The sequence below is a fragment of the Sporosarcina contaminans genome (assembly GCF_042679045.1).
GTDB lineage: Bacteria > Bacillota > Bacilli > Bacillales_A > Planococcaceae > Sporosarcina > Sporosarcina contaminans.
This window is the reverse complement of record NZ_JBHTLT010000049.1, coordinates 1-53,714: the sequence shown is the minus strand read 5'-3', so window position 1 is coordinate 53,714 and position 53,714 is coordinate 1. Positions and strand designations below refer to the sequence as shown.

General features: G+C 44.1%; 52 protein-coding genes, 1 pseudogene and 1 riboswitch. Of the genes and pseudogenes, 14 read left to right on the top strand and 39 right to left on the bottom strand.

The window, feature by feature from the left end; translation table 11 throughout:
* Window positions 1–50 precede the first annotated feature (50 nt).
* From ACFQ38_RS11275 to ACFQ38_RS11235, 9 genes are all read right to left on the bottom strand, one after another.
* Entirely contained in the window at window positions 51–1,661 is a 1,611-nt protein-coding gene (locus tag ACFQ38_RS11275; RefSeq protein ID WP_336822828.1) for a CTP synthase, read from the bottom strand.
* Between the two features lie 171 nt (window positions 1,662–1,832).
* The gene (rpoE, locus tag ACFQ38_RS11270; RefSeq protein ID WP_336822829.1) at window positions 1,833–2,408 is read right to left on the bottom strand and encodes a DNA-directed RNA polymerase subunit delta; all 576 of its coding nucleotides are present in this window, start codon (window positions 2,406–2,408) and stop codon (window positions 1,833–1,835) included.
* 859 nt (window positions 2,409–3,267) lie between these two features.
* Complete coding sequence (gene icmF, locus ACFQ38_RS11265; protein ID WP_336822830.1) at window positions 3,268–6,525, bottom strand: fused isobutyryl-CoA mutase/GTPase IcmF; 3,258 nt, start codon at window positions 6,523–6,525, stop codon at window positions 3,268–3,270.
* A 72-nt stretch (window positions 6,526–6,597) separates the two neighbouring features.
* Window positions 6,598–7,224, bottom strand: a complete 627-nt coding sequence (locus ACFQ38_RS11260) for a TetR/AcrR family transcriptional regulator (protein ID WP_336822831.1) — start codon at window positions 7,222–7,224, stop codon at window positions 6,598–6,600.
* A 13-nt stretch (window positions 7,225–7,237) separates the two neighbouring features.
* Window positions 7,238–8,377: an acyl-CoA dehydrogenase gene (locus ACFQ38_RS11255; RefSeq protein ID WP_336822832.1), complete on the bottom strand. Its 1,140-nt coding sequence runs from the start codon at window positions 8,375–8,377 to the stop codon at window positions 7,238–7,240.
* A gap of 166 nt (window positions 8,378–8,543) precedes the next feature.
* Complete coding sequence (locus tag ACFQ38_RS11250) at window positions 8,544–9,680, bottom strand: acyl-CoA dehydrogenase (RefSeq protein WP_381480926.1); 1,137 nt, start codon at window positions 9,678–9,680, stop codon at window positions 8,544–8,546.
* Window positions 9,681–10,094: 414 nt separating this feature from the next.
* Window positions 10,095–10,943, bottom strand: coding sequence for a 3-hydroxybutyryl-CoA dehydrogenase (locus tag ACFQ38_RS11245; RefSeq protein ID WP_381480923.1), 849 nt, complete (start codon window positions 10,941–10,943; stop codon window positions 10,095–10,097).
* Between the two features lie 15 nt (window positions 10,944–10,958).
* Window positions 10,959–12,146: an acetyl-CoA C-acetyltransferase gene (locus ACFQ38_RS11240; protein ID WP_381480921.1), complete on the bottom strand. Its 1,188-nt coding sequence runs from the start codon at window positions 12,144–12,146 to the stop codon at window positions 10,959–10,961.
* 174 nt (window positions 12,147–12,320) lie between these two features.
* Window positions 12,321–14,471 (bottom strand): (Fe-S)-binding protein, encoded by a 2,151-nt coding sequence (locus ACFQ38_RS11235; RefSeq protein WP_336822836.1) that lies wholly within the window; start codon window positions 14,469–14,471, stop codon window positions 12,321–12,323.
* A 313-nt stretch (window positions 14,472–14,784) separates the two neighbouring features.
* Here ACFQ38_RS11235 and ACFQ38_RS11230 point away from each other — a divergent pair, with 313 nt between their 5' ends.
* Window positions 14,785–14,907, top strand: coding sequence for a hypothetical protein (locus ACFQ38_RS11230; protein ID WP_336822837.1), 123 nt, complete (start codon window positions 14,785–14,787; stop codon window positions 14,905–14,907).
* A gap of 60 nt (window positions 14,908–14,967) precedes the next feature.
* Here ACFQ38_RS11230 and ACFQ38_RS11225 read toward each other — a convergent pair whose 3' ends face one another.
* From ACFQ38_RS11225 to ACFQ38_RS11150, 16 genes are all read right to left on the bottom strand, one after another.
* Window positions 14,968–15,651 (bottom strand): alpha-ribazole-5-phosphate synthase, encoded by a 684-nt coding sequence (locus ACFQ38_RS11225; RefSeq protein ID WP_381480919.1) that lies wholly within the window; start codon window positions 15,649–15,651, stop codon window positions 14,968–14,970.
* Window positions 15,648–16,133, bottom strand: coding sequence for an ECF transporter S component (locus ACFQ38_RS11220; protein WP_381480917.1), 486 nt, complete (start codon window positions 16,131–16,133; stop codon window positions 15,648–15,650). The genes ACFQ38_RS11225 and ACFQ38_RS11220 overlap by 4 nt, the downstream gene beginning before the upstream one ends.
* Window positions 16,134–16,137: 4 nt before the next feature.
* Window positions 16,138–16,719 carry a cob(I)yrinic acid a,c-diamide adenosyltransferase gene (locus ACFQ38_RS11215; RefSeq protein ID WP_381480915.1) on the bottom strand — a complete coding sequence of 194 codons (582 nt, stop codon included), beginning with the start codon at window positions 16,717–16,719 and terminating at the stop codon, window positions 16,138–16,140.
* Between the two features lie 2 nt (window positions 16,720–16,721).
* Window positions 16,722–17,117 carry a bifunctional adenosylcobinamide kinase/adenosylcobinamide-phosphate guanylyltransferase gene (locus tag ACFQ38_RS11210; protein WP_336822841.1) on the bottom strand — a complete coding sequence of 132 codons (396 nt, stop codon included), beginning with the start codon at window positions 17,115–17,117 and terminating at the stop codon, window positions 16,722–16,724.
* Window positions 17,060–17,656, bottom strand: coding sequence for a histidine phosphatase family protein (locus ACFQ38_RS11205; protein WP_381480912.1), 597 nt, complete (start codon window positions 17,654–17,656; stop codon window positions 17,060–17,062). The genes ACFQ38_RS11210 and ACFQ38_RS11205 overlap by 58 nt, the downstream gene beginning before the upstream one ends.
* Window positions 17,629–18,390 carry an adenosylcobinamide-GDP ribazoletransferase gene (gene cobS, locus ACFQ38_RS11200; RefSeq protein WP_381480910.1) on the bottom strand — a complete coding sequence of 254 codons (762 nt, stop codon included), beginning with the start codon at window positions 18,388–18,390 and terminating at the stop codon, window positions 17,629–17,631. The genes ACFQ38_RS11205 and cobS overlap by 28 nt, the downstream gene beginning before the upstream one ends.
* Window positions 18,387–19,220: a cobyric acid synthase gene (locus ACFQ38_RS11195; protein ID WP_381480908.1), complete on the bottom strand. Its 834-nt coding sequence runs from the start codon at window positions 19,218–19,220 to the stop codon at window positions 18,387–18,389. The genes cobS and ACFQ38_RS11195 overlap by 4 nt, the downstream gene beginning before the upstream one ends.
* Entirely contained in the window at window positions 19,217–19,798 is a 582-nt protein-coding gene (locus tag ACFQ38_RS11190) for a bifunctional adenosylcobinamide kinase/adenosylcobinamide-phosphate guanylyltransferase (RefSeq protein WP_381480905.1), read from the bottom strand. The genes ACFQ38_RS11195 and ACFQ38_RS11190 overlap by 4 nt, the downstream gene beginning before the upstream one ends.
* A 12-nt stretch (window positions 19,799–19,810) precedes the next feature.
* Window positions 19,811–20,890: a threonine-phosphate decarboxylase CobD gene (gene cobD / locus ACFQ38_RS11185; RefSeq protein WP_381480903.1), complete on the bottom strand. Its 1,080-nt coding sequence runs from the start codon at window positions 20,888–20,890 to the stop codon at window positions 19,811–19,813.
* Window positions 20,877–21,833, bottom strand: a complete 957-nt coding sequence (gene cbiB, locus ACFQ38_RS11180) for an adenosylcobinamide-phosphate synthase CbiB (protein WP_381480930.1) — start codon at window positions 21,831–21,833, stop codon at window positions 20,877–20,879. The genes cobD and cbiB overlap by 14 nt, the downstream gene beginning before the upstream one ends.
* Window positions 21,833–23,305: an adenosylcobinamide amidohydrolase gene (locus ACFQ38_RS11175; protein ID WP_336822848.1), complete on the bottom strand. Its 1,473-nt coding sequence runs from the start codon at window positions 23,303–23,305 to the stop codon at window positions 21,833–21,835. The genes cbiB and ACFQ38_RS11175 overlap by 1 nt, the downstream gene beginning before the upstream one ends.
* A gap of 1 nt (window position 23,306) precedes the next feature.
* The gene (locus ACFQ38_RS11170; RefSeq protein ID WP_381480900.1) at window positions 23,307–24,299 is read right to left on the bottom strand and encodes a FecCD family ABC transporter permease; all 993 of its coding nucleotides are present in this window, start codon (window positions 24,297–24,299) and stop codon (window positions 23,307–23,309) included.
* Window positions 24,292–25,275, bottom strand: coding sequence for an ABC transporter substrate-binding protein (locus ACFQ38_RS11165; protein WP_336822850.1), 984 nt, complete (start codon window positions 25,273–25,275; stop codon window positions 24,292–24,294). The genes ACFQ38_RS11170 and ACFQ38_RS11165 overlap by 8 nt, the downstream gene beginning before the upstream one ends.
* Before the next feature lie 67 nt (window positions 25,276–25,342).
* Complete coding sequence (locus tag ACFQ38_RS11160) at window positions 25,343–25,495, bottom strand: hypothetical protein (RefSeq protein WP_336822851.1); 153 nt, start codon at window positions 25,493–25,495, stop codon at window positions 25,343–25,345.
* 15 nt (window positions 25,496–25,510) lie between these two features.
* Window positions 25,511–25,693, bottom strand: a riboswitch (cobalamin riboswitch).
* 248 nt (window positions 25,694–25,941) lie between these two features.
* Entirely contained in the window at window positions 25,942–27,609 is a 1,668-nt protein-coding gene (argS, locus tag ACFQ38_RS11155) for an arginine--tRNA ligase (RefSeq protein WP_381480896.1), read from the bottom strand.
* Window positions 27,606–28,028, bottom strand: a complete 423-nt coding sequence (locus tag ACFQ38_RS11150; RefSeq protein WP_381480893.1) for a DUF1934 domain-containing protein — start codon at window positions 28,026–28,028, stop codon at window positions 27,606–27,608. The genes argS and ACFQ38_RS11150 overlap by 4 nt, the downstream gene beginning before the upstream one ends.
* A gap of 398 nt (window positions 28,029–28,426) precedes the next feature.
* Between ACFQ38_RS11150 and ACFQ38_RS11145 the strand changes: the two genes are divergently transcribed.
* A complete protein-coding gene (locus ACFQ38_RS11145; RefSeq protein ID WP_336822854.1) occupies window positions 28,427–30,484 on the top strand; it encodes a transglycosylase domain-containing protein in 2,058 nt (685 codons plus the stop codon).
* A gap of 495 nt (window positions 30,485–30,979) precedes the next feature.
* Here ACFQ38_RS11145 and ACFQ38_RS11140 read toward each other — a convergent pair whose 3' ends face one another.
* Window positions 30,980–31,510, bottom strand: a complete 531-nt coding sequence (locus tag ACFQ38_RS11140) for a YwhD family protein (RefSeq protein ID WP_336822855.1) — start codon at window positions 31,508–31,510, stop codon at window positions 30,980–30,982.
* Between the two features lie 68 nt (window positions 31,511–31,578).
* Between ACFQ38_RS11140 and ACFQ38_RS11135 the strand changes: the two genes are divergently transcribed.
* Together ACFQ38_RS11135 and ACFQ38_RS11130 are read left to right on the top strand one after the other, a co-directional pair.
* On the top strand, window positions 31,579–31,767 hold the full coding sequence (locus ACFQ38_RS11135; RefSeq protein WP_336822856.1) for a 2-hydroxymuconate tautomerase: 189 nt from the start codon (window positions 31,579–31,581) through the stop codon (window positions 31,765–31,767).
* A 94-nt stretch (window positions 31,768–31,861) separates the two neighbouring features.
* A complete protein-coding gene (locus ACFQ38_RS11130) occupies window positions 31,862–33,202 on the top strand; it encodes an amidohydrolase family protein (protein ID WP_381480890.1) in 1,341 nt (446 codons plus the stop codon).
* Between the two features lie 56 nt (window positions 33,203–33,258).
* Here the strand turns inward: ACFQ38_RS11130 and ACFQ38_RS11125 are convergent, their stop codons facing one another.
* Both ACFQ38_RS11125 and ACFQ38_RS11120 read right to left on the bottom strand, forming a co-directional pair.
* Window positions 33,259–33,777, bottom strand: coding sequence for a YwgA family protein (locus ACFQ38_RS11125; RefSeq protein ID WP_336822858.1), 519 nt, complete (start codon window positions 33,775–33,777; stop codon window positions 33,259–33,261).
* Window positions 33,767–35,089, bottom strand: coding sequence for an HD domain-containing protein (locus tag ACFQ38_RS11120; RefSeq protein ID WP_381480888.1), 1,323 nt, complete (start codon window positions 35,087–35,089; stop codon window positions 33,767–33,769). Before ACFQ38_RS11120 ends, ACFQ38_RS11125 begins: the two co-directional genes overlap by 11 nt.
* 186 nt (window positions 35,090–35,275) lie before the next feature.
* Between ACFQ38_RS11120 and ACFQ38_RS11115 the strand changes: the two genes are divergently transcribed.
* Window positions 35,276–35,911: an RsfA family transcriptional regulator gene (locus tag ACFQ38_RS11115; protein ID WP_336822860.1), complete on the top strand. Its 636-nt coding sequence runs from the start codon at window positions 35,276–35,278 to the stop codon at window positions 35,909–35,911.
* Between the two features lie 586 nt (window positions 35,912–36,497).
* Here the strand turns inward: ACFQ38_RS11115 and ACFQ38_RS11110 are convergent.
* Window positions 36,498–37,349: a lipoate--protein ligase family protein gene (locus ACFQ38_RS11110; RefSeq protein ID WP_381480885.1), complete on the bottom strand. Its 852-nt coding sequence runs from the start codon at window positions 37,347–37,349 to the stop codon at window positions 36,498–36,500.
* A 3-nt stretch (window positions 37,350–37,352) separates the two neighbouring features.
* Complete coding sequence (gene pta / locus ACFQ38_RS11105) at window positions 37,353–38,339, bottom strand: phosphate acetyltransferase (RefSeq protein WP_381480882.1); 987 nt, start codon at window positions 38,337–38,339, stop codon at window positions 37,353–37,355.
* 178 nt (window positions 38,340–38,517) lie between these two features.
* Here pta and hemQ point away from each other — a divergent pair, with 178 nt between their 5' ends.
* From hemQ to ACFQ38_RS11090, 3 genes are all read left to right on the top strand, one after another.
* Window positions 38,518–39,267 (top strand): hydrogen peroxide-dependent heme synthase, encoded by a 750-nt coding sequence (gene hemQ / locus ACFQ38_RS11100; RefSeq protein ID WP_336822863.1) that lies wholly within the window; start codon window positions 38,518–38,520, stop codon window positions 39,265–39,267.
* Window positions 39,268–39,468: 201 nt separating this feature from the next.
* Complete coding sequence (locus ACFQ38_RS11095; RefSeq protein ID WP_381480879.1) at window positions 39,469–40,740, top strand: methyl-accepting chemotaxis protein; 1,272 nt, start codon at window positions 39,469–39,471, stop codon at window positions 40,738–40,740.
* A gap of 55 nt (window positions 40,741–40,795) precedes the next feature.
* A complete protein-coding gene (locus tag ACFQ38_RS11090) occupies window positions 40,796–41,092 on the top strand; it encodes a chemotaxis protein (protein WP_381480876.1) in 297 nt (98 codons plus the stop codon).
* A gap of 46 nt (window positions 41,093–41,138) precedes the next feature.
* Here ACFQ38_RS11090 and ACFQ38_RS11085 read toward each other — a convergent pair whose 3' ends face one another.
* Window positions 41,139–41,990 carry an aminopeptidase gene (locus tag ACFQ38_RS11085; protein WP_381480873.1) on the bottom strand — a complete coding sequence of 284 codons (852 nt, stop codon included), beginning with the start codon at window positions 41,988–41,990 and terminating at the stop codon, window positions 41,139–41,141.
* Between the two features lie 501 nt (window positions 41,991–42,491).
* On the opposite strand from ACFQ38_RS11085, the gene gerQ reads away from it, so the two are divergent.
* Window positions 42,492–42,842: a spore coat protein GerQ gene (gene gerQ, locus ACFQ38_RS11080; RefSeq protein WP_336822866.1), complete on the top strand. Its 351-nt coding sequence runs from the start codon at window positions 42,492–42,494 to the stop codon at window positions 42,840–42,842.
* A gap of 25 nt (window positions 42,843–42,867) precedes the next feature.
* Here the strand turns inward: gerQ and ACFQ38_RS11075 are convergent, their stop codons facing one another.
* The 7 genes and pseudogenes from ACFQ38_RS11075 to ACFQ38_RS11045 all read right to left on the bottom strand — a co-directional run bounded on the left by ACFQ38_RS11075 (window position 42,868) and on the right by ACFQ38_RS11045 (window position 47,047).
* Window positions 42,868–43,932, bottom strand: coding sequence for a beta-carotene 15,15'-monooxygenase (locus tag ACFQ38_RS11075; RefSeq protein WP_381480871.1), 1,065 nt, complete (start codon window positions 43,930–43,932; stop codon window positions 42,868–42,870).
* A gap of 130 nt (window positions 43,933–44,062) precedes the next feature.
* Entirely contained in the window at window positions 44,063–44,443 is a 381-nt protein-coding gene (locus tag ACFQ38_RS11070) for a DUF423 domain-containing protein (RefSeq protein WP_381480868.1), read from the bottom strand.
* A 180-nt stretch (window positions 44,444–44,623) separates the two neighbouring features.
* Window positions 44,624–44,791, bottom strand: a pseudogene (locus tag ACFQ38_RS11065) (hypothetical protein); the annotation flags it as partial.
* Window positions 44,792–45,146: 355 nt separating this feature from the next.
* Window positions 45,147–45,416: a YwdI family protein gene (locus tag ACFQ38_RS11060; RefSeq protein ID WP_381480866.1), complete on the bottom strand. Its 270-nt coding sequence runs from the start codon at window positions 45,414–45,416 to the stop codon at window positions 45,147–45,149.
* Window positions 45,417–45,418: 2 nt separating this feature from the next.
* The gene (locus ACFQ38_RS11055; RefSeq protein WP_336822870.1) at window positions 45,419–45,589 is read right to left on the bottom strand and encodes a uracil-DNA glycosylase; all 171 of its coding nucleotides are present in this window, start codon (window positions 45,587–45,589) and stop codon (window positions 45,419–45,421) included.
* Window positions 45,590–45,613: 24 nt separating this feature from the next.
* Window positions 45,614–46,291 (bottom strand): uracil-DNA glycosylase, encoded by a 678-nt coding sequence (locus ACFQ38_RS11050; protein WP_381480863.1) that lies wholly within the window; start codon window positions 46,289–46,291, stop codon window positions 45,614–45,616.
* Between the two features lie 6 nt (window positions 46,292–46,297).
* Window positions 46,298–47,047 (bottom strand): DUF4230 domain-containing protein, encoded by a 750-nt coding sequence (locus ACFQ38_RS11045; RefSeq protein ID WP_381480860.1) that lies wholly within the window; start codon window positions 47,045–47,047, stop codon window positions 46,298–46,300.
* 265 nt (window positions 47,048–47,312) lie between these two features.
* Here ACFQ38_RS11045 and thiD point away from each other — a divergent pair, with 265 nt between their 5' ends.
* From thiD to ACFQ38_RS11025, 4 genes are all read left to right on the top strand, one after another.
* Window positions 47,313–48,146 carry a bifunctional hydroxymethylpyrimidine kinase/phosphomethylpyrimidine kinase gene (thiD, locus tag ACFQ38_RS11040; RefSeq protein WP_336822873.1) on the top strand — a complete coding sequence of 278 codons (834 nt, stop codon included), beginning with the start codon at window positions 47,313–47,315 and terminating at the stop codon, window positions 48,144–48,146.
* A 725-nt stretch (window positions 48,147–48,871) separates the two neighbouring features.
* A complete protein-coding gene (locus tag ACFQ38_RS11035; RefSeq protein WP_336822874.1) occupies window positions 48,872–49,222 on the top strand; it encodes a YojF family protein in 351 nt (116 codons plus the stop codon).
* A gap of 126 nt (window positions 49,223–49,348) precedes the next feature.
* A complete protein-coding gene (gene bshB2 / locus ACFQ38_RS11030; RefSeq protein WP_381480857.1) occupies window positions 49,349–50,032 on the top strand; it encodes a bacillithiol biosynthesis deacetylase BshB2 in 684 nt (227 codons plus the stop codon).
* Between the two features lie 275 nt (window positions 50,033–50,307).
* Complete coding sequence (locus ACFQ38_RS11025) at window positions 50,308–51,666, top strand: YjiH family protein (RefSeq protein WP_336822876.1); 1,359 nt, start codon at window positions 50,308–50,310, stop codon at window positions 51,664–51,666.
* 223 nt (window positions 51,667–51,889) lie between these two features.
* Here the strand turns inward: ACFQ38_RS11025 and ACFQ38_RS11020 are convergent, their stop codons facing one another.
* Window positions 51,890–52,837, bottom strand: coding sequence for an L-threonine 3-dehydrogenase (locus tag ACFQ38_RS11020; RefSeq protein ID WP_336822877.1), 948 nt, complete (start codon window positions 52,835–52,837; stop codon window positions 51,890–51,892).
* A 179-nt stretch (window positions 52,838–53,016) separates the two neighbouring features.
* Between ACFQ38_RS11020 and ACFQ38_RS11015 the strand changes: the two genes are divergently transcribed.
* A complete protein-coding gene (locus ACFQ38_RS11015) occupies window positions 53,017–53,676 on the top strand; it encodes a hypothetical protein (RefSeq protein ID WP_336822878.1) in 660 nt (219 codons plus the stop codon).
* The last annotated feature ends 38 nt before the right edge of the window (window positions 53,677–53,714 follow it).

Sequence of the window (53,714 nt, the reverse complement as noted above, 5' to 3'; positions counted from 1 at the left end):
CCACCTGTTCTATTTTAGGGACTTATTGGACAGCCCCGTTTTCACGTTCGTTAGTTTTGGTGATCCAATGATGCACGGATGAATTCGCGGATGATTGGTTGCGGGCGAGTTGGCCGTGATGCGAATTCTGGGTGGAATTGTGTACCGATGAAGAATGGATGGTCGTTCAGTTCGATAATTTCCACTAAATGTCCGTCTGGGCTTTCCCCGGCGATCACCATGCCTGCGTTTTCGAATTGATCGCGATACGTGTTATTGAATTCAAAACGATGGCGGTGGCGTTCATATACTAACTCATCATTGTAAGCTGCTTGCGTTTTTGTACCCTCTTTCAATTTACAAGGATGAGCGCCTAAACGCATGTCGCCGCTTGCTTCTTCGATGCCTGCGCGGCTTTCGAAGTCACTATTGTTTTCAATAATTTGATTTGCTGTTTCTGGGTCAAATTCCGCAGAATGGGCATCTGCAATTCCTAATACATCGCGTGCGTATTCAACTGCAGCTAATTGCATGCCGAGTCCAACTCCTAAAAACGGCACTTTGTGAACACGTGCGTAATGGATTGCGACAAGTTTGCCTTCAATTCCTCGATCTCCAAACCCACCCGGCACAAAAATACCATCTGCATCTTTTAGGATGTCCGCTACGTTCTCCTGTGTAACTTCTTCTGAATTGATCCAGTCAATTTCGATATCTGTGTCAAATTCATAGCCTGCGTGACGGAATGCTTCAACTGCAGAAATATATGCATCTTGCAGTTCAACATATTTTCCGACAAGAGCAATTTTCACTTTACGCGATAAATGGCTAACGCGATTCACAAGCTCTTCGATTTCTGTCAAATCCGGCTCCTTCGTTTCAAGTCCAAGGAAGTCGACTACTAACTTGTCCATATTTTGCTCATGAAGACGAATCGGCACTTCATACAATGTTTCCACATCAAGCGCTTCAATTACTTCTTCAGGCTTAATGTTGCAGAATAACGCGATTTTGTCTTTCATTTCTTGCGGAACGGGGTATTCGCTTCGCACAACGATCATATTTGGCTGGATACCGAGTCCACGCAATTCTTTTACGCTGTGCTGTGTAGGCTTTGTTTTCATTTCCCCTGCTGCATGCAAATATGGGATGAGCGTGTTATGAATGTACATGACATCATCTTTTCCTAAATCCGTTTTCATTTGACGGATCGCTTCAAGGTATGGAAGGGATTCAATGTCTCCTACACTTCCGCCGATTTCAGTAATGACAACATCGGCATTTGTTTCCTGCCCTGCACGCTTAATCAGGCTTTTAATTTCATTTGTAATATGTGGAATAACTTGGACAGTTGCCCCTTTGTAATCGCCACGGCGTTCTTTTCTTAAAACGGAAGAATACACTTTCCCCATTGTGACGTTGGAGTATTTATTTAATTTAATATCGATGAAGCGCTCGTAATGACCTAAGTCCAAATCGGTTTCCGCACCGTCTTCCGTTACGAAAACTTCTCCGTGCTGGTACGGGCTCATCATTCGCGGGTCTACGTTAATATACGGATCAAATTTTTGGTTCGTTACTTGAAGGCCTCTGCTTTTCAAGAGTCTGCCGAGAGAAGCGGCATTAATTCCTTTTCCTAATGATGAAACGACGCCGCCAGTTATGAAAATATATTTTGTCATGAATAAACGCCTCCTTTTATAGTAGGGGTTGTCCGATGTATAAAAATCAAAAAAGCGCTCCACTGTAGTTTGTCTACAAGAGGAGCGCTTATACACTGATTCATGTGTCCTTTTTCAAGGAGCCCAAATAAAAGGTTAAAGGTTACGACGCATGAAGTCAAGTACAAAGTGTTAGAGTTCTTCCTCTTCCATTTCTTCGTCGTCTTCTTCCTCTTCTTCATCGTCGTCGATATCAATCTCATCGTCCGGAATGATTTCAAGCTCTTCATCTTCATCGATGAGATCTTCTTCGAGTTCTAAGATGTCTTCTTCCTCTTCTTCATCATCGTCTTCTAACTCATCATCGTCATCATCCAACTCGTCAAAATCTTCTTCGAAAAGATCTTCTTCATCGATTTCAATTTCGTCTTCATCTTCTTCGTCTTCATCATACGCTTTTTTCTTTTTCTTTTTGCGAACTTTTACGACAGGCGCTGTTTCTTCCTCGATTTGATCTACTGGGTACCATTCGCGGAGTCCCCAACGGTTGTCATGGATCGCAAGGAAGCGTCCATCTATATTCATATCCGTGTAAAATTGCAGAAGCTTTTCCTGCATTTGTTCTTCTGTCATACCTGTGAGGTCTTGGATTTCAGCCATCAATTCTTGAATGGTTAAGGGCTCACGTCGATCCGTTAAGATTGCATACGCAATGTCAATCAGTGATTCTTCTAAGAGCTCTTCTTGTGTCAGTTCGTTAAGATTCATCTAACGCACGTCCTTTCTCTGAACAAAAACATACTTATCATTATATACAATGAAGTCCCTATTATGCTACCATCTTTTACTCTTCTTAAAACGCTGGAATTCTTTAATGCCAATGTACCCAAAGTATAAGGCAGCAAGCAGAAACGGGACGATGCCAAGACCTTTGTCATATAGGAAATAAAGGAGGAGAATTAGGATTGCGATAATCAATAGGTGGTGATACAGTTTCACGTTCCGCACCTCTTTCGCTCGTTGATTTCATTATACGTGCGAGTTGTTTGAAAAATCCACTACAAACCGATATTTTTGGCTACATTTTATAAGTGTGAAATAAGGGCTAAGGGCTATTCATTTTATAAATGAATGGTGGAGCTTTCTATGTAGGTAAGAAATATGGATTGACGTTTAGTCGCCTCGGCAGAACCTTGCCGGTCACCCTTACCTCGAAGAGTAGGGAAAGATCCTCTATCCTTACTGATGGAATGTATAGCATTTTCGAGGAGTTGCCGCCTCTTTAGTTTGTCATTTATCAAGTTTCCCACTAATGACTATGTAAAGCTTTACATTAAAAACAGAAAAGCTCGCCATTTGTCAAAGGCATTCGGCATGACGCTGCGCTATTGGGAATCCACGATACGCCCTCGACATTTTATAGCGTCTATATAATAGGGAAAGCTCATACATCCAGGGGAAAAGCGTATAAACTGTGGCGAAAACGCATAAAGCGACGATTGAACGAATAAAGTCTCATAACAACTCATAAATCGCGATTCGTACGCATAACTTGCCTCTAAACTTCTTTCCCGAATGCATTCCCATCATATAAAACGGACGCCTCTTTCAAGAAGCGTCCGCCCATTTACATATTTCTTCTGTACTGTCCGCCAACTTGGTAAAGTGCATTCGTAATTTGGCCTAAGCTCGCGACTTTTACAGTTTCCATCAATTCTGCGAAAATATTGCCGCCCGAAACTGCGACTTCTTGCAGTTTGCGCAAAGCGTCCGTTGCAACATCGCTATGACGTGATTGGAAGGCCCGCAAATTGGCGATTTGTGTTTCTTTTTCTTCTTTTGTGGCACGGGCAATTTCCATATTGTCGATTTCTTCTTCTGAAGGCGGGTTCGGATTCAAGTATGTGTTGACCCCGATGATCGGCAGTTCGCCCGAGTGCTTTTTCATTTCGTAATGCATCGATTCTTCTTGGATTTTGCCTCGCTGGTATTGAGTTTCCATCGAACCTAATACTCCGCCACGGTCGTTTAGACGATCGAATTCTTGCAGTACGGCTTCTTCGACAAGGTCTGTCAGTTCCTCAATGATGAAAGAGCCTTGCAACGGATTTTCATTTTTCGATAAACCGTGCTCTTTCGTAATGATCATTTGGATTGCCATCGCGCGGCGGACAGATTCTTCCGTCGGCGTCGTAATTGCTTCGTCATAAGCATTCGTATGGAGCGAGTTGCAGTTATCCTGCAACGCCATTAGCGCTTGCAATGTCGTCCGAATGTCGTTAAAGTCGATTTCCTGCGCATGCAAGCTTCGTCCGGAAGTTTGGACATGATATTTCAGCTTTTGGCTCCGTTCGTTGGCACCATACTTCTCACGCATAGCGACCGCCCATATGCGTCGGGCGACCCTTCCGATAACGGTATATTCTGGGTCCAAACCATTTGAGAAGAAGAACGACAAGTTTGGTGCGAAGTCGTCGATGTTCATGCCACGGCTTAAATAGTACTCAACATACGTGAATCCGTTCGCCAATGTAAATGCCAATTGTGAAATTGGATTCGCACCAGCTTCTGCAATATGATAGCCCGAAATCGAAACAGAATAGTAGTTCCGTACTTTTTGGTCAATGAAATATTGCTGGATATCGCCCATCATGCGGAGCGCGAATTCTGTCGAGAAAATACATGTGTTTTGACCTTGGTCCTCTTTCAAAATATCAGCTTGTACCGTACCGCGGACGACTTGCAATGTCGCATTCCGCACTTCCGTAAACTCTTCCACTGTGAGCGGACGGCCAACTTCTTCCTCTTTCTTTTTCACTTGCTGATCAATTGCTGTATTCATGAACATCGCAAGGATGATCGGCGCAGGGCCGTTAATTGTCATCGATACAGATGTAGACGGTGCGCAAAGATCAAACCCTGCATACAATTTTTTCATATCGTCCAATGTACAAATGCTAACGCCGGATTCTCCAACTTTTCCGTAAATATCAGGGCGCTCATCTGGATCTTCCCCGTACAATGTCACTGAGTCAAAAGCTGTGGACAACCGTTTCGCATCGTCATCTTTCGACAAATAGTGGAAGCGGCGATTCGTCCGTTCCGGTGTCCCTTCTCCGGCAAATTGACGCTTCGGATCTTCTCCTTCACGTTTAAACGGGAATACACCTGCCGTATATGGGAAGGAACCCGGCACGTTTTCTTTATAAACCCAGCGAAGAATTTCTCCGTAGTCCTTGAATTTCGGCAAAGACACTTTCGGTATTTTCAAGCCCGACAAACTGACTGTCTTTAATAGTGTCCGCAGTTCTTTATCCCGAATTTTTGTAATGAATTCGTCTCCGGCATATGACTCTTTTAACGTTTCCCAGTTTTTCAAGATGCGCTTGGATTCTGCAGTGAGTTCATCACGTACACCATCCGCCAATGATTGCAATGAAGTGACAAGTGCGTCATCAGGGGATTTCTCATTGACAGCCTCAATCGCACCTTCCAATTGAAACAGACGTCGTGCAAGCTCGACTTGCTCCCCCGACTTCTTATGGTAGTCTCGGATCGTGCTTGCGATTTCACGCAAATAATGCGTCCTGTCATTCGGGATGATGACGTTCTGTTTTTGTGTTTTCACTGATTCCGTATACGACGTTTCCCAGTCCGTACCGCATTTTTCATTCAACTTTGCTACTAAAGCGGCAAATAGCGAGTTCGTCCCTTTATCGTTGAATTGGCTTGCAATCGTGCCGTACACTGGCATATCATTTAAGCTTTTATCGAAAAGAAGATGGCTTCGCTGATATTGCTTTTGCACTTGGCTCAGCGCGTCTTCAGATCCTTTTCTTTCGAATTTATTAATGACTATCAAGTCCGCAAAGTCGATCATATCGATTTTCTCAAGCTGTGTCGGCGCACCGAATTCACTCGTCATCACATACATCGACACGTCTGAGATTTCCGTAATTTCTGCATCGCCTTGCCCGATACCGCTCGTTTCAACGATGATTAAATCATACCCTGCTGTCTTTACGACATCCAATACATCTTTAATCGCTCCCGACAGTTCAGTTCTTGAACCACGTGTCGCCAAGCTCCTCATGAATACTCGATTATTGAAAATGGCATTCATCCGAATTCGATCGCCTAACAACGCTCCACCCGTCTTCTGTTTCGTCGGGTCGATCGATAGGATGGCCACTTTTTTATCAGGCAGCTCGCGCAAAAATCTGCGGATCAATTCATCAGTGAGCGAAGATTTCCCTGCTCCCCCTGTGCCAGTTATCCCTAAAACCGGCGTGTTTTTTGACATTGCTTTAGCCTTCTCAATAAGTGCTTTGGCTCGTTCATTATTTTGATCATGCATTTCTTCCGCATATGTGATCAAATTGGCCAATACTTCGGGCCGATCCGTACTAACATTGTCAAGATTCGCTAGCTCATCTTCCGTTTCAGTAAGGAAATCGCATTCCTCCATCATTCGGTTGATCATTCCTTGAAGCCCCATTTTTCGACCATCTTCCGGCGAGAAAATCCATGCGATGCCGTAATCATGCAATTCCTTTATTTCTTTCGGCAAAATGACACCGCCCCCGCCGCCGTAAATGCGAATATGCGGAGCTCCTTTTTCCTGCAGCAAGTCATACATATATTTAAAGTATTCTACGTGACCGCCTTGATAAGAAGAAATCGCAATTCCTTGGACATCCTCTTGAATTGCCGCATTAACGACCTCCTCGACAGAACGGTTATGCCCTAAGTGAATTACCTCTGCCCCGGTCGATTGTAAAATACGGCGCATAATGTTAATGGAAGCGTCATGTCCGTCAAATAAGCTGGACGCCGTAACAAAGCGGACATGGTGTTTTGGTTTGTAAATCTCAGTAGTTGCCATCTTTCCATTCACCCCTTCTGTTCATGCGCTGCAAAAGATTTTATTCTAATTGCATAGCGCGTTCCCAATACATTAAGAACTTTTCACAATCCCATTCATAATTTGGTCGGTTTGATAACGGATGAAATCGTCAATTGAGTAGTCGCGTTGCAATGCCCATCTGCGGAATGCCCACATTTGTCCAATTACGACGATATGATGTGCTGTTGCAGGAACCTCTTCTTCCCCAATGCGCAATTCCCCCGAATGCACGCAAGTTGAAAGCAAGCCTTCAAATAATGCGACCATTTCCATCTCTTTTTTTAGGACGTATTGCAAAGCGTCCTTCGGCAATGATTTTGACTCTTGATACATGACGACAAATTCATCAGACATATTATCAATTAGACGATAATACGCATCGATCGCCATTCGAAGGCCATTTATATCGCCTGCGTGATCAGCGACCGTCGACAGGCGTCTTTGTACTTCATTGTAAATGCTGTCACAAACGAGGTAGAGGACATCCTCTTTCGTACGGATGTATTCGTACAGCGTTCCAATGCTGAAGCCGGCCGCTTTGGCAATTTCCCTCGTCGTCGCGCGGTGGAACCCTTTCACCTTGAACAGCTGGACAGCTCCACTAATGATTTGCTCGCGCCGTTTTTCAATTAAATTCGCATCCTTTACCGACGATTTCACTACACGTTTCACTTGCATTTCGCACCCCCGATTATTTCGTCAGCATGCGGGAGATGACAAGACGTTGAATTTCCTGCGTTCCTTCATATATTTGCGTTATTTTTGCATCGCGCATATAGCGTTCAACTGGATAATCTTTCGTATAGCCATAGCCGCCGAACACTTGAACCGCTTCCGTCGTCACTTTCATCGCTGTATCTCCAGCCATCAGTTTCGCCATCGCGGATGCCTTTCCATATGGCAAGTCATTGGATTCCAGCCAAGCTGCTTGGTACGTCAGCAAGCGAGAAGCCTCTGTCGCTGTCGCCATATCAGCCAATTTGAAGCCTACGCCTTGATTGGCAGCAATCGGCTTGCCGAACTGCACACGTTCCTTCGCATAATCCGTTGCAGCATCTAACGCACCTTGCGCAATTCCGACCGCTTGTGCAGCGATTCCATTGCGGCCGCCATCAAGCGTTTTCATTGCGATAATAAACCCTTGGCCTTCTTCTCCTAACAAATTCTCCTTTGGCACACGGCAATTATCGAACATAATTTCCGTAGTTGGAGAAGATCGAATTCCTAATTTCTTCTCCTTCTTGCCGACAGAGAAGCCCGGGAAGTCTTTTTCTACGATGAACGCGCTTGTGCCCTTATGCTTTGATGCCGGATCGGTTACCGCAAAGACAATATAAATGTCTGCAATACCTCCATTTGTAATGAAAATCTTGGAGCCATTCAACACATACTCATCGCCATCCAATTTCGCAGTTGTGCGCATGCCCCCCGCATCTGAACCGGACCCAGGCTCCGTCAAACCGTAAGCTCCTATTTTTGACCCTTCCGCCATTGGACGAAGGTATTTCTGCTTTTGCTCTTCTGTACCGAACTTATATACCGGCCATCCTGCAAGCGATGTATGTGCAGATAACGTTACACCAGTCGACGCACAAACGCGTGATAATTCCTCAACCGCGATGACATACGCCAAGTAATCACTTCCGATGCCGCCATATTCTTCAGGCCAAGGAATGCCTGTCAGCCCCAATTCCGCCATTTTCTTAAAGATTTCCATATCAAATCGTTCTTCTTCATCCCGTTCTGCAGCTGTTGGCGCCACATCCTTCTCAGCAAAGTCGCGTACCATTTTTCGGATCATTTCATGTTCTTCGGATAATGTAAAATTCATGTCTATTCCCCCTATTGTTTTGTCGGTGCCTGTGTAAACATTTTTCGATTCGTGAACAACGATTGCATAATGAACGAAAACAACAATCTTTTATAGGCAATCGATATGTATTCAAATACAATCCTATGAATTGTAATGACTATAAGTCGCATAAGCACGATTGCTGTTAATTCATCAAATGTTTATTAATGACAATCCGTTGAATTTCACTTGTTCCCTCGTAAATTTGTGTCACCTTCGCATCACGGAAATAACGCTCGACTGGATAATCTTCCGTATAGCCGTAGCCGCCAAAAATTTGCACAGCTTCGATCGCATTATCTACTGCCGTTTGTGATGCGAACAGTTTTGCCATAGAAGCTTCTTTCCCGCAAGGTTTTCCTTCAGCCCGAAGCTGTGCCGCCCGGTATACTAACAGTCTCGCCGCTTCTGAAGCAGTCGCCATATCCGCAAGCTTGAAGCCTACACCTTGGTTGGCAGCAATCGGCTTGCCGAATTGCTCACGTTGCTTTGCATATTCAGTCGCCGCCTCCAAAGCCGCTTCTCCAATGCCTAAAGATTGAGCTGCTATGCCGATTCGGCCGACATCCAAATTCGCCATCGCAATTTTGAACCCTTCGCCTTCTTCGCCTAAGCGGTTTGTTGCAGGCACTTCCATATCTTCAAACGTCAGCTGAACGGTACGGGAGCCGTGCAGCCCCATCTTTTCTTCATCCTTGCCGATGATAAGCCCCGGTGTATCTTTGTCGACAATGAACGCCGTAATTCCTTTCGTTCCTTGCGCTGAATCGGTCGATGCAAAAACGATGTACACATCCGCCTCGCCGCCGTTTGTAATGAATACTTTAGAGCCGTTCAGCACATAATGATCATCTTTTTTTACTGCCCGTGTCTTCAAAGAGCCTGCGTCTGATCCCGAAGCCGGTTCCGTCAGGCAAAATGCCCCTAAATATTCGCCTGAAGCCATTTTCGGTATGTAACGCTGCTTTTGCTCTTCAGTGCCAAAATACAAAATCGGATTTGTGCCAACTGACGTATGAACAGAGAGGATAACCCCCATCACTGCACTAACCTTCGACAGCTCATGGATGGCGATAATGTACGAAACAAAATCCATTTCCGAACCGCCGTACTCCTCTGGCACCGTTATGCCCATCAATCCGATCTCGCCCATCTTTATAAGAATCTCCCTCGGAAATTCTCCAGCCTCCATCCGTGGAATGAATGGCTCAATCTCGCTCTTTGCAAAATCCCTTACCATCGCACGCATCATTTGCTGTTCTTCGGTGAATTGTAAATGCATTCGACTAACCCCTTTAAGTTGATATCAACAAAACCCATTCCCATGCTAACCGGTCTTTGCAAGCCAATTAAATTACGTCAAACCCGCTTAAATATTTTTAAAAGCGCATATTTTCCTTTACGCACGCATAATTCATTAAAAAAACACATAAATAGTTTCTTTCGCGCATAAGCTATCAGGTCAAACGCATAAGTTATTTAAAAAGCTCATAATTCATCATTCAAACGATAGCTCTTTCTACTAAACCCTTACGTTAGTCAAAGGCATCTGTCGCGAACTTGCACATTCAACTATGCCCAGTCATCCCGCACATATATTGGCATATTGCAATGCAACCAACGCGGAAATCCTATCGCAACACGCATAGCCTACTTCAAAAATGTGTACATCCACTAACAACGCCTATCCGGCAAATCAATATTCATAAAAGCCGCGGCCGGATTTCTTCCCTAACCACCCTGCATTCACATACTTGCGTAGCAATGGACATGGGCGGTATTTCGAATCGCCGAACCCTTCATGCAACGTCTCCATAATGTATAAGCAAGTATCGAGGCCGATGAAATCAGCTAATTGCAATGGGCCCATCGGGTGGTTCATGCCTAATTTCATCACTTCATCAATCGATTCTTTTGTAGCTACACCTTCGTACAACGTATAGATCGCTTCATTGATCATTGGCATAAGGACGCGGTTTGCGACGAAACCAGGATAATCATTCACTTCTACCGGCGTTTTGGATAGTTTGTAAGTCATCGCTTCGACCGCTTCGTACACTTCATCGGAAGTGGCAAGCCCGCGGATGATTTCGACCAATTTCATGACTGGCACCGGATTCATATAGTGCATGCCGATCACTTTTTCAGGACGGTTTGTTGCTGCTGCGATTTCCGTAATTGGAAGTGATGACGTATTCGAAGCCAAAATCGCATGTTCTGGCGCAATACCGTCAAGCTGTGCGAAAATAGACTTTTTCACTTCCATATTTTCAACGGCTGCTTCGATAACGATGTCCACATCAGCTGCATCTTGCAAATCCAATGATTTCGTTATGCGTCCTAACACTTCATTTTTTTCATCTTCGGTCATTCTGCCTTTTTCTACATTACGTGATAGATTTTTTGAAATGACGCCGATCCCTTTCGTATAGGACTCTTCTTTAATATCGTTCAATTTCACTTCAAATCCGGCTTGTGCACATACTTGAGCGATGCCGCCTCCCATTTGCCCTGCACCGATGACCATCACTTTTTTAATTTCCATACTCGTTGCTCCCCCTTATTTCACTTCAATCATGATTGCGTCGCCTTGCCCGCCGCCTGAACAAATCGCGGCAATTCCAATTCCGCCCCCACGGCGTTTCAATTCATATGCCAGAGTCAAAATAATGCGCGTTCCGCTCGCTCCTATCGGGTGGCCAAGCGCAACCGCTCCACCATTGACGTTCACTTTTTCAGGATCAAGTTCAGCGATTTGTGAACTAACGAGCGCCACAGCTGCAAATGCTTCGTTTATTTCAAATAAATCAATATCCGCCAATTGCTTGCCCGTTTTCTCTAACAACTCGTTAATGACAAGCCCCGGCGTTTGCGGGAAATTTTCAGGTTCAACGGCTACTTCCGCATGATCGATAATCGTTGCAAGCGGCTGTTTCCCTTCCTTTTTTGCCCGCTCTTCGCTCATGAGGACGAGTGCACAAGCACCATCATTAACCCCCGGTGCATTGCCTGCTGTAATCGTTCCGTCCTTATCAAAAGCTGGTCGCAATTTTGCGAGTGACTCAAGAGATGTATCTTTGCGAGGCGCTTCATCCGCATCCACTTGAATGGCATCACCTTTTCGCTGCGGAATTTCAACCGCTACGATTTCTTCCATAAACTTTCCTTCCTCCATTGCGGCCAATGCCCGTTCATGGCTTCGGAGCGACCATTCATCCTGCTGCTCGCGTGTTAATGAAAAACTGTTTGCCGTTTGATTGCCATACGTCCCCATATGAACGCGTTCCGGTGAAAAAGCGCAAGAGAGGCCGTCATAAATCATTCCGTCCAATAGCTGTGCGTCCCCCATTTTCAGGCCAAATCTGCCTTTCGGAAGATAGTAAGGCGCATTGGACATCGATTCCATGCCTCCAGCAACGATCACCTCTTCATCGCCCAATCGTATAAGCTGGTCGGCCAACGTGACACTTCGCATGCCAGATGCACAAACTTTGTTGATCGTTTCCGTTTTGACAGACCATGGAAGCCCAGCTTTTGTCGCAGCTTGCCGTGAAGGGATTTGACCTTGGCCCGCCTGTAAAACGGTTCCCATAATGACTTCATCCACTTCTTGCACTGCTACTCCTGAACGGTACAACGCTTCTTTAATGGCAATTCCCCCTAAGTCCGAAGCACTTTTCGACGATAGCCCTCCGCCAAATTTTCCAAAAGGCGTTCTTGCACCGTCCAAAATAACTGTTCTCATCATAACTTCTCCCCCATTCCATTTTGATAGCGTTTACATTTCTTGATTGAATTACGACTGAACGCTCGCTCAGTCCTATTTCAAAGAAAAAGGGAGTGCTAAGACTCCCTATTAATTTTCATAAATCAATCATAGTTTTCTATATTATAACTCTATTCCTTTAACGGCGCAATTGACTTATTGTAAAATTGGCGATTCTTCCTCTGTCACAGCCGGCTCATGCTCTTCACCAAAAATGGAACGTTCAAGAAGTTCCGCAATATCGTACGTACCAACTTTGTCTTCTACTTCGATCGCTTTTGTTCCGTCGGAAAGCATCGTCAAGCAGTACGGACAGCCTGAAGAAATGATGCCCGGGCTTACTTCCATCGCTTGTTCAGTTCGTGCCACGTTTATGCGGTGACCAGCATCCTCTTCCATCCACATTAATCCGCCGCCTGCGCCACAGCACATACCATCCTGGCGATTCCGCTTCATTTCGACCAAATTGACACCCGGTATCTTTTTCAAAATTTCCCGTGGAGCATCGTACACATCATTGTAACGGCCTAAATAACAAGAATCATGGAACGTGATCGTTTCGTTAATTTCATGTTTCGGATTCAGCTTCCCTGCCATGACAAGGTCATAAAGCAATTCCGTGTGATGAAGGACAAGTGCATTGAATCCGAAATCTGGATACTCATTTTTGAAAATATTGTATGCATGCGGATCGATCGTGACGATTTTTTTGACGCCCGCCTTTTCGAACTCTGCGATATTGGCCGTGGCCAATTCCTGGAACAAGAATTCATTCCCTAAACGACGTGGTGTATCTCCAGAGTTCTTTTCTTTATTTCCTAAAATCGCAAATTTGACGCCCGCCTCATTCAGAAGGTGTGCAAATGAAAGTGCGATTTTTTGAGATCGGTTATCGAATGCTCCCATTGAGCCGACCCAGAATAAATATTCAAACTCCTCGCCCGCCTTTTTCATTTCCTTGACAGTTGGAATATGAAGATCTGGGCGCGCATCTCTCCAATTCTCTTTTTCTTTCCGGTTAAGACCCCAAGGATTTCCTTGGCGCTCAATGTTAGTCATTGCGCGCTGTGCATCCGCATCCATTTTACCTTCCGTCATGACAAGATAACGACGAAGGTCAATAATTTTATCGACGTGTTCGTTCATAACCGGGCACTGATCCTCACAGTTACGGCAAGTTGTACAAGCCCAAATTTCCTCTTCTGTAATCACGTCACCGATTAGCGATGGATTGTAAATATCATCCATTGAAGCACCTTCAAGACCTGCTGCTAGCGCAATTTGATTGCCTTTCGTATTGCTAAAAGCGAATGTCGGCACCCACGGCTGTTTCTTCGTCACTAAGGCACCTGTATTCGTCAAATTATCACGAAGCTTTGTTATCAAATCCATCGGAGATAGCATTTTACCTGTCCCTGTCGCAGGACACATATTCGTACAGCGACCGCATTCAACGCAAGCATAGAAGTCAATCATCTGCTTTTGCGTGAAATCAGTAATTTTGCCAACTCCTAACGCAGGCATTTCGTCTTCATCTTCAACTTCCTCAAGCGCTTCAAAATCGATAGGCGCCAATTTACCTCTGCGATCAAACCGCATCATATACGTGTTGATCGGCCCTGCAATTAGGTGCGCGTGCTTCGATTGAGGCACATACACTAAGAATGTTAGCAAAGTTAGCAAGTGAATCCACCAAGCTACGAAGAACACTACAGCTGCAGCTGTTGGCGACATGAAGCTGAAAGCGGTTGCAATTGCTGACGCCATCGGTTCCGTCCATGTCGTTTCATGGCCTTGCCATATCATATTCATTCCGTTTGCGACAAGCGTCGACAACATGAGCGTTCCAATGAAAATAAGAACAAGCCCCGACTTCCAGCCGCGCTTTAAACGGACAAGCTTCTCAACATAACGGCGGTGGAATGCCCAAACGACTGCGACTAAAATAACGGCCACAACGATTTCCTGGAAAAAAGTAAACCCGCTGTAAATCGGCCCAAATGGTAAATGGGACCCCGGCTTCAATCCTTTCCAAATTAAGTCAATCGCACCGAACTGAACGAGAAGGAATCCATAGAAGAACATGACGTGGATTGAACCACTTTTCTTATCCTTCAATAATTTCTTCTGCCCAAAAACATTTACCCAAACTTCTCTCAGCCTCTTAGAGACATTATTATCGAATTCTTCTTTTCTCCCCAACTTAACGAATTCGACACGTGACTTAATCAAATACGTAAATAACGCCAAAGCATAAGCGGTAACAACTAAAAACAATACCCAATTGGCGATTAATAAAGCCTTCATGCCATCTCTCTCCTTCCCTTTGTATGAACGTTACGAATAGTGTAGTAGAAATTAGATACGGTGTCGATGTTCTATTTAATAGTCTAAGATATGAATGAGCATTCAGTCAACGTATTTTTTTATTTTGCAATACTTTTTAGATGATTTCCTATTGAAAGTAACGGAATGTTGGCATGGATTGCAGGAGGTCCATTCTTTCTTATAGACTCCACCTCAATTTCAAGCGGTTTACAAATTATTTAATCGCGGAATCAGACTTATTAGCTTTGTGGTGTATTGATAGGATTTTCGGTTTATTCGCCGGGCATTGATTATGACTGGTTGGAATTGTGGATTCACTGGCGAAGACTGTGTGTTTACTGGCGTGAAGCGTGGATTTACTGGCGAAGACTATGCGTTTACTGGCGTGCATTGTGGATTTACTGGCGAAGACTGAACGTATTCAGCCACATCTCCACTGCAAAAAAAGCCGCCCTAATTAGGACAGCTATAATTATTATTTAATTTCCAACCGATGCAGATGGTTTCCAAAATGCTGCTCTGCCTGCTTAAGCATATCTGGACGGATACCGAGCAATACAGCGGTCGCTGGGCCGGCTGATTTTTCGATCTCCAATTCCGTCTGCACTTGAACGTTTTCCGTTCCGGTTATTTTCTGGATTTCATGTAAAATGCCTTTCGAGCCGACAGGCCATAGCCGCTCGATGATTCTGTTGCGATATGCATCGTGCAAGATTTGTAATTGAGCAATTTCTCCCACTCGCTCCACCACTTCGTCTCCTACAAGCGGGGTACCGTATATTCTCCAAATGAGCCCTTCAATCGGTGAAATTAATCCCGACTGCTTGCCGATCATTGTAATTGCAACTGCGGATTGCACCATTTCCATATTTGTTTCAGTGCTTCCTGTAATTTTTGGCAACGCCATGCTTGATTCCGAAAAGGCTTTTTCGACTCCTGCAACATAGCGATTCCAACTATTCTCACCACTGAAATTGTGAATTAACACCGTAACCGGCTCGGCATTTGCCGCCCATTGCTCCACTAAAGCAACGCGGGCGGCGAAATAGGCAGTTACTTCATCCGGTACATGTATGAGATCAGCAGGCTTTTCACCGATGCCACCTGAGTTGTCTGTCGTGAGGATCAGCCCTCCACCGATGTCCATGGCATTTCTCAATTGCTTGCACCGAATCGTTTAACAGCCACTTTGCGCAATGCAGGCATTACAACAGCCGCCACTGCAGCATTCAATACGGTCGCCATCAAAACGGATGGCAATAGGCCAACGAAGACTGCTGGAGATAGAAGAAAATAAAAGGGCAATGAAGCCAACACACCGTTTGCAATAATGAAGAAAGCCCATTTCAGCACATGGCGGTCTGCACGGTGCAGCCGGGCAAATAGATACAAAATGACAAACATTTCAGCAGCGACGAGCAAATGGAAGGGGCCTAATGGGAAGCCCGCATACATTGCCGAAGCTAAATGCCCCATTAAAGATGCGATGCCGACAAATACAGGCGGCAAGAAAGAAACCGCTAACAGAGCAGGCACTGTATCCAACGCCAATGAACCGACTCCTGATGGAATTTTAATTAGCCCGCCGATGACACAAAGTGCAGCAAATAATGCGGTCAATGTCATCCTTTTAAGCTTCAATTCATTATTCCCCTTTCTTCTTGTCAGTCCTGAATACTTTTGCACTTCGCACATATTCATTATCAGAAACACCTAAGCGTGCATTGACAATGCGCGCCGCGACGAATAAATAGTCTGAAAGCCGGTTCAAGTAACGTTGGACAATTGCCGGCACTTCCTCTTCCGCTTTCATTAGCGTCACTGTCAATCGTTCAGCTCTTCTCGTAACCGTGCGTGCAATATGAAGCGTAGCTGCTGCTGGCGATCCGCCAGGCAAAATGAATTTTTCAAGCGGTGGTGCCTCTTCCATCAATGCATCGATTCGCTGCTCTAACACTTCAATCGGGCCTTCTGCTAATTTGTAATGGCGCTCTTTCATGACATTTGCAAGATCGCCGCCTCCATCGAATAATTCGTTTTGAATCGCTTCCAAATCTTCAAGAATATCCCCGAATTTAGCGCTGTCTAATTCGGTCATCGCTTTTCCGATGAACGAATTCAATTCATCCATCGTGCCATATGCCTCTACGCGAAGACTATCCTTATCGACACGCCCGCCGATTAAGCTCGTTTTTCCTTTATCGCCTGTTTTCGTATAAATTTTCATACTTACTCTCCCCTTTTCTTTAAAGTTTGTGGCAAACCGTACCAAACTCTCGTCACTACATTTGCTTCCCGAAATAGCCTTTGATAAAGACGGCCGCATGCATCTCTTACTCTACGTTGTTCGGCGTCCATCGGCACAATTCCTCTGCCAATATCCGTCAAAATGAAGATGACTTCACGCCCTTCAGTTATTTTCAGTATATGCGATATCGCTTCCGCTTCCGACAATTTCGTCTGAAGAAGCCATTCCTCAATATTAGCGACGACCACTTTCTCGCAATCCGGCAGTGCATCGATCATTTCAGGACGATCTGCGAATAGATAATCTTCATCCGTACCGATCAGTTCCCTGACATATGCCCGTTTTCCGTTATGCGCACCTCCGACAACGACATGCATCTTCTTCCCTCCTCCAAATCAGCCCGGTTTTTCCATCTAAATTTCCAAATGGAACCGTGCGGGACAATCCATGACCAAAAAGGTTTTTCCTCCGGAGCGAATTGCGCCATCATCATCCGGATCGGTCCTCCGTGCGTTACGGCAAATGCTTCATTCGGCAACGATCGAAGTGCCTCCACTACCCGCAACCGCATTTCCTTCAAACTTTCCCCGCCTGTGGGCGCATAGCGGTGTGGATCGCCAATCCAGTTCCGATACTGTTGATCCGTCTCCAATTCCGTGTACGTTTTCCCTTCAAATGCCCCGAAATGACATTCACGAAGGCGTTCATCTGCGGAGTAGGAAGCGTTTGGGAAATAAATCTTAGCAGTCTGCTTTGCACGAAGGAGATCACTGCCATAGACGGTCGACACGTCAATAGAAAGTGGATTCATTTCTAAAGGAATGATCGGCTCATTTGTCCAGCCAATATATTGTTTCTTTTCATTTCCCTCAGTTGGAAAATGGCGTATTACATACAAACTATGGCCACGATCCATAAAACCGCCTCCATCCCTTCGATAAATGCGCCGCATAAATCTCCGGTAACGCCTCCAAAATGCTTCAAAGACCATCTGTTAAATAAAAGCACTCCAAGCACAAGAACGACGAACCAAACAATTGGCAGCAAAATTGTCGACAAAGCAAAGATAGTTGCAATTAACGTTGCAAGCCCGATTAGCAAAGAACCCAATTTCACTATACGGCCATTCATTTTCGTTTTGAAAAAGTGGGCAATTCCTTCTTCTTTCGAGAGAGGGGTAAGTGCAAAATAAACATTCATCCCCGCCCGGGCAAGCAATGGAATGGCAATAAAAACAGCAAACCCGCTAGCATTGCCGCTCAAAAACTCATAAAGCAATGCCGCTTTCAACAACAGCAAGAAAACCATTGCCATCGTTCCAAAAGCACCTATACGTGGATCGTTTAAAATTTCATGGCGCTTTTTTAAATCTCTATAGGAAAAATAAGCGTCTCCTGTATCCGCAAAACCGTCAAGATGGAGACCGCCAGTCAAGCCGGTCATCACGATTAATAAAAGCACAGCTGTTAACAACGGACTGAAGTTAATTGTTTCCGACAGCATCGCTACCCCGAAAGTGAACAACCCGATGAGACCTCCAATAATAGGCAAAGCGATATACATCGAGGTGACTTCTTTTTTGCCCATAGGGAGCTCCTTTTTAATTGGAATAGAAGTGAAAAACTGTAAAGACAGTACGAATCCCTTCATCCTTTCACCCGACCCGACATAATTTCTTTCAGTAGTGGCCAGTTCAAGTGGGCTTTCACATGCTTTGCCCACTCATCGTAAACGTCCCGATCATCAGATACAGCAGCTGTCGGCCTATCCATATCTTCCTCTTCGATGCCATGATCTTTCATATAAGGGAGGATGCCTACTACCGGAATATTCGTATACGATTCAATAAATTCAACGCCCTCTTTAAATAAAGCCGGGTCCCCGTGAAATTTATTCACAACAATCGCTTTTATACGCGATCTATGCTCCGGCTTTAGCAACATGATCGTCCCTACGATCGAGGCGATCGCTCCGCCACGTTCAATGTCAGCAACTAATAGTACAGGAACGTCCGCCATATCCGCTATGCGCATATTGACGATCTCCCGGTCATTTAAATTCACTTCGGAAGGGCTTCCCGCCCCTTCGATGACGATCATCTCGAACTCAGAATTGATTTTCGCAAGCGCCGTTTCCACTGTTTGCAGTGCAGTCTCGAAAAAACGTTTCCGATAATCCATCCCGCCGATTTCGCCGAAGCGCTCCCCTAATAAGAAGACTTCCGACTTCATATTTTTTGTCGGCTTCAATAAAATCGGGTTCATTTCAATAAGGGGTTTTGTCCTTGCTGCCTCCGCTTGTAAATATTGCGCACGGCTCATCACTTTGCCATCGTTGAGCGCTATGGAAAAGCCAGACATATTTTGCGATTTGAACGGGGCAACTTTCAGTCCTTCATCTGATAAAATCCGGCAAAGCGCCGTGCAAATCATCGTTTTGCCAACATCGGACGCCGTGCCCATCACCATGATACCTTTCATTGCACGCACACCTGCCCTTCCTTTTTCCACTCAATTGCAAACCCATAGTCCATTTCGATTGCATTGTCGGCAATTTGCACGAATTTGCAATGAAGGTCTCCAAGCAATTGGCTATATCTCTTCGTTTCTTCATATGGAGACGGAAGTTCATCCAATACTTCATTGGAGACGATCGTTACATGGGTGGCGATTTCGCGCATATTTTCAACCGCAGCTACCACCTCACTGCACTTTCTCTCCATACAGCCCGGGACGTTGACGCAAAAAATACCGTCTTGATTTGTCGTATACATTTCATTTGCGAGCCAAGTTGTCAAGCAATCCCAAAGGACATAATCTCCCGGCTGAATATGCGGCAACAACTCGGCAATTGCGATCGGCTGTTCAAAAGTTAGCCAGCCCGCATCTGCCCGATCATGGCGATGTTTTGCGATCCGCTCACGCATTTCATCGTCCGTCGCTTGCCCGGATGCTATGTAAATGAGCCTGCCCCCTGAGCTATTCGCCTGCTCCACTAACCGTTTTTCGGCATAAGCGCTCTTTCCACTTCGTACGCCGCCGCTAATAAATGTAAGCATGCGCTTCCCCCCTTACCGATTTTGCACCGCAAACCAATTGGACAGTTCCTCTTTCAGCAAATGAAGCTCATTTTCGCCTTTCATGCCGATTCGAAGCCAATTTCCATCCATCCCTATGAAATTTTCCGAATGGCGGAGCACCATGCCCTTTTCAAGCAAATGCTCATACAGCTCTTTCGTCTGTCCACCAAATTTGAAGGATAAGAAGTTTGCAGTCGAGTCTGTTACGACGCAGCCATTCGACTTCAAAAAGAAGCTCATTTCCTCACGAGCTTTTGTTGCATGGCGGATTGCACGTTCACGGTAGTCGATCTGCTCAAGGCAAATCTTTCCGATAAAAGCAGCGAAGCCATTCACATTCCAATGCGGAGCGGCAGCTTTTAACGATTCGATTACTATAGGATGCGCAATGACATACCCAAGCCGGATGCCCGGAATGGCATACATTTTCGTCATCGATCGGACGATGATGACATGCTTATAGCACTCTATGTCAGAAATAAAGGAAGCTGATTCATCTACAAAATCAATGAATGCTTCATCCAAAACGATTTCACAGCCTGTTTCGCCTGCTGTTCGAATAATTAAGTCAAGCTCGTCACGTGGTGGCAATACGCCAGTCGGATTATTCGGAGTGCATAAATAAAGGACATTGACATGGTGTAAAGCTTCTAAAATTTGCTCTGTTGGCAATTTAAAGCCGTCCGTTTCAGAGGCGATGATACGTACCACCTCAGCCCCTTTTGCGGTGAGCGTCGCTTCATATTCGGAAAACGTCGGGTGAACGATCAACGCTCGCTTGCCCCGATACCTTTCCGCGATGAGCGATAATAGTTCCGCTGCACCATTCCCCGCTAATACCCTCTCTACCGGCACGCCGTGGAACTTTGCTGCCGCCGACAAAAATGGCTCCCCTGCTGGATCAGGATAATGCTTCAGTCTGGATAATAAAGACGGCCAAACCGTTTGCACTTCTTTCGGCGGGCCGGCCGGATTGCAGTTCTCACTGAAATCGAACAGCTTCTCTGGCGCGTCTATGCCGAGCCGCTCATATAACTTCTTTGGGTTCGCTCCATGCTCAGGCAACTGCATATAGTACCACTCCAATCAACATCATCAATAAAAAGAAAGCAAAAGACGCCTTGTGCATTTGGACGATCGCGGTCTGAATATGGGCGGCTTCCAACTGTCGCAGATTCGGGCCAATTTCTGGCCGTTTTGAAATAACGCCCCGATAACTGCTTTCCCCGCCTAACTTGACGCCCAGTTGCCACGCGGTCGCAGCTTCCAAATATCCGCTGTTCGGGCTCGGATGGCGACGTGCATCCTTCCTCCAGCCTGCAAATCGCTTGCCAAAAGGAATCTTCCCTTCATTCGGAGAGAACAACAGAATGAGCAAGCCGGTCATTCTTGCAGGAATGAAATTCAATACATCGTCCGCACGCGCAGAAAACTTCCCGAACTCGTAATAGCGCTCATCACGATAGCCGATCATCGAATCAAGTGTATTGACCGATTTGTACATCCATAAACCAGGTGCACCAAAAAGAAATGCCCAAAATAAAGGCGATGTAATTCCATCAGCCGTATTTTCAGAAACCGTTTCGATCGCTCCGCGTGCTATTTCACTTTCCCCTAACCGTTCCGTGTCTCTGCCAACAATCCAAGACAATTTTTTGCGTGCTTCTTTCATATCTCCTTCTATTAACGGTTCATATACTTCCAAAGCAGCTTCTTTCAAACTTTTCTGGGCAAGTCCAACCGCAATGAGGATCGTTTCAACGACAATGCCTGCAAACAAGTGCAGCTTGTACGAGAAAAAAACAACGGTTAATACAATCACAGTGACAGTTACTACAGTAATGAAAAACGCCATCGTCCCTTTCATGAAGCGTGCTTTTCCTTTATTTAGCCGCTTCGTTAATGTCGAAATAAGCGATCCGATCAAACGGACAGGATGCGGCCAATTCTGCGGATCGCCAACAATTCGGTCAAGAAAAAAGCCGAGGGCGATGGCAATGAAATGCGCTGCCATCATTCCGTCCAGCCTTTCGCTTTTTTATAAGCTTTCAGCGCTCGGATCGTGCAATCATACACGCCGTGACCGATCAATTTACCTAACGGACTAACCGGGCCTGCATAAGAAAGCATCTCTCCAGTTTGTGTTGCCGCAACTAACAGGCTGTCTGTCGATGTTCCTGTTGCAATTGTGCCTGTTAGCGGATCTTTTATGTTTTCATTTTGAAGCGCCTTCGTTTTTGCCTCTGTAGCTGTAATCATCGCCTGAATGAACGCTTCCTCCGTCAACTGGCCATTCATGATGACCCAAGTGTTGATCGTCCCGATTCGATTTTCTCGTTCTCGCTCAATCGCTTTCGATGCGTCAACGGCATTGCCGACTCCTGCTGTCACCGCAATAAGGATGGAGCCGAAATCCGCTTCATACTCACCAATCTCCACATGCTCAGTCATCACTGCGGTCATCATTCCGACCGTTTCAGTTAAATGAAAACCGTGCCGTTCTAAATAATTAGCGTTTTCCTGCTTGGCATCGGCAATATTGTAATTTTGATCGACATGGCGATTGACGAAAGTTCGATACCAGCCCATCCCCGGATTATGGACAGCGGATGACAACGTTTTCAACGGTTGCCTCGACTGAAATGCGACAAATTCCTTCGATACGGTAAATTGCTCTTTTGTAACTCTCATAGAATCGACATTGTTTAATTGCTGAGGCAGCAACATCATTTGAGGCTTCGGCAATTCCGGATGGGGCTGCGTTTTTACGCGCGCATGATAAACAGGACCGATTGTCGTATCTTTAACAACGTCCAACGGTGTACCAATCGTTGAAATTTCTCCCTTATCCATCAATAAAAGGCGATCGCAATATAAGGATGCCAAGTTAATATCGTGAAAAACAGATAGGATCGTAGTCTCTTTTTTCAAAGCATGATCACGAATTGTATCCAATAATTGTTGCTGATGGGCGATATCAAGGTGGTTCGTCGGTTCATCCAATAAAAGAATGGGCGCCTCCTGCGATAAAGCCTGTGCAACGAAGACACGCTGCTGTTCTCCACCGGAAAGCAGTTCAATTGCCGTGTCTTTGTAGCGTAACACGCCTGTATACTCCATCGCTTCTGTAACTGCGCGCTCATCTTCATCGGACCAAGTCGAGAATAGTCCTGATTGATGTGGATATCTGCCTAAAGCGACAGTGTCTTTCACAGTATGGGAAAAGGCATGTGCATGCAGCTGCGGCAGAACAGCCACTTTCCTTGCAAATTGCTTTTGTGAGTACGACTCTGCAGATTGTCCGTCAACTTCTACTGTTCCATCCTGTTTCGGCAAAATGCCTGATATTAGCTTGAGCAAGGTCGATTTGCCGCTGCCATTCGGCCCTAAAATGCCTACTACTTCTCCTTTTGCTACTTGGAAAGAGATATTTTTTACGATTGGCTCTTTACCATAGCCACCCGTAAGGTTATTGACATGCAACATGTCACATCGCCCCTTTCCTTCTTTGTCTGTAAAAGATGTATGCAAATACCGGTGCGCCGATGAAGGCTGTAATGACACCGACTGGCAATTCCGAAGGCGAAATGATCGTGCGTGCAATCAAATCGCAAATGATGAGCAATGACGCACCGTTCAAAAAGGAAAGCATCAATAAATGCCGATGATCCGATCCCCACATGAGACGTGTCATATGAGGCACGACGAGACCCACAAAGCCGATCGTTCCGGACACCGCCACTGCTGCCCCTGTCAATATCGAACCTCCGATCAAAATCATGAATTTTCGCCGTTTAACGTTGACGCCTAAATAATGGGCCCGTTCTTCTCCAAATAGCATCGCGTTCAATTCACGTCTGTTCAGCCATAAAATAAAAGAACCGATGATGACGAACGGTAGAACCATGATGATATAGTTCCAACCGCGCATCGATACGCTGCCTAATAGCCAGCCGATAATTTGTCGCAGTTCTTCTCCTGTCAAAGCAATCATTAAAGAGAGCACTGACCCTAAGAAAGATCCGAAAATGATGCCTGTTAAAATGATCGTTTCCATTTTCATAGAACGGTCGACCAATTTTGCAAAACCTAACACTAAAAACATGACAACACCTGCACCGATCATGCTGAATACAGGCAATGTGAAGTTGCCGAACAGTGGGATGGACAAACCAAAAAAGAGTGTCATGACAGCACCCACTGAGGCGCCGGATGACACTCCGAGGGTATATGGATCAGCGAGCGGATTTTTCAATAAACCTTGGAAAGCAGCTCCTGCAATGGCTAGTGATGCTCCGACGAGGCCGGCTAAAATGACACGTGGCATTCTGATTTTCCATAAAATATTCGTTGCGGTTTGATCCGATGAATCCCATAGCGTACTGATCGGCACGTTCACGGTTCCAATCGTCACACCGAGCCAAACCGCTACAATGAGCGTAGCGGTTGACACGATGTAAGCGATCGTTGCTTTATTCACCGAAAGCCTCCGGATAGATGGCTCTCGCGACTTCTTCTAAGCCTTGTGCAAGACGTGGACCTGTTCTGCTCGTCAAGTTTTCATCTACTTGAACAACCGCATCTTCCTTAACTGCTGTCACGTTGCTGAAGCCGTCGCGTTTTTTTACACTTTCAACGATGTCGGGCACATAACTATACATGACGATGATGACGTCTGGATCTTGATTTACAATCTCTTCAGGGCTGATCATGACCCAGCCTTCTCCTGTCACAATATTTTCAGCACCGATCATATCCAACATTTCTTGCATGAATGTGTTTTTACCGGGGGCGTAAATTTCAGGTGCGTCAGATGTTTCGACGAATACACGCTTTTTATTTTCCACAGCTTGCGTTTTTGTAATGACTTCTTCGACTTTTGCTTTCATCTCGTCGACAATTGCTTCTGCTTCTTCTGTTTTACCAGTCGCTTGTCCTATCGTTTCGATCGTTTTATATGTTTGTTCAAAATCTGCTGCATTTTTCACGACAAATACATTCAAACCAGCATCACGAAGCTGCTGCAGCCCTTCATCGCTAGTGCCTAACATGGATTCATGCGCAAAGACAATTTCCGGATTCATCGAGATGATTTTTTCAACGTTGAATTCCATGCCGCCGATCTTTTCTTTTTTTAGTGCTTCTTCGGGATAATCGTCCCAATCATTGACACCGATTATTTCTTCATTCAAACCGAGTGCAAATAAAATTTCCGTATTGCTTGGAATCATGGAAACTATCGTTTCCGGAGCTTTTTCAAGCGTAATATCATTGCCTACCGCATCCGTCAATGTAACCGGAAATGCTTCTTCAACAGCTTGTTCAGTCTCTGCCTTATCCGTTTTTTCAGTTGCCGGAGTCGTCTCATCCTTCTTTGCGTCATCTGAAGTGCCACATGCTGTTAGCAGAAATGTCGCAAGGACAGCTGTTAGCCATAATTGCCAAAACTTTTTCATTATCTAATCCTCCTGTTGATTCCAAATAATCAATCCGCCATGGCGTGATTGCGTCTGGATTTTAACCTTATTCAGCAAGCGATTGGAAAGTGCGCAACAATGCACTTCGATGATCACTTTTGAGACGAAACTTTTTGCTGAATAAAGATAAAAATCCCCCGTCATACAACGGAGGAATGAGTTCAGTAAAAATACGGCCACGCACGCCGATTTTCACCAAACCTATCCTCGTAGGCACGGGTGACTCATGAAGGCAGGTCTCCTGGCTCGTGCTCATTGCTTGCCGCGCCTTCCCGGAATACCAAAGTCCAGTGGCGTATGGCGGTTTGCGAACACTTACAGTGGCGGGACCGCGCCGGAATTCAACCGGCTTCCCTTTTAACCCCGTCGTTGGGGCACCTTCATGTTTGGATATGTAATTTTGTATGGCTCTATTATACTATAGTTTTTCTCCTTGTCGATAGAATGGATTTCCAAATGCCTGATGCTGTGCAAATGAAAAATTATTATACATTTCCCTGAGGTTTGTTATGCTGCGAACTTCTATATTGCGATACAGACGATCTACATTGTGCCGCAATGCACACCGTCTAAGTAACTTCCCCCATTCTATCCCAATCAAAAAAGGCCCGGAAACATTTACGTTTCCAAGCCTTTTTCTTTGCTTTACATTCTTTCAGGCGCATGCACGCCGATGAGTTTCAACGCGTTCGCAATTGTTGTCCTTGTTGCTGTGACGAGTGCGAGTCTAGCTTCGGATAGTTCACGGTTCTCTTGATCCAATACTTTTTCAGCATTGTAGAAGCTGTGGAATTCAGCTGCCAACTCATGAATATACGTTGTGATGCGGTGCGGAGAACGAAGTCTTGCTGCATCGCTTACAACACGCGGGAAATCGCCTATTTTCTTCAGTAATGTCTGTTCTTTTTCCGTTTGCAGTAAATTCAAGTTTTCCATGGAAGCAGATAAATTCTTTTCCTCAGCCTGGCGCAAAATGGAAGAAATTCGCGCATGTGCGTATTGTGCATAGTAAACCGGGTTTTCATTTGATTGCGAAATGGCAAGGTCCAAATCAAAGTCCATTTGCGAATCGCCAGAACGCATCGCAAAGAAATAACGGACTGCATCGAGACCAACTTCCTCAACGAGCTCACGCAATGTTACCGCCTTGCCGGTACGCTTGCTCATTTTGAACTTCTCGCCATCCTTGTACAATTGGACCATTTGGGCAACTTCCACTTCCAATGTGTCGCGATCGTAGCCTAATGCTTCTATCGCAGCCTTCATACGCGGAATATACCCGTGGTGATCCGCGCCCCAAATATTAATGAGCTTATCGAAGCCGCGGCGTATTTTATCTTCATGGTATGCGATATCTGGCGTCAAATACGTATACGTTCCATCATTTTTAATTAACACACGGTCCTTGTCATCGCCAAATGTCGTTGAACGGAACCAAGTCGCTCCATCCTCTTCGTATACATGGCCATTCGCACGCAGTTTGTCTAATGCAACGCCGATCTTGCCGTCCGTATAGAGCGATGTTTCGGAATACCAATTATCGAAACGGACACGGAAATCTTCAAGGTCCTTTTTCAATTTATTCAATTCATAATCAAGGCCGTACTTCCTGAAAAACTCAAGGCGTTCTTGTTCGGGAGTGTTGACGTATTGATCTCCAAACTCTTCCGCCAACTTTTTACCGATGTCAATAATGTCTTGACCATGATAGCCGTCCTCCGGCATTTCCTTTTCAAGCCCTAATGCTTGGAAATAACGAGCTTCAACAGACAGCGCCAAATTGTTCACTTGATTGCCTGCATCATTAATGTAATATTCACGGGAAACATCATAACCGGCAAAATCAAGGATGTTGCAAAGCGAGTCGCCTAAAGACGCGCCACGTGCATGTCCAAGATGCAAATCTCCCGTTGGATTAGCAGAGACAAATTCCACTTGCACTTTTTCATTCTTGCCTGAGGTTGAACGGCCATAATTTTCACCTTGCGAAAGAACCGTTTTCACAACATCGCCGAGGACATCATTTTTCAATCGGATGTTCATGAAGCCTGGTCCGGCAATTTCAATCGAATCAATCGCTGTTTTGTCAGCATCCAATTTTGATAGGATCGCTTCCGCAATTGCGCGTGGAGGCTGTTTCGCGATTTTCGTCAGTTGCATGGCGATATTCGTTGCGTAATCACCGTTCTCCTTGTTTTTCGGCGTTTCTAAAATTACATCCGGAATTGTCGTTTCATCCGCCAAACCGGCATCTATTACCGCTTTGCGAAAAGCGTCTTTTATTTCCTGTTGAATTTGTTCAACTGCGTTCATGATTGTACCTCCGTATATGTAATGGTAAGTTCATGCGTACCTAAGAGCGTGTCGTCAGCATGCAATGTGTAATGCGCGAAGATGCTGCCTTCCTGTACTTGAAGACGTTCCGTTTTTACGAATAAATTAAAGGAAGCCGGTCCTGCTCCATAACTGCCTAACCTCGTGCTCCCTGCAGTGAAAGGCAAACGCATATTGACTGCACCGCTTCTCATGATAATCGTATCTTCTTCGTCCAGTTTAACCGTTGTGTGCACTTTTTGACCGTCTTGGCTTTCTTCAAACCGCAAGTAAGTTTTTCCACCCTTTTCAATCAGTTTGCCCTTGGACGTCAATTCATGCGTGTCAGCAGAGGATTCATCGTGCTTAATCGTTGAATGAAGCTTCACATTGACATGGCGCCCGTTTTCCGTTTCCATACGCACACCGTCCTTACTTTCAAAATATCTATTCATTATATCGTTTTTCAGTTGTTTATTCCAATACTGCTTCAGAATTTCAGTCATATTCATATGANAAGTTCTATTCGGGTCTTCGCTCGACTTCGCGCCTTGTCTGGCAAGCGTTTTCAAGCCAAGCTGGGCAAACACTTATCCCATAACTAAAAACCTTTAAAAGACTGTAGACAAAGTGAAAAAATACTTTGTCTACAGTCTGAGTCATATTCATATGACTTCTTGTATCTTCACTGCGGCATGATTGAAGAAACGGCTTTTGAAATCTATTGACTATGTTTTGTATTTTTACATGATTACTGTTTAATCTCTTCCTTGCTGTCGCATACTGTCTGTAATGATTGATATGGGGACGGGATTATATGAGAAGAGCTGATTATATTAAAAAAAGGAAAAGAAAAAAGATCTTCCGCTCAATGCTGCTCATTAGCGTGACATGCGTAACGGCAATGTTTACCGTTTTGCTTTGCTTGCGATTATATGCGCAAATTACCGGCGCACCCTCTTTAAGCGTTCCGAAAGCGAGTGTCTTCTTAGATAAGAACGGCAGACAGATCGGCGACCGGTTTTCTGCCGAAAGACGGTATTGGGTCGACTTAGACGAAGTTTCCCCTTTGTTGATCGACGCTTTCATTGCAACAGAGGACCGGAATTTCTATGAGCATGGCGGGTTCGACTATAAAAGGATTGCCGGTGCTATTTTACGCGACATTAAAACAATGCGAAAAGTGGAAGGGGCAAGTACAATTACCCAACAGTATGCCCGGAATTTGTTTTTGACTCCCGAAAAGTCATGGAATCGGAAAATAAAAGAGGCGCTCATCGCCTATCGTTTGGAACGATTTTATGACAAAGATGTCATTTTGGAAGGCTACTTGAATACTGTATATTTCGGCCATGGGATGTATGGCGTTGAGGCGGCGAGCAAGTTTTATTTCGATAAATCCGCAAAAGATTTGACGTTGGAAGAATCCGCTGTTATTGCAGCCATTGCCAAAGGGCCATCAATCTATTCGCCGCTTGATAATCCGGAGCGTTCTAGGGAGCGGCAACTACTTATCCTTTCCTTAATGGAGGAGCAAGGGTTTATTACCGAAATTCAAAAAGAGCGTGCGAAGGACGTAGCAATTCATTTGAAGACGGAAGATTGGCAAGGTACGAAACGGGTTGCGCCATATTTCTTAGATGAGGTTTGGAGGGAAGCCGAACAGATTTTAAGCAATAAAGGGCGCTATCCTGCTGAAGGCGGGTGGACAATCCGGACGACGCTCGATCCGCATCATCAAAAAACTGCTGAGGAAATCATCGAAAGGTGGATGCCTGACAATGAACTTCAGTTAGGCTTTATGTCGATCGAGCCAGAAACCGGGGAAATCACTGCCCTCGTCGGTGGTCGGAACTATGCAGAAAGCCCCTTCAACCGGGTAACCCAAGCGAAAAGACAGCCCGGATCTGCAATGAAGCCAGTACTCTATGCTGCCGCGCTTGAAAGCGGCTATAACCCAATGACATTTTTGTCAACTGAACGGACAATCTTCACATATGATGACGGAAGGGCAACTTATGAACCGAAAAACGTCAATGGAAAATTTGCAGGACATCCGATATCGTTGGCACAAGCAATCGCCATTTCAGATAATGTGTACGCGGTGAAAACGTTAGAGGAAATCGGTTATAAGAAATACAATAAAATGGCGGAACGTTTAGGGATTGACGTACAATTTCAAGAATCCCCAGCTGTTGCATTGGGTACTTCGGAAGTTACCTTGCTGCAAATGACAAACGCCTATAACCGGATCGCCTCGGGCGGAATGAAAGTGGAGCCGACGACGATTTTATCGATTGAGGATGCTGACGGGAATATTGTTTACGAACGACCGGAGAAAAGCACAAAGCGGGTTATAACAGAGCAAGACGCGTTCGTTTTGACACATTTACTGACGGGTATGTTTGATCCCGTTTTTAACGACTACTCAGTCGTTACCGGACTATCCATGCGGCCAAAGCAAACGAGGCCATATGCTGCAAAATCGGGCACAACCATTTCGGACCAATATTTGATTGGCTACACGCCAACGCTCACAGCCGGCATTTGGACAGGTTACGACGTCGGTAAACAGTTGACCGATCTAGACGACAAATCGGCATCCAAGAAAATTTGGATCGACTTCATGGAGAAAGTCCATGAAGGTAAGCCTCCGGAGCCGTTCATCCCGCCAAGCGGTGTTCAAAGCGTCATCGTAGACATCGAAACCGGCGGCATTGCGGTAAACGAATGCCCAAACCAGCGGCAAATTTACGTCAAAGATAAAGATATGCCACAAAAACTTTGCACTGATCGATCGTTGCGTGAGGAACGGTCTAACAAAGAGCAGGAGGACGGCACATTCGAGCTCTTCCCGTTTTCATTTTTTGAATGATTGAACTTTGGAGCTATATTGTGTTGCAGGACAATTATGTAGCAATGTGAGACGGTTACGTTGCTTTGTGACTGATTTACATTGAAATTTGAGTTCCATGTTGCGTTGCATAGCAGCTATGTTGTTCGAGACACTTGCGTTGAAACCGATTTACATTGAGATGCGAGGTCGAAGTTGTGTTGCAAGCTGTTTTACGTAGCATTGCAGGCGAGTTACCTTATGATTCGAAGCCTACATTGTGTTGCGTGTTGCGAAGCACAGAATACGACCATCAAAAAAGCTTTCCTCTCTGAATCGTTCAGGGAGGAAAGCTTTTTTCCGGCGATGCCTACTATAGATTAGGATTCTCGCTTGGGTTGGTGTGAATCCCTTTCTACAATATGGTATCGTGCGGTTGTCCTAGCCTACAATTGCAAGCTGTATTTTTAGTGTACTTGCTTTACGAGTAACATTCAACCTTCGATAGCGCTTCTACTGCCAAATTTCACAGTTTGTTCATAATTCTGGTGAGTCGGCGCCTAAATCGATATGCAGTTTTGGCTCACTGCGATCCCACATTTCTTTATTATGGCTTGATAGGAAGTCAGCCAAAATCTTTTTCGATTTTTCATCCATATGGTCAACGATAATATGACGCTTCATTGATTTATCCATTTTATTTACATGGTCGGCCAAAATTTTGTAGCCACGCCGTTTTTCCTTATTTACAACCATTTCACAAGCTGTAACTCCGGCGTAATACGGGCCGGACTCCTTGAAATCGATCGTAACCCATACGAGCCAATACGGTTTTCCGCCTTCCGAGTCTTCTCGGTTTGTCGTAAATTTGACACCCCGTTCTGTATCGCTTCGGGCGTGCATGGCACCAATTTCAATACGGGCCTCTCCCTCTTCAATATCGACAATGACCGGCGATACGTTTTCCAATGACAAAGATCCGATGCCGAACCCTTTATGCCCATCTGTCGGATCGTTTTTTATAATTGTAAATCCCATTTTCTTCTTTGGCTTCTGTTCATTCGTCATTCCAATACCACCTTCCACTCTGTTATCATATATACTATACCGAAGTTTAACCGAAAGGGGGAAATGACATGCCATATGTAACTGTTAAAATGTTAGAAGGACGCACGGAGGAACAAAAACGGGCACTTTGCGAAAAAGTGACGGAAGCTGTAGCTGAAACGACAGGAGCACCAGCGCAAAATGTTGTTGTCTTTATTGAGGAAATGCCGAAAAACCATTATGCCGTCGGAGGCAAACGTTTAAGCGACGGGGAATAAAAACATATAAGGCGATTGGTTCATTCCAATTGCTTTTTAATATGCATCCATTAATTATCAGAATTATAAAACCTTGCCGTTAGGGGATGGGATGATGAGTGTTCTATTAAAAGGCGGGCAAGTTTTGGATTTTGAGAAAGGCCAATTTGTGCAAAAAGATATTTTACTTAACGGAAATAAAATATTGGCTGTAGCCACAAATTTGCAAACAGGTTCAGAGATTATCGATTGCAGCGGCAAATGGATCATCCCTGGCCTTATCGACATGCATGTCCACATAAAAATGGGGTTTGCTCCCCTTTTTACGGCAGCTGGCGTTACTACAGTTCGGAATATGGCAGGCAGTTTATACGAGCTGCACAACATGATTGAAGCGCCATCCGATGCACCGACTCCACGCATAATTTCGACTGATCGGTTGATCGATGGTTCTAAAAGTTTATGGGGAGAAACAGGACCTTTTAATTTAAGTACAGATGATGAGCGAAAAGTTATTGAAGAAGTCCGGCGCCAAGTGAAGGAAGGGGCCTCTTTCATAAAAGTATACAATAAGTTAATGCCGGAAATGATGCGTGCTGCCGTCGAAGAAGCAAAATTGCATCATAAGGAAGTTAGCTGCGATTTAATCCATTCCACACAAGTAAACGCGGTCGATGCTGCTGATATGGGGATCGACTGGAATGAACATGCGTCTGGTTTTATACAAGCGATGTATCCGCAATGGTCTACGCAGGCAGAGGCAAACGTATGGAATGAAATTCCTTGGGATGAGCCGGATGAGGATTCCATTATTGAAATTTGTCGACATCTCATTAAAAAAGGCGTCAAGTTATGCCCAACAATAGCCTTTTACGATCAAGCACGTTTATTGGAAAATTATTGGAAAATAACACACCCCGTCATTGACAAGGCTTTTGAGAATCAAGGATTGATCGCTCAATGGCAAATGTTCCTGCAACATTCCGCAGGATTGGAGCTTCTCGGCAGGCAGCATAAAATCATTAAAAAGATCGCTTACTTGTATCACCAAGCAGGCGGAACGGTTGTCACGGGAACGGATACGCCAGCAGGCATTTTCACGTTCCCTGGCATGGCGCTTCACAGAGAATTGGAATTATTCGTTGAGAGTGGCTTTACAGAAATTGAAGCGCTGTCCGCCGCAACAATCAACGCCGCAAAAGCTTTACAACGCATAGATTTAGGTAATATTATCGTCGGCAATATGGCAGACTTGGCAATATTGGAGAACAATCCATTGGTTGATATAAAGCATACCCGAAAGATTAGCTTAGTCGTTAAAGGTGGTAAAGCATTCACCCCGAAAGATTTACTAAACGCTGTGCCATCTGATGAGGAAGTTGAGAGGTTTCTGGAAAAGTTACTGCAGCATTTTGAAGAGGTAGGTCTCCTACCAAAAAATCAACAAATGTATTGAATCCGAAAAAGACTGTAAAAAAGTGCATAGCTACTTTTTTACAGTCTCTAACAGTGTTACATATTGTTCGGTACGCCCGCACCCTTTTGAAGCTCTTCAATAAATTCAAAAGCGGATTCGATTTCTTCTTCTGTATAATTCAATTTGCTCTTCACAATTTTGACTTTCTCCACTTGCTCTTCTTGCGGCAAATAATCGAAGTATAAAAGAGTTGAAACCAATTCCAAAAATCTTGAGCTTTTGCCGTTCATCTTCTCAATGCAAACCGATAATAGATCATGGGGTTCCCCCGCCATCTCTACAAAGCGCTCTCCTTCTTCAGTTACATTGTAGCTATATTGGACATAGGAGCCTTTATCCTCGCAACGCTCTGCCAAGAATCCCATTTCACAAAGCTCCTCCACTCGCAATGTTAGCTCCTCCGAATAAGGGCCGTACATATGCAACTCGTATTTTTCGGCAAACGGAAACTCCATCTTTTTCGCGATGTACACCATTTTTTGGAGCTTTTTCCGGCCGTTCACTTCATTCGCCAGTGAAATGAACTGCACTATTTTGGCATGTTCAATCAACAAGCTCGTCCACTCCTTCCGATCCTCTCAGCATCTTCAAAATCTGATTGATGTGCGGGTCATCCTGTTTTTTATCTAATAAATCCTCAGGAAAATAAATTTTATGGTCTGTCCTTCTTTTGCCCGATATCGCATCGACAATTTCCGATGACCGGGATAGTTCGCGCAGCTCCCCACTCGCCATTTGCAAATAGATTGGCACACGCTCGTTCTCCTCACCTGGCCGATAAAAATCATAAGGCAAGTCGGACGATGAATCCGTGACAAGATAATATTCCGGGTCAATTCCCACTTTTCTAAACAACTGCTCCAGCTCTACAACCTTCCGGTATTCAGTTGCCGGTTCGAATTCAGCATATTGGAACAGCCGTCTGTTAATGAAACGATCACATAAATCAGCCAATACGGGATCATTTTCTTTTCGCCACCATTGGAAATACGTTAATAGGATGCTCTCATCAAGAGATATGTAGTCTTCTAACTCGATGGATTGATCGAAAAATGACTTGAAATGCACGGGCTCCTGCGCAAACGCATAGCCGCTATTATGTAAGTGCTTCGCACGATGCAAGATTTTGATCAAAATGACTTCTGCACTTCGAGAAACAGGATGGAAATAGACTTGCCAATACATTTGGTACCGGCTCATTATATAATCTTCCACCGCATGCATGCCGCTAAACTTAATGACGACTTGCTCTTCCGCAGGCCGCATGACGCGCAAAATCCGTTCCATATCAAAATGGCCGTAGGAAACCCCTGTATAATAAGCATCTCTCTGTAAATAATCCATTCGGTCGGCGTCAATCTGACTTGAAATCAAGCTGACGACCAATTTATCAGGATACGTTTTCCCGATGACATCCGCCACTTTTTGCGGAAAATCAGATGACACTCGACGGAGGACCGCGTTGACTTCAGTTGGCCCTGTCAAAATAGCTTGTGTATATTTTTCATGATCAAGCGCAAATACCTTTTCAAACGCATGCGAAAAAGGACCGTGCCCTAAATCATGCAATAAAGCAGCACACAGCGTCAATAGCCGTTCTTCATCATTCCACTCTTCCCTGCCGCTGAACCCGTCATCAATGATACGTCTCACAATTTCATAGACGCCCAATGAATGCTGGAATCGGCTATGCTCCGCACCATGGAAGACTAAATATGTCGTCCCCAACTGACGGATTCTGCGAAGCCTTTGGAATTCGCGCGTGCCGATCACGTCCCATATCACTTTGTCGCGCACATGGATGTACCGATGCACCGGATCTTTGAACACCTTCTCTTCGAAAAGCTTTTCATATTTATAATCCATTGCGCCACCTCCACGTCCATTTTATTTATTATAGCAAAAAGGATGGGCAGCTGTTGATGAAAAGAAAGGTTTTTATTCAAATAGTGTAAGGTTTTTTCAAAGTGTCCAATTTGGATGAATAAAAGTATTGAACCCTGTCCAAACTGTTCGTAGAAAGAGACTATGAACATGGCAGGAGGCATGGAGATGGTGAAAGTTAGACAGGATGCATGGCTTGAGGAAAATGATATTTTATTAGCTGAAACGGTGCTGCGACATGTCCGGGAAGGTAGCACCCAGTTAAGTGCGTTTGAGGAAGTTGGCGATAAGCTGAACCGGACTGCCGCAGCATGCGGTTTCAGATGGAATGCGGTCGTTCGCCGAGAGTATGAGAAAGAGTTGGCAGAGGCGAAGAAGGAGCGGAAACAGGCGATGCGAGTATTGGGCGCCGATTTCAAGCGACGCAGCCAGCAATTATACAATCCATCAGTTGGGATTGGTGATGAAGAAAAGGTAGCTGTACCGCTATCTGCGCTTTCATTGGATACGGTAATCGCCTATTTGATTCGCTTACATCATACTGGAGCGAGTGATTCGGAGTCTCTGCGTTGGAAGCAGACTGCTAAAATCGCAAATGATAAAGTGGAAGGTCTTGAAAAAGAGATCGAGAAGCTTCGCCAAGAAAATAAAACATTGCGCAATGATTATGAGCAATTTGTCCAAATTATGAACCGGGCAAGACGTCTTGTGACGTTGGATGATGAGTCGGAGCGGACCGCGCCGGTCTTCACGATGGAGCGCAATGGAAATTTAGTATCAAAAGAACCGCCGATCAATCATTGATCCGGCGGTTTTTTTGCATATATTGCTATTGTCGCGTTTATAGACTGCTTGCATTGCACTTTATAGCGGGACCGCTTAGAAGGGGCATGCGCTTATTCCTGAGCACAGGGACAAGCCGATACGTATCCTTTAAGCGCAGAAAGCTTGCATAGAGTCCTATATTCAATACAATTCTCTTATAACTGCACCGCTTCGGCGCTGGCGGATGCCTTCCGCCATAAGACTCGCCAGCGTTTTCACGCTGACAGTCTTATGGCTACGGCTGCCGCTTGGGGGGCGCCTTCACTTAGCAGCTGTCGATACTATTCCACCAAAAGTGCAGAAACTTCCATAAACATTCTATTCAATACAATTTCCCCATTAATGAACGCATGACTTATGGCAATTGCGTATAAAGTCTACAGTAGACGCATAAGTCGCTTTGAAAACGAATAAAGCAAATTAATGACTCATAAGTTGCTCTCTATACGCATAACCCTCTCAACAAGCTCATAAAGATTTCCAATCTACTCATAAATCGTTTAAATAGTGCATATATGCACTATTTAAACGCCTAAGTTCCTCACTCGGTACTTACTCCGCTACACTACTTCAACATCTTCTGATTCCGCTCTACTACTCGTTTCAAGTAAAACGAATAAAGTTCCATTTCTTCTGCAGTTAGCCCGCCCGTTTGAATTTCTTCTTCCGACAAAGCTCGCAAAAGCATTTGGATGCGAATGACGATGTCGTTGACCGTGAGATGCTCTCCTGTCAGTTCCGACAGGGACGCCATCACTTCCGGCTTGATCGTCGGATAAGTGAATTTTGTTTGTTCTCCTCGAAGTCCTTCATTATAAAGTTTGCGGATCAATTCAGCTCTTTCGGACCCGCTGCCTTCAACGCATAAATACACTTGCACCGCAACGCCTTGGCGTAGGCGGCGCTGTGAAATACCGGCGAATTTCCGTCCTTCTATGCTTAAATCATATGTCCCCGGGCAATAGGAGCCAACGATTTCGTAAGCTTTGATTTTATCTCCAACTTCCGGGAAGAGTAAACGGACGAATTCCAACATTGCTTCATAGCCTTCCGGGATATCAATCGATCCTTCTCTTTCTGATAAAACAAGGGAAACATTCAACACGCCTTCGTCTAAAACGACTGCAAGGCCACCTGAATTGCGGACGATAAATTGATAGCCCGACTCTTCTAAGTGAGGCAATGCTTCGCCAATATAGGGCAGCCGATGATCTTGGATGCCTAAGACGACTGTATTGTCATGTACCCAAGTGCGAACAGTCGGCACGCTCATTTGTTGGCCGACTAAATGACAAAGTGTGTCGTCCATAGCGAATGATTCAAGCGCTGATCGCTTTTTGGCGGAAATGGATTCGTCTATGAGCCGCCATTGTTTCTTTTGCAAACTGAATTGAACATCTGACACTCGATTTCCCACTGTTTATTGTTCCTCATCTGGTAAGCTTTGCACTGCCGTAATGAGGCAAAGTTTGTAGACGTCTTCGACCGAGCATCCACGCGACAAATCATTTACTGGTGCGTTCAAGCCTTGCAATATTGGTCCGATCGCTTCATAGTTCCCTAAGCGTTGCGTCAATTTGTAGCCAATGTTGCCCGCTTCCAATGAAGGGAAAATGAATACATTCGCATCCCCTTTAATAACTGAATCTGGAGCTTTTTTCTTTGCCACTTCTGGTACGTATGCCGCATCGAATTGGAATTCTCCGTCAAGCAACAATTCCGGGTCTAATTTCTTCGCAATTTCCGCGGCTTCAACTACTTTCGTCGTCTCTTCGGTGACAGCAGAACCTTTCGTTGAGAATGAAAGCATTGCAACACGCGGTTCAATGCCAAATGCTCTAGCCGTTTTAGCACTTTCCACGGCAATTTCCGCCAATTCCTGCGCAGTCGGATTGACCGTTATTGCGCAATCTGCAAATACGAGACGTTCTTCTCCCCTCATCATAATGAAAGCACCGCTCGTCCTTGAAATGTTAGGCTTCGTTTTAATAATTTGCAATGCAGGTCGCACTGTGTCCGCAGTCGAATGGACTGCACCGCTAACAAGTCCGTCCGCTCTGCCCGTATATACTAACATCGTGCCGTATGTATTCGGATCTTTTAATAGCTCACGGGCTTGTTCAATTGTAGCCTTGCCGTTCCTCCGGTCAACGAATCGTTCACATAATTCCTCAAATTCAGGGTCCGCCTCAGGCACCAATATTTCTATATCCATCAAATCAATGCCTGCTCCTTTAGCGGTATCCGCAATCTGTGTTTCATCCCCTAACAGAACAGGCTTCACAAATCCTTCTGAATGCAAACGGGATGCCGCCTCTACTATGCGCAAATCCGTACCTTCTGGAAGAATGATCGTTTTTCGCTTACCGCTTAATTTTCGTTTTATCTCGCTGAATACATCCGTCACTTGCCATCCACCTCTTCAAATAGTATCGTGTCTTTTAAGCATACAATAGTTCTGTTCATAGGAACAATTATATACATCATGTCAAATTGATGACAACAGCCGTTGTATCACATGTTTTCCGATGCTTTGTGCTACAATAACCGTATAACCAAATTCACGAAAAGGAGTTTGAATTCACTTGAACGAAGCAGCAATTACACTCGATGGATGGTATGTCCTACATGATTTCCGGACGATGGATTGGGCGTCTTGGAAATTGATTTCAAAAGAAGAACGTCAAGAAGCGGTTGAAGAGTTCATGGCCTTTTTAGATAAGCTCCAACAAGCAGATGAAAATAAAACAGGAAGCCACGCATTTTACACTGTCGTTGGCCAAAAAGCAGATTTCATGCTGATGACACTTCGCCCGACAATGGATGAATTGCAGCAGCTGGAAGCGGAATTCAATAAATTAACGATTGCAGATTACACAATTCCAGCTTATTCTTACGTCTCGGTCGTTGAATTATCCAATTACCTTGCAGGCGAATCCAATGAGGATCCTTACCAAAATCCATACGTGCGCGGACGTCTATATCCTGAATTGCCACGCAGCCAATACGTTTGCTTCTATCCAATGGACAAGAAACGCGAAGGCGACGACAACTGGTATATGCTTGACATGGATCGCCGAAAAGAACTGATGCGCAGCCACGGCATGATCGGCCGCGGTTATGCAGGAAAAGTGAAACAAATCATTTCAGGATCTGTCGGTTTCGACGATTACGAGTGGGGCGTAACCCTTTTCTCTGATGATGTTCTTCAGTTCAAAAAATTAGTTTATGAAATGAGATTTGACGAAGTGAGCGCGCGCTATGGCGTATTCGGATCATTCTTCGTCGGCACGTTGTTAGAAGGAGACAAAAAAGTCGAGTTTTTCAACGTTTGAGTTAAATAAAACTGATGGAGAAACATTTTGTTTCTCCATCAGTTTTTTATTACATACAAACTTTTTCTTCCGATATAAAAAACGAGGGGGCTTACTAATGAAATTTACGATTCGAAACAAACTTATCATCATTACCGCAACTCTGTTAATCATTCCCAGTTTGATAATCGGGCTATCCAGCTACATAACTGCTAAAACCATTTGAACGAAGTCGGCACTACCGGCATTAAGAACAATGTAATGTCGGCGCTTAATATGATTGCCGTACTAAATGACGATGTGCAAAACGGAACATTGACGTTAAAAGAGGCGCAAAGCAAAGCTGCGGAGAAGTTAGTCGGTCCAATGTTGGCAGACGGGACACGCGCTCTGGAAAACAGAGTCGACATGGGAGAGTACGGCTACTACTTCGTGTTGGATGAAGACGGAAATGCCATTGTCCACCCGACCTTGGAAGGCCAAAATTTGTACGATTCCCAAGCTCCGGATGGTATGTATACGACAAAAGAAACGATTGAAGCTGCTAAAAACGGAGGCGGCTTTGTCACATTCGACTTCGAATTGCCTAATAGCGAAAAGATCTCTCCTAAAATTGTATATGCGGAAATGGACCCTGCTTGGGGATGGATTGTCGTATCCGGAACTTATTTAACAGATTTCAATAGCGGCGCAAATGATTTACTCATCACTCTATCCATCGTCCTTGGCATCACCTTGATCGTTGGAACGATCGTTATTATCTGGTTCTCAAATCATTTATCAAGACCTATAAAACTTGTTACAGAGAAGGTTGGAAAAGTGGCGGACGGCAATTTGCTATCCGAACAACTGAACATTCGCAATAAAGATGAAATCGGCGAGCTGGCAAGTTATACAAATCGCATGACGGACAATCTAAAGCAGATGATTGGGCAAGTGTCCACAGCTTCTATGCAAGTAGCGGCAACATCAGAAGAACTGTCCGCCAGCAGCGAGCAAACAAGTCGATCCGTTGAACAGGTTACCAGTTCCATTCAAGACATAGCAGAGGGTGCAGATGCTCAAATGGCGAAAACAAAAGACTCGAGCGATGCAATGAACCGAATCGCGAAAGAATTAGAACAGATTTCCACCGCCATGAAAAGAACGGACGCTGCTTCCACGGAAACATCACGTACTGCTCAAAGCGGCTACAAAGTCATTACACAAACAATCAATCATATGCAAACTATTCAGCAAGAGACAACATCAACTGCCTTTGCTATCAATGAATTAGGTAACAAATCGAAGGAAATCACAAACATCCTATCGATGATTACGAATGTCGCAGAGCAAACAAACTTACTCGCACTCAATGCTGCAATTGAAGCCGCTCGGGCAGGCGAACACGGACGAGGTTTTGCAGTCGTTGCCAATGAAGTGAAATTATTGGCGGAACAATCAGCGGACTCTGCACGTCAGATCAGTTCACTCATCAAGACGATTCAGGAATGACCATTCCGTCATTGCAATGAACCAAAGTGCGGTCACTGTCAATGAAGGAATCAACATGGTGAATGATGCAGGCGACGCATTCCAGCAAATCGCTGAAGGTGTCAACAACGTATTGTCCCAGATCGGGGACGTATCACGCGCCTTACAAGACAATGTCCAGCAGTTCGACAACGTCGCCATGATAGTGGACGAAACTTACGAGATTTCCACTGCATCTGCAGCTCACACGCAAAATATTGCGGCAGCCGCGGAAGAGCAGACAGCATCCATGCAAGAGATTTCAGCGGCTTCTGATACATTGGCAAAAATGGCGGAAGATCTGCAAGAAACGATACGATCATTTAAGTTTTAAACCCGTTTATAGTTATAAATAAGCGAAGGGCACTCCCCTTCGCTTTTTAAGCTTTCAACCACTCTATCGCATCCGCATGCAAATCGTTACCGTTCCAGAACGTTAATGCTTTTTTCTCTCCAAATCGTTCAACCAAGTTTTCAATATAATCCGTTCCAAGTAAATAACCGATACGATTTCTACCAAAATAACTTCCACCCGATAAACGGAACCATTCCTTCTCTTTCGGCATATCCCACCCTGCCGAGGCATCTTGCAAAAAGCGCCGTTTCACTTCTTCTTTATTCTCTTCATAACATTGCACCCAAGGATCTCCTTCATCGTCAAATGAAAAATACATTGATTGCTTCAAATCTGGCACAATCTGCTTAGAAAAGTAAGTTGCTGCTCCTTCAGTATAAAGTGTCGTCAACCCATGCATCCAATCGACTTTTGACCAGTCCATGCCTCCTTTTGTCGCCATTGAAAAATGATTCACATGACCGATTTCATGCGCTGCAATTACGCGCATATGATCAGGCTTAGCGGATAATTTCTCTGCTGCAAAATACAATTCACGTTTATTGTCACTCGTTACAAAAGCATTTGATCCAAATGTCCCAACGATCAATTTAGCATGTAATGGGACATCGAAATCATATGTAGTTTGAAATCGACGTTCGATAGCTTGTAGAATTTCCGGAAATTGCTTCGAAAAAGCTTCGATCTCCCTTATTTTATTTCCATATTGATCTACCGCTTGTTGCAGGCGTTCATCTGTACGTGGACAATGATTCGGGAAGTATGCTTGATAAACGGCATCATTGTCGTTAAGAAATTTTTTCAAATCGTCCAAAGAGAACTGTTTAATCGTTTTATAAAAAGATATGAAAACAGGAATAGTATTATCAATATTCATACAATTACCCCCTTTCCCTATAGTATATCTATTTTCAAGTCATGATTAAAGATAGAAAAGCATATTGTTCTATCGAGGGGGTTAAACTGTGGCAGTTTTAAAAGCCACTGACAAGGAAGTGGATGTATTAGCAAAATAATTACGTGCTGAAGCAGGGGTGAAGGGCAATTTAGAATGCTGATGGTTGGAACATGTAGGTGTAAACTAATATGCGGAACCGCCTGGATTTTAAAGATATCCGACCGTTGCAACTGATAGCCTTTCAAAGGCTGATCGGTTTAAAGTAACAACAAAATGCTACCTTTATCAAAACGGACGGAATACGAAGCGAACACTGGCAGGGTGCATTCAAATTCTACACCTCGGTCCACTAATTGTTCGAACCAACCGACGCATGCCCAGCCCAATGGTATTACGAATGGAATGCCTAAAAGATAAGGCACATTGCTTCTATTCCCCTACCGAAAAAGATTGCCCACAAACTTTTGAAAGGATGAAAAAATGGTTCAGTATTATTGGTACCCTGGTTTTCCACAACAACCCCAACAGCCCGTCGTACCGCCGCAAGTACCAGTTCCAACCACCGGCCGGGGAAGATTCAGAGAAGAATCTTATATTGAAAACATCCTAAGGCTAAACAGGGGAAAGCCCGGCGTATTTCATTTTTCTTTTGAACATGCAGTCGAAGCGGGAGAAAACACAATATCCGTCCGCGGCAGAGTGGAGGCTGCCGGCCGCGATCACGTCATTATTAGTGAAATTGGCACCGATCATCGATTCCTCTTCCCGATGATCTACTTCGACTATGCAGAGTTCGACGAAGAACTCGCTTATTTCGATCAAACACCGTAAGCTTCAATGAAAAATCTTCCCGGAATCATTCACGGGAAGATTTTTCATTGACTTTATGTTCAAGCTGTTGCCGAAATCTACTTAGCTCATCGACACGGAGCGCAACCGTATGAAATTCCTTTTCAAATCCTAAAAACATTACAGCTTTTATCGGACGCTTTAATTGAAGTATACATTGCGGTTTCACATCCTCAAAATCTTTGGCAATAAAGTCAATCGTTCCACGCTGCTTCAATGAAAAAGTAGCAGCCTTTTCTTCCCAAAGTATGTTTTCAATATTAGAATATGGGATTTCCATACGCTTCATTAATCCTAAAGAGACTTGCATATAATTACGATTCAGTTTCAGAGGATTCAACCGAACCGCCTGAATGTCTCCAATGAAAAATAGGATGGAATAAACGTTCAATATGAGAAGAATAACGGATAAAAGAATCGATTGATCATGCAGCCACCAATGCAAACCAAACGTTTCAAGAACAATTGCATGGATGAGCATAATGTTAAAAGCTATATAACTTGTTTTTTGGTGTAACGTGAAGGTTGACTCCCCAATAATAGGCTTTCGTTTCCATGAGGCAAATGCATAATAAAACATAAGCATTTCAGCTGAAATGATAGAAATGATCGGATGAGATGACACTCTTTCCTTCACGATCGCTGGAAAAGCGAATAAACCATTGAGTTTTTCTTTTTTTAGCTCTCGTAAAATGCCGGGTAAATGCTTTGCCAATAGAAAAAGCAACCCAATTTCCGCTATGAGAATGACGACTTCAAAGCCAACCGCTATAAATGGAACAAATTGAAACGGCGCAAAATGTTCTGCTGGTATAATGAATCGAGCAGCAACTAAACCAAGAACCATGAAGGTGAAAAATCTTTTAACGGTGTACCCTTTTTTCCTTGTAATCGATAGAATTAGCAATGGGGCAACGATTGAAAAGTCTAACAACGAACCAAGAACAACTCCGTTAGCATCTTGTGGAAGTGGAATGGCAGGTAGCCTGTAAACAGCAAAATTACTTAAGAGCACGATAAACAGTAAAAGAAACAACCATTTCTGCTTCGATGAAACGCTCGATAAAGCCATATGAATCCCTCCCTTTTCGCTTATTATATCAAAGAAGTGAACGCATCATGATGACTATTCCGTGTTATTTAATGCTATGAAAAAATCCGTCAAACGATTATGCGCTTGACGGATGAAGAAATTTTATATTTTACTTACCAAACTGAATGGCAGCGATGATCAGCAGAATCCAACCAACAATAAACGCCACGCCGCCAATTGGAGTAATCGCTCCTAAAATACCGATGCCAGACAAGCTTAATACGTACAAGCTTCCCGAAAAGATGATAATACCCGCTAACAATAAATACCCTGCCCAGCTTAATTGGGTCGACGGTCCAAGAAGCGATGAGCTCATTAGAATCCCCACGGCAATGAGTCCGATTGCATGGAACATCTGATATTGCACAGCTGTTTCCCAAACCGCTAGATAATGCTCAGACAGGCGTTCCTTCAACGCATGCGCACCAAAAGCGCCCAATGCGACAGATAATGCCGCATTCACTGCCCCTGCTATAATAAAAAATGGCATTTGTCTTCCTTCTTTCTTCATCAGAAAATGAAATTCTTGTATACTATACTACCTCTTTTGCTATGTAAGTTGAAGCGGGATGGTTTAATAAATGGAGTGGGAGGCTGGAACGAGGGATGCTGCTCTAAAACGCATGAAGTGGAAGAAAAACGCATTCTATCATTCACTATGGCGCTGGCCTCACGTAATTCGCCTTGACTGCGCTTGCAAGCTAACAGCCTGATAAGCTTCGGCACCCGCTTGGAAAACGCCCACGCTGCGGCCACACCGTTCCGCTTTCGGCTTCACCTTCGCCACATGCACGATTGGCATATAATCCAATTTCATCGCCCGCTGCCACATATCCGTCCATTCAGATTGCTAAATATAATTACGTCCGAAATAATCATTTGGAATGCATAACCTGCCTCAACCCGCATATAGCCCACCAAGCAACACAAAATTACTCGTTTACAAGTCGAGTTCATCGCATTCAGCAAATGCAAACCGAATGAACTCCCCGCAAAAAGATTCCCAAGAAAACGCCCATCGGTTTATGCGTCCATTAAATGATTTATGCGTGAAATAAGCAGTGTTATGCGCGCAACAGTAGTCTTTTTGCGTTTTTAAAAAGAATTATGAGTTTTAGAATCAAGTTATGCGTCGATCATAGCAGGTTATGCGCTGTTAAATCGATTTATGCGTTAAAAGTAGAAAGTACGTATTAAAAATCAAATATTGATCCGCCGTTAGCGTCCTCTTCTTCAAGCGGTTTGCCTTCCAATGCTGAAACCGTTTGGATTGTTGGTACGCTCGTAACATCTGTCGCTTTTAGCAGTCGCGGCGTTTCATTTTTAGGTTCATTGCCGAGCACTACTTCACAAAGCGATCGGATTGCAGTTAAAGACTCCCGAATCGCGCGCTCATCATTTGCTGCTTTGGCATTATTTAGTTGCCGATCTATTTCTAATAGAATACGATCTGTTGAAATCATTTTTACCTCTTCCCTTCCTTCACTTCGAATTTCATGCACTCCATCCCTGATGAACGCCGGACAACGACAGAAGGCAATTCGCGTGTCTTAAATCCATATGCTTTGCAGCCCCGAGGATGTTTCGGGTCCCATGTTACATAAAAATACTTGCATTGAAAACAATTCACAGCCATCTTTAATCCCTCTTCATTTCATTACTAAAACGTCCTGCACCAATCAATCGGCTTTTCATCCCATTCCAATAATTGACGATTTGCCGCAGAATAAGGCTTGCTACCGAAAAAACCTCGACTTACACTGAGCGGACTCGGATGAACCGATTCGATCACCGCATGCTTTGTCAAATCAATCAGCTTCTTTTTTTCTTGAGCCGGTCTGCCCCAAAGGATAAAAACGATTGGTTCCTTCCGAGCTGATAATTTTCGGATGACTTCGTCCGTAAAAAGCTCCCACCCTTTGCCTTTATGGGAATGCGCTTTTCCTTCTCGAACCGTCAAAACCGTGTTCAACATTAGGACCCCTTGTTTCGCCCAGCCAGTGAGCGTACCGTTTTCAGGCAGTTCGCAACCAATGTCTTGCTGCAATTCTTTAAACATATTGCGCAAACTTGGCGGCAGTTTGACACCCGGTTTTACGGAAAAACTAAGCCCATGCGCTTGGCCGAATCCATGATATGGATCTTGTCCTAAAATAACGACTTTCACCCTGTTGTAAGGTGTCAGCTTAAATGCAGTCCACATATCCTCCATTAAGGGAAAAACGGTTTCATTGCAGTATTCTTCAATCAAAAACTTCCGTAGCCTCTGATAATACGGCTTTTGAAACTCATCCCCCATAACTTTGTCCCAATCGTTTCCAAATATCTGCTTCGCCAACGTTGCTCACTCCTTAAATTCGATTGTCACGTCGTATCCTGCGAATGAAAACATCTCTTTCAAAGTTTTCTCCGCATTATACCTCGCCATATCGAGCACACCTTGCGCTGCAGCCTCTTCCATAATCAGTTCTTTCGCCTCGTCCGCAATTTCATAGCCTTCCTGAATATCAGCTTTGCTCCGGAGTAGACCTTCATAGGAAAACATTTCAATTTGATCGAAATAAATTTCGGCTCCCCCTAAAAACTCAGCAGTTGGCAATGTTAGTTTCACAGTCTTCTTATTCTCATCTACTACTATGTCTTGTTCTGTCATGCCGGATAAATCCACACCCGCCTTGACCGATCCGGGTACAACAACTAAAAGTTGCCGCTTCGTGCCCGGCAAGTCCATACCGATGTCTTGTCCAAATAGCTGATTATCCTGTCTTTCTATAATAACTTTCGTATACGCTTCCGCAGTCGCAATTTCCTTTAGGTCTTGAATGCGTTCTAAAAACACACCCTTTTGCTCCGTATATGTGCTGCCTAAAGTTAAATATTTAAATGTGAGGAAAGGAAGAGAAAGGACAAACAGAATGAGAAGAATTGCAACAACGATCATTGATTTTCTCCACGTAGAGAAAATTTTCATAGGACGCCAAATTCGCCTTCTACGGCCAGCCACCTCTTCGAAAGTTACAGCTGACTCCTTTTTGGAAGCTTCTAATTGTGACATTGCTTTTTTATGCTCTTTTGATCTATTGTGATCTTTCATTCCCTCTTCACCTACCCTATAAAAGTATTCTCTACAAATCTTCGCTAATAGTTGTACGTTTAGACTATCGAAAAGTTACTAAACAAACAACTTTATTGTCCGTTATTTTATGGAAAACAACTGAATTCGACAACATGTCGTGTCTGTTCTCTATAAGTCGGTAGCATATTTAACGGAGCATCCGATAATATCCGACAATTGTATTTTTTCTTCAAGTTGATTAAGATAAAGGTGAATGCAATCCAACACGAAGGAGAATTCCGACATGACATTGAAAAAGACTTTGACGATCGCCGGATCTGATACATCTGGCGGAGCGGGTATACAAGCAGATCTTAAAACATTCCAAGAGCACGGCACATATGGCATGACTGCGGTTACAGTAGTTGTGACAATGGACCCTGATAATCATTGGAGTCATGGCGTCTACTCCCTTCCGATCGACGTATTGAAAGCGCAACTTAAAACAGCTCTTTCAACAGGAATTGACGCTATTAAAACGGGCATGCTGAGCACTGAAGAAGTCATTCAAACAGCCGGAGAGGCAATTGCCGAATCTGGACTGGACCACGTCGTCATTGACCCCGTTATGGTATGTAAAGGTGAAGACGAAGTGTTGAACCCAGGTACTGTCGATGCAATGATTCAATATTTATTGCCGAAAGCCGAAATCGCGACACCAAATTTATTTGAAGCGGGACAACTAGCCGGAATGAAAACCCCTTCTACAATTGAGCAAATGAAAGCGGCTGCCGAAAAAATTCATTCATTAGGTGCCCGCAACGTTGTCATTAAAGGCGGTAAACAGCTTCAACACGATAAAGCTGCTGATCTATTCTTCGACGGTAAATCATTTATTTTATTGGAAGCTGAAAAAACTGAAACGCATTATAACCACGGTGCGGGATGCACGTTCGCAGCGGCTATTACAGCGAACTTGGCAAACGGTCTTAACGTAAAAGAAGCAGTGATTGAAGCAAAACAATTCGTTACAGCAGCGATTGCAAACGGCTGGAAACTGAACGAATATGTCGGCCCAGTTATGCACGGAGCGAAAAACCGGTTCGGAGCTCCCGAAATTACGATTACAGAACTTTGATAAGAGTCGAAGGAGCGCGCTGCGTTCTTTCGATTTTTTATTTGTTTGCGGGGACATTATTGTATTGAATCGCCAATAGTGGGATATAGACCGGGCAGGTTGCACGGCGAACGGTTTACGTTTTGTTGCGCGAACTACATTGTGATACGGGCACTTTATATTGTGTTGCGCTCCTTTACATTGTGTTTCGGAACTTTTACATTGCGCTGCGGACGACTTACGTTTATTACACACCTTTATATTGTGTTGCCCTCTATCCACATTGCGTTGCGAACAATTTATGTTAAGTTGCGCAAACCATATTGTGTGACAAGCACGTTATATTGTTTTCACATTGCTTACCCGTACGTCATGACGTTCGCTAACCTGCCAAACCTCACACTTTTCTTTGCAAACCAATGTACATCTTAAACTCAAAGCACGTCAATCGCATTCACGGTCCATTTTCTATATACTAAAAGCATCGGCTTTTAACTATATTCGGCGAAAGTCCCCGCCACAATTAACTGAGGGATACGTGTCGAAGTCATTTGTGCAGCTTCAGGACACCATCAAGTCGAATTTAGTGAAGGTTCCGTTAGATGTAACGGATTTTCAAACGATAAAGCAGGCGGAATGAGTACAGTACATTCTGAGTATCCCTGCATAATCCACGTAATCTATTACTTTATCTATAAAAATCCGAAAGCAATTACGTTGCGTAATTGATCGAAAGGGGCATTGTCATGGAAATCGTAAAACCTGAACGGCTGCAGGAGTTGCTTGACTCTTATGCAAACAAAGATGTATATATCCATCTCGAAACGACAAACGGTGCATATGCTGCCCATTTTAAGGAAGGCTTTTTTAATGCGGGAGCGTTTATTCGAAATGTTGTCGTTAAATATGAGCTTGGCAAGGTAGCTGGTGATTCACCACATCGTATTGGCTTGAAATTACCTTCTGGCTGGATTTATGCACAAGGCATTACGCATTATACGGTAGATGAGCATGATCGACTGCTTATGGCTGGTTTGGATCCGGATGGCAAGTTAGCGGTTGCGCTTGAGATTAGCGAGACACCGTTTACATATTGATGCTTGTATTCATTTAACAAATAGTGTTCAAAATAGAAGCTTCATCCACCAAATCCACATAGCTGATGGATTTGCTAAAACAAAGGTAGCCTCCGGCGAATGTGAGGCATAAGGAGGTTTATTGAAATGTTAAAAAAAGAACGACATGTGCTTGTCATTTTTCCGCATCCTGATGATGAGGCATTTGGCGTCTCGGGAACAATTTCTTCTTATATTGAAATGGGCGTTCCTGTTACGTATGCTTGCTTAACGTTAGGTGAAATGGGGAGGAACTTAGGCAATCCTCCATTTGCGAATCGGGAGACGCTTCCTCAAATACGCAAGCAGGAGCTGCAAAATGCTGCTGCATCCATGGGATTAACGGATTTACGAATGATGGGCTTGCGGGATAAGACGATCGAATTTGAAGATGATGAAAAGATGATTCAGCTTGTTACCGATTTAATTGAAGATACGAACCCTTCCCTCATCATAACATTCTACCCTGGACTGTCTGTACACCCGGACCACGATGCTACCGGCCGAGCAGTAATCCGGGCAGTCCGTAGGATGAATGAAAACGAACGGCCGACGATTTACACAATCGCTTTTGCAAATAATACAAAAGAGCTCATTGGCGAGCCGGACGTTCATCACAACGTTGAAGCAGTTGCCGAGAAAAAACTGGCGACTTTAAACTCTCACGCTTCTCAAACCGTTTGGATGATGCGTGACATGGAAAAACGGCTCGCGGAAAAGGATCCCGAAGCGTTCAAATGGCTTCATAATGAACGTTTCTATACGTACCGCTGGGACCGTGATTTTGAATAACTGTGATCTTCCCCATTGGCAAAGTTTGTTGCCAATGGGTTTTTTGTTTTGAAATCCCTTCTGCTCTACTATTCATCATCGTTTGAAACAAAGTTAAATAGGGTAAAAATACCGGAGCAAGGAGATAAAATACTAATTTTATATTAATTATGGAAACTATGTAGTGACTGAAAAGTAAAAATTTGAGATACTGTATTTACAAGAATCGAATAAACGTATAGTATGTATAATTATTCATATGATACGTAAATTTATTCAACAAGGGGAATCATATTTTGAAAAAACATCGTTTATCAACATGGTTTTACTTCTTAATTCCTTCTTTGCTTGGGATCGTTTTATTCATGGTTCCATTAAAGTTCGGTGAAGAATGGAAAGTGCCAATCGCTAAATTAGCGGATATTCTGTCAGGCTTTTTAGAGCCAGCGATGCCTATGACAGCTATGATTTTGATTAGCATTGCAGCAATCGGCTCATTGATCTATTTGTTCATCCCTAAAGCAGACGGAACAGGGGCTCCTACTCTTTTGGAAAGCTTATTCAAAGTAACACCTTTTTGGGCAATTACAAGAGTAGTCGGGGCGATATTTGCAATTATGGTGACATTTCAAATCGGGCCTGAAGCGATTTGGAGTGAGGATACCGGTGGCTTGTTATTAGCACCCGATGGACTCGTATCTTTCTTATTCACTATCTTTTTATTCGCAGGGTTACTCTTACCACTTCTATTAAACTTCGGTCTTTTGGAGTTTTTCGGAACGATGATGGTGAAAGTTATGCGCCCTTTATTTAAACTGCCGGGCCGTTCTTCTATTGATGCATTGGCATCTTGGATTGGAGATGGGACAATCGGGGTTTTATTGACAAGCAAACAATATGAGGAGGGGCATTATACACAAAAGGAAGCCTCAATTATTGCGACGACATTCTCTGTCGTTTCAATTACTTTCTCTCTCGTCATTATCGATACGGTTGGCATGTCGCAATATTTCCTACCGTTTTACGGGACAATTCTGTTAACTGGAGTCGTTTTGGCGCTCGTAATGCCTCGCATTTATCCTTTGCGCAGCAAAAAAGAGGAATACATAGATGGCCGCCCATTCACAGGTGAAGAAGAGAAGCTTCCTGCTGGCTACAACGTAGTGAACCATGGCTTGGAAAACGCGTTGGAGACCGCATCGAAGAACCGATCGATCGGCAAAGTGTTTACGGATGGCATGCGAAATGTATTGGATATGTGGTTAGGCGTTGCACCTGTTGTTATGGCATTCGGTACTGTTGCACTGATTTTAGCGGAATATACAGGCGTGTTCACATTTTTAGGAAAGCCTTTTGAACCGATCCTGTCTGTTTTAGGCATTCCAGAAGCAGCTGCAGCTGCACAATCAATGGTCGTCGGATTCGCAGACATGTTCTTGCCTGTCATTTTGGCAGACGGCGTCATCACTTCTCCCATTACATTGTTCACCATTGCAACAGTTTCTGTCGTTCAGCTGATTTATATGTCTGAAGTCGGCGGATTAATATTAGGCACGAAAATTCCAATTAACATTTTGGATTTGATTGTTATTTTCTTATTACGTACATTGATCGCTTTGCCGATTGTAGCAGGCGTTGCACATTTGTTGTTTTAATAGACCTTTGCCCACCGAGTTGGTCTTCGGTGGGTTTTTTATACTTTAGTGGGGCTTTATGTAGTGGGTTGAGATCGTTATGCGTATTAGACGGAAAAATGCGGTTTAACAGCCGCCTTATGAGTTTTTATAAAGTTTTTTGAGCTCCGAATCGTCATTTATGCACTGTCGCTTAACTTTATGCGTAAAGCACCGCATTCAAAAAAGCCGCGTAATCGCGGCTTTAGGATGCTTTCAATTTCTTCTTCAGTTGCTCTAACATATCGGCTGTCATCATATCTAAATCGTATGTTGCTTTAAAGCCCCACTCTTCCACTGCCGCCGATGGGTCGATGCTATCAGGCCAGCTTTCTGCAATTGCTTGACGCACTGGGTCCACATCATAGGTAAGTTGGAAGTTTGGAATATGCTTGCGTATCGAAGCAGCAATTTCTTCCGGCTCAAAGCTCATAGCTGTCACATTGAACGCGTTTCGGTGAATCAGCTTTGCAGGATCGGCTTCCATTAAGTCCACGATTGCTTGAAGCGCGTCAGGCATATACATCATATCCATATAGGTATCTTTGGCAATGAAAGAAGTATATTTCCCTTCTTCGATTGCTTTGTAATAAATATCTACAGCGTAATCAGTCGTACCTCCGCCTGGTTGAGCCACGTTTGAAATAAGACCTGGGAAGCGGACACCTCTTGTGTCGATGCCGAATTTATGGAAATAATAATCGCATAGCAACTCTCCCGACACTTTGTTTACACCGTACATCGTTGTCGGTCTTTGCAATGTATCCTGAGGCGTATTATTTTTTGGTGTGGATGGACCAAATGCGCCGATTGAACTTGGTGTGAAAAATTGTAAATTCAATTCACGGGCAACTTCCAATGCATTTACGAGGCCGCCCATATTTAGATTCCAAGCGAGCAGCGGGTTCTCTTCCGCTTTCGCCGAGAGCAATGCAGCCATATGCATAATTGTATCGGCACCGAACTCTTTTGCTACTTCATGCATTTTTTTGCCATCTGTTACATCCAAAATAGCAAAAGGACCATTTTGCGCTTGTTGGGGTTTTCGAATATCAGTCGCCAAAACATTATTTTCACCATACTCTTTTTGGAGTTTGGTAATCAATTCTGATCCGATTTGCCCTAGCGCTCCCGTAACTAAGATCTTTTTCAATCGTGACTCCTCCTATTGTGCAAATGTATTTATGGGAAGGACATTTCCGAATTATTATTATCAAAAATCCTTTTCTATCAATGTATTTAGATTATATTATGTTCTTCTATGAAATACAACATTCATCCTTTATTCTTGAAGCTTTTCTGCTATACTAAAAGAAAATGCGAGGTGCCCGAATGCATAATAAATTTTTTAATTATTCAATCGTTATTCTATTAAGTATTTTTTTCGCGTATATTCTCTATACTTTCGGGATGCCGGAGTGGCTGATTATTATCATAATTATCCTATTCATCATTGCTTTAATGATCGGTTATCCATTTTACGTCATTTACAAATCCAAAAACATGAAATTGATTGGCCGTTATTTGACAACGCATAAGAAAAAGCCTATTTTTCAATATGCATACGCTTTGTCTCATGAAAATAATGAGGAAGTGATTGATTCATTGAAGCGTGTCTTGGCGGCATATCCACAAGCCGAGGTACAAGAAGTGTATAAGGCAAACTTGGCTATCTTCCAAAAAGATTGGCAAAAACTTATTACTTTTTCTGATCAAATGACAAATCCGTTGTACAAGGATTATTATCGCGGAATCGGCTATGCGATGAAAAACGATAGAGAAGCTGCTGCTGCCACTCTATCAAAAGTGCCCGTTCCGTGGATGAAACATTCATTGAGCGCAATTATAGCGCTGAAAAATAAAGATCGTGGGCGTTTTCGTATTGAAAGGGATCAATCCGTCGCCAATGCAGTTGGTATGCAACGTTACGTGCTATTCTATACATTAAAGAGAATGGAAGAGAGCATTCTACCAGTAAATTCAGCAAAATAAAGAGGCTGGGACAAAACCCTCCTCTGAAATGAAAAAGC

What these genes read in the sequence shown, in the direction of transcription:
- ACFQ38_RS11240 (WP_381480921.1), bottom strand. Translation starts at nt 12,146, where the DNA reads ATGATGAGAACAGTTATTTTGGACGGTGCAAGAACGCCTTTTGGAAAA.
- ACFQ38_RS11165 (WP_336822850.1), bottom strand. Translation starts at nt 25,275, where the DNA reads ATGAAAAAGTTTTGGCAATTATGGCTAACAGCTGTCCTTGCGACATTT.
- ACFQ38_RS11130 (WP_381480890.1), top strand. Translation starts at nt 31,862, where the DNA reads ATGAGTGTTCTATTAAAAGGCGGGCAAGTTTTGGATTTTGAGAAAGGC.
- cobD (WP_381480903.1), bottom strand. Translation starts at nt 20,890, where the DNA reads ATGCAGTTGCCTGAGCATGGAGCGAACCCAAAGAAGTTATATGAGCGG.
- ACFQ38_RS11275 (WP_336822828.1), bottom strand. Translation starts at nt 1,661, where the DNA reads ATGACAAAATATATTTTCATAACTGGCGGCGTCGTTTCATCATTAGGA.
- ACFQ38_RS11190 (WP_381480905.1), bottom strand. Translation starts at nt 19,798, where the DNA reads ATGCTTACATTTATTAGCGGCGGCGTACGAAGTGGAAAGAGCGCTTAT.
- thiD (WP_336822873.1), top strand. Translation starts at nt 47,313, where the DNA reads ATGACATTGAAAAAGACTTTGACGATCGCCGGATCTGATACATCTGGC.
- ACFQ38_RS11175 (WP_336822848.1), bottom strand. Translation starts at nt 23,305, where the DNA reads ATGTTGCATGTCAATAACCTTACGGGTGGCTATGGTAAAGAGCCAATC.
- cobS (WP_381480910.1), bottom strand. Translation starts at nt 18,390, where the DNA reads ATGAAGGGATTCGTACTGTCTTTACAGTTTTTCACTTCTATTCCAATT.
- bshB2 (WP_381480857.1), top strand. Translation starts at nt 49,349, where the DNA reads ATGTTAAAAAAAGAACGACATGTGCTTGTCATTTTTCCGCATCCTGAT.
- ACFQ38_RS11250 (WP_381480926.1), bottom strand. Translation starts at nt 9,680, where the DNA reads ATGCATTTACAATTCACCGAAGAACAGCAAATGATGCGTGCGATGGTA.
- ACFQ38_RS11055 (WP_336822870.1), bottom strand. Translation starts at nt 45,589, where the DNA reads ATGGCTGTGAATTGTTTTCAATGCAAGTATTTTTATGTAACATGGGAC.
- ACFQ38_RS11235 (WP_336822836.1), bottom strand. Translation starts at nt 14,471, where the DNA reads ATGAAGGCTTTATTAATCGCCAATTGGGTATTGTTTTTAGTTGTTACC.
- ACFQ38_RS11215 (WP_381480915.1), bottom strand. Translation starts at nt 16,719, where the DNA reads ATGAAAATTTATACGAAAACAGGCGATAAAGGAAAAACGAGCTTAATC.
- cbiB (WP_381480930.1), bottom strand. Translation starts at nt 21,833, where the DNA reads ATGGCAGCGCATTTCATTGCCATCGCCCTCGGCTTTTTTCTTGACCGA.
- ACFQ38_RS11230 (WP_336822837.1), top strand. Translation starts at nt 14,785, where the DNA reads ATGACTGGTTGGAATTGTGGATTCACTGGCGAAGACTGTGTGTTTACT.
- ACFQ38_RS11145 (WP_336822854.1), top strand. Translation starts at nt 28,427, where the DNA reads ATGAGAAGAGCTGATTATATTAAAAAAAGGAAAAGAAAAAAGATCTTC.
- ACFQ38_RS11015 (WP_336822878.1), top strand. Translation starts at nt 53,017, where the DNA reads ATGCATAATAAATTTTTTAATTATTCAATCGTTATTCTATTAAGTATT.
- ACFQ38_RS11195 (WP_381480908.1), bottom strand. Translation starts at nt 19,220, where the DNA reads ATGAAAGGTATCATGGTGATGGGCACGGCGTCCGATGTTGGCAAAACG.
- ACFQ38_RS11260 (WP_336822831.1), bottom strand. Translation starts at nt 7,224, where the DNA reads ATGCAAGTGAAACGTGTAGTGAAATCGTCGGTAAAGGATGCGAATTTA.
- ACFQ38_RS11085 (WP_381480873.1), bottom strand. Translation starts at nt 41,990, where the DNA reads ATGAATATTGATAATACTATTCCTGTTTTCATATCTTTTTATAAAACG.
- ACFQ38_RS11045 (WP_381480860.1), bottom strand. Translation starts at nt 47,047, where the DNA reads ATGAAAGATCACAATAGATCAAAAGAGCATAAAAAAGCAATGTCACAA.
- rpoE (WP_336822829.1), bottom strand. Translation starts at nt 2,408, where the DNA reads ATGAATCTTAACGAACTGACACAAGAAGAGCTCTTAGAAGAATCACTG.
- ACFQ38_RS11120 (WP_381480888.1), bottom strand. Translation starts at nt 35,089, where the DNA reads ATGGATTATAAATATGAAAAGCTTTTCGAAGAGAAGGTGTTCAAAGAT.
- icmF (WP_336822830.1), bottom strand. Translation starts at nt 6,525, where the DNA reads ATGGCAACTACTGAGATTTACAAACCAAAACACCATGTCCGCTTTGTT.
- ACFQ38_RS11245 (WP_381480923.1), bottom strand. Translation starts at nt 10,943, where the DNA reads ATGGAAATTAAAAAAGTGATGGTCATCGGTGCAGGGCAAATGGGAGGC.
- ACFQ38_RS11090 (WP_381480876.1), top strand. Translation starts at nt 40,796, where the DNA reads ATGGTGAATGATGCAGGCGACGCATTCCAGCAAATCGCTGAAGGTGTC.
- ACFQ38_RS11070 (WP_381480868.1), bottom strand. Translation starts at nt 44,443, where the DNA reads ATGCCATTTTTTATTATAGCAGGGGCAGTGAATGCGGCATTATCTGTC.
- argS (WP_381480896.1), bottom strand. Translation starts at nt 27,609, where the DNA reads ATGAACGCAGTTGAACAAATTCAACAGGAAATAAAAGACGCTTTTCGC.
- ACFQ38_RS11135 (WP_336822856.1), top strand. Translation starts at nt 31,579, where the DNA reads ATGCCATATGTAACTGTTAAAATGTTAGAAGGACGCACGGAGGAACAA.
- ACFQ38_RS11210 (WP_336822841.1), bottom strand. Translation starts at nt 17,117, where the DNA reads ATGCATGTCGTTGTCGGAGGTGCGCATAACGGAAAACGGGCATATGTC.
- ACFQ38_RS11150 (WP_381480893.1), bottom strand. Translation starts at nt 28,028, where the DNA reads ATGGAAACGGAAAACGGGCGCCATGTCAATGTGAAGCTTCATTCAACG.
- ACFQ38_RS11115 (WP_336822860.1), top strand. Translation starts at nt 35,276, where the DNA reads ATGGTGAAAGTTAGACAGGATGCATGGCTTGAGGAAAATGATATTTTA.
- ACFQ38_RS11060 (WP_381480866.1), bottom strand. Translation starts at nt 45,416, where the DNA reads ATGATTTCAACAGATCGTATTCTATTAGAAATAGATCGGCAACTAAAT.
- ACFQ38_RS11205 (WP_381480912.1), bottom strand. Translation starts at nt 17,656, where the DNA reads ATGGATCGTGGCCATAGTTTGTATGTAATACGCCATTTTCCAACTGAG.
- ACFQ38_RS11035 (WP_336822874.1), top strand. Translation starts at nt 48,872, where the DNA reads ATGGAAATCGTAAAACCTGAACGGCTGCAGGAGTTGCTTGACTCTTAT.
- ACFQ38_RS11075 (WP_381480871.1), bottom strand. Translation starts at nt 43,932, where the DNA reads ATGGCTTTATCGAGCGTTTCATCGAAGCAGAAATGGTTGTTTCTTTTA.
- ACFQ38_RS11255 (WP_336822832.1), bottom strand. Translation starts at nt 8,377, where the DNA reads ATGAATTTTACATTATCCGAAGAACATGAAATGATCCGAAAAATGGTA.
- ACFQ38_RS11140 (WP_336822855.1), bottom strand. Translation starts at nt 31,510, where the DNA reads ATGACGAATGAACAGAAGCCAAAGAAGAAAATGGGATTTACAATTATA.
- gerQ (WP_336822866.1), top strand. Translation starts at nt 42,492, where the DNA reads ATGGTTCAGTATTATTGGTACCCTGGTTTTCCACAACAACCCCAACAG.